At 65.0% G+C, this 57,037-nt stretch carries 52 protein-coding genes and 1 tRNA gene (1 of these 53 running past the window's edge); 18 read left to right on the top strand and 35 right to left on the bottom strand.

The genetic code is table 11. From position 1 onward, the window contains the following. Window positions 1-33: 33 nt before the first annotated feature. The 18 genes from tuf (QQK63_RS00860) to secE all read right to left on the bottom strand — a co-directional run bounded on the left by tuf (QQK63_RS00860) (window position 34) and on the right by secE (window position 23,180). Window positions 34-1,209, bottom strand: a complete 1,176-nt coding sequence (tuf, locus tag QQK63_RS00860) for an elongation factor Tu (RefSeq protein WP_284283157.1) — start codon at window positions 1,207-1,209, stop codon at window positions 34-36. An 81-nt stretch (window positions 1,210-1,290) separates the two neighbouring features. Beyond that, window positions 1,291-3,414, bottom strand: a complete 2,124-nt coding sequence (fusA, locus tag QQK63_RS00855; protein WP_277822085.1) for an elongation factor G — start codon at window positions 3,412-3,414, stop codon at window positions 1,291-1,293. A 64-nt stretch (window positions 3,415-3,478) separates the two neighbouring features. Then, window positions 3,479-3,949, bottom strand: a complete 471-nt coding sequence (rpsG, locus tag QQK63_RS00850; protein WP_277822087.1) for a 30S ribosomal protein S7 — start codon at window positions 3,947-3,949, stop codon at window positions 3,479-3,481. 12 nt (window positions 3,950-3,961) lie between these two features. Further along, a complete protein-coding gene (gene rpsL, locus QQK63_RS00845; RefSeq protein WP_085835153.1) occupies window positions 3,962-4,333 on the bottom strand; it encodes a 30S ribosomal protein S12 in 372 nt (123 codons plus the stop codon). A gap of 270 nt (window positions 4,334-4,603) precedes the next feature. Beyond that, window positions 4,604-5,221: a methyltransferase family protein gene (locus QQK63_RS00840; protein ID WP_277822089.1), complete on the bottom strand. Its 618-nt coding sequence runs from the start codon at window positions 5,219-5,221 to the stop codon at window positions 4,604-4,606. Between the two features lie 85 nt (window positions 5,222-5,306). After that, window positions 5,307-7,331: a calcium-binding protein gene (locus QQK63_RS00835; protein WP_277822091.1), complete on the bottom strand. Its 2,025-nt coding sequence runs from the start codon at window positions 7,329-7,331 to the stop codon at window positions 5,307-5,309. A gap of 221 nt (window positions 7,332-7,552) precedes the next feature. After that, window positions 7,553-8,455, bottom strand: a complete 903-nt coding sequence (locus QQK63_RS00830; RefSeq protein ID WP_277822093.1) for a DMT family transporter — start codon at window positions 8,453-8,455, stop codon at window positions 7,553-7,555. Further along, window positions 8,452-9,300 (bottom strand): glycosyltransferase, encoded by an 849-nt coding sequence (locus QQK63_RS00825; RefSeq protein ID WP_277822095.1) that lies wholly within the window; start codon window positions 9,298-9,300, stop codon window positions 8,452-8,454. The genes QQK63_RS00830 and QQK63_RS00825 overlap by 4 nt, the downstream gene beginning before the upstream one ends. Window positions 9,301-9,443: 143 nt before the next feature. Next, complete coding sequence (gene rpoC / locus QQK63_RS00820; protein WP_277822097.1) at window positions 9,444-13,673, bottom strand: DNA-directed RNA polymerase subunit beta'; 4,230 nt, start codon at window positions 13,671-13,673, stop codon at window positions 9,444-9,446. 98 nt (window positions 13,674-13,771) lie between these two features. After that, window positions 13,772-17,908 carry a DNA-directed RNA polymerase subunit beta gene (rpoB, locus tag QQK63_RS00815; RefSeq protein ID WP_277822099.1) on the bottom strand — a complete coding sequence of 1,379 codons (4,137 nt, stop codon included), beginning with the start codon at window positions 17,906-17,908 and terminating at the stop codon, window positions 13,772-13,774. A 259-nt stretch (window positions 17,909-18,167) separates the two neighbouring features. After that, on the bottom strand, window positions 18,168-18,542 hold the full coding sequence (rplL, locus tag QQK63_RS00810) for a 50S ribosomal protein L7/L12 (RefSeq protein ID WP_277822101.1): 375 nt from the start codon (window positions 18,540-18,542) through the stop codon (window positions 18,168-18,170). Between the two features lie 64 nt (window positions 18,543-18,606). Next, the gene (gene rplJ, locus QQK63_RS00805) at window positions 18,607-19,119 is read right to left on the bottom strand and encodes a 50S ribosomal protein L10 (RefSeq protein WP_277822103.1); all 513 of its coding nucleotides are present in this window, start codon (window positions 19,117-19,119) and stop codon (window positions 18,607-18,609) included. A 390-nt stretch (window positions 19,120-19,509) separates the two neighbouring features. Further along, window positions 19,510-19,860, bottom strand: coding sequence for a hypothetical protein (locus QQK63_RS00800; RefSeq protein ID WP_277822105.1), 351 nt, complete (start codon window positions 19,858-19,860; stop codon window positions 19,510-19,512). Window positions 19,861-19,890: 30 nt separating this feature from the next. Continuing rightward, window positions 19,891-20,688, bottom strand: a complete 798-nt coding sequence (locus QQK63_RS00795) for a hypothetical protein (RefSeq protein WP_277822107.1) — start codon at window positions 20,686-20,688, stop codon at window positions 19,891-19,893. 243 nt (window positions 20,689-20,931) lie between these two features. After that, on the bottom strand, window positions 20,932-21,630 hold the full coding sequence (gene rplA, locus QQK63_RS00790) for a 50S ribosomal protein L1 (protein ID WP_277822109.1): 699 nt from the start codon (window positions 21,628-21,630) through the stop codon (window positions 20,932-20,934). 3 nt (window positions 21,631-21,633) lie between these two features. Further along, complete coding sequence (gene rplK, locus QQK63_RS00785) at window positions 21,634-22,086, bottom strand: 50S ribosomal protein L11 (RefSeq protein WP_277822111.1); 453 nt, start codon at window positions 22,084-22,086, stop codon at window positions 21,634-21,636. Window positions 22,087-22,269: 183 nt separating this feature from the next. Further along, window positions 22,270-22,803 (bottom strand): transcription termination/antitermination protein NusG, encoded by a 534-nt coding sequence (nusG, locus tag QQK63_RS00780; protein ID WP_277822114.1) that lies wholly within the window; start codon window positions 22,801-22,803, stop codon window positions 22,270-22,272. A gap of 185 nt (window positions 22,804-22,988) precedes the next feature. Beyond that, window positions 22,989-23,180 (bottom strand): preprotein translocase subunit SecE, encoded by a 192-nt coding sequence (gene secE, locus QQK63_RS00775; protein ID WP_277822116.1) that lies wholly within the window; start codon window positions 23,178-23,180, stop codon window positions 22,989-22,991. A 145-nt stretch (window positions 23,181-23,325) separates the two neighbouring features. Between secE and QQK63_RS00770 the strand changes: the two genes are divergently transcribed. Both QQK63_RS00770 and QQK63_RS00765 read left to right on the top strand, forming a co-directional pair. After that, window positions 23,326-24,078 carry an FkbM family methyltransferase gene (locus QQK63_RS00770; protein ID WP_277822118.1) on the top strand — a complete coding sequence of 251 codons (753 nt, stop codon included), beginning with the start codon at window positions 23,326-23,328 and terminating at the stop codon, window positions 24,076-24,078. 72 nt (window positions 24,079-24,150) lie between these two features. Then, window positions 24,151-25,494 (top strand): methyl-accepting chemotaxis protein, encoded by a 1,344-nt coding sequence (locus tag QQK63_RS00765; protein ID WP_277822120.1) that lies wholly within the window; start codon window positions 24,151-24,153, stop codon window positions 25,492-25,494. Window positions 25,495-25,513: 19 nt separating this feature from the next. Here QQK63_RS00765 and QQK63_RS00760 read toward each other — a convergent pair whose 3' ends face one another. After that, window positions 25,514-26,884, bottom strand: a complete 1,371-nt coding sequence (locus QQK63_RS00760) for a cytochrome P450 (RefSeq protein ID WP_277822122.1) — start codon at window positions 26,882-26,884, stop codon at window positions 25,514-25,516. 129 nt (window positions 26,885-27,013) lie between these two features. Between QQK63_RS00760 and QQK63_RS00755 the strand changes: the two genes are divergently transcribed. The 3 genes from QQK63_RS00755 to QQK63_RS00745 all read left to right on the top strand — a co-directional run bounded on the left by QQK63_RS00755 (window position 27,014) and on the right by QQK63_RS00745 (window position 29,910). Then, entirely contained in the window at window positions 27,014-27,754 is a 741-nt protein-coding gene (locus QQK63_RS00755) for a hypothetical protein (RefSeq protein WP_277822124.1), read from the top strand. 155 nt (window positions 27,755-27,909) lie between these two features. Then, a complete protein-coding gene (gene tuf, locus QQK63_RS00750) occupies window positions 27,910-29,085 on the top strand; it encodes an elongation factor Tu (protein ID WP_284283156.1) in 1,176 nt (391 codons plus the stop codon). 165 nt (window positions 29,086-29,250) lie between these two features. Further along, on the top strand, window positions 29,251-29,910 hold the full coding sequence (locus QQK63_RS00745) for a CatB-related O-acetyltransferase (protein ID WP_277827860.1): 660 nt from the start codon (window positions 29,251-29,253) through the stop codon (window positions 29,908-29,910). Here QQK63_RS00745 and QQK63_RS00740 read toward each other — a convergent pair. Then, window positions 29,900-30,589, bottom strand: a complete 690-nt coding sequence (locus tag QQK63_RS00740; protein ID WP_277827862.1) for a lysophospholipid acyltransferase family protein — start codon at window positions 30,587-30,589, stop codon at window positions 29,900-29,902. The genes QQK63_RS00745 and QQK63_RS00740 overlap by 11 nt on opposite strands. A gap of 120 nt (window positions 30,590-30,709) precedes the next feature. Here QQK63_RS00740 and gndA point away from each other — a divergent pair, with 120 nt between their 5' ends. Further along, window positions 30,710-32,125, top strand: a complete 1,416-nt coding sequence (gene gndA / locus QQK63_RS00735) for an NADP-dependent phosphogluconate dehydrogenase (protein ID WP_277827864.1) — start codon at window positions 30,710-30,712, stop codon at window positions 32,123-32,125. A gap of 58 nt (window positions 32,126-32,183) precedes the next feature. Next, a tRNA-Trp gene (locus tag QQK63_RS00730) sits at window positions 32,184-32,259 on the top strand. Window positions 32,260-32,459: 200 nt separating this feature from the next. On the opposite strand, the gene parC is transcribed toward QQK63_RS00730, so the two are convergent. After that, complete coding sequence (parC, locus tag QQK63_RS00725) at window positions 32,460-34,775, bottom strand: DNA topoisomerase IV subunit A (RefSeq protein WP_277827867.1); 2,316 nt, start codon at window positions 34,773-34,775, stop codon at window positions 32,460-32,462. Window positions 34,776-34,908: 133 nt separating this feature from the next. Here parC and QQK63_RS00720 point away from each other — a divergent pair, with 133 nt between their 5' ends. After that, a complete protein-coding gene (locus QQK63_RS00720; RefSeq protein ID WP_277827869.1) occupies window positions 34,909-35,403 on the top strand; it encodes an SH3 domain-containing protein in 495 nt (164 codons plus the stop codon). Window positions 35,404-35,797: 394 nt separating this feature from the next. On the opposite strand, the gene QQK63_RS00715 is transcribed toward QQK63_RS00720, so the two are convergent. Continuing rightward, a complete protein-coding gene (locus QQK63_RS00715) occupies window positions 35,798-36,925 on the bottom strand; it encodes a porin (RefSeq protein WP_277827871.1) in 1,128 nt (375 codons plus the stop codon). Window positions 36,926-37,146: 221 nt separating this feature from the next. Here QQK63_RS00715 and QQK63_RS00710 point away from each other — a divergent pair, with 221 nt between their 5' ends. From QQK63_RS00710 to QQK63_RS00695, 4 genes are all read left to right on the top strand, one after another. Further along, on the top strand, window positions 37,147-38,100 hold the full coding sequence (locus tag QQK63_RS00710; protein WP_277827873.1) for a tyrosine-type recombinase/integrase: 954 nt from the start codon (window positions 37,147-37,149) through the stop codon (window positions 38,098-38,100). An 89-nt stretch (window positions 38,101-38,189) separates the two neighbouring features. Beyond that, entirely contained in the window at window positions 38,190-39,011 is an 822-nt protein-coding gene (locus QQK63_RS00705; RefSeq protein ID WP_277827875.1) for an SDR family NAD(P)-dependent oxidoreductase, read from the top strand. Window positions 39,012-39,068: 57 nt separating this feature from the next. Then, window positions 39,069-39,275: a twin transmembrane helix small protein gene (locus QQK63_RS00700; protein ID WP_277827877.1), complete on the top strand. Its 207-nt coding sequence runs from the start codon at window positions 39,069-39,071 to the stop codon at window positions 39,273-39,275. A gap of 3 nt (window positions 39,276-39,278) precedes the next feature. Next, window positions 39,279-39,851, top strand: a complete 573-nt coding sequence (locus tag QQK63_RS00695) for a cob(I)yrinic acid a,c-diamide adenosyltransferase (protein WP_277827879.1) — start codon at window positions 39,279-39,281, stop codon at window positions 39,849-39,851. Between the two features lie 94 nt (window positions 39,852-39,945). Here the strand turns inward: QQK63_RS00695 and QQK63_RS00690 are convergent, their stop codons facing one another. The 3 genes from QQK63_RS00690 to QQK63_RS00680 form a co-directional block, all read right to left on the bottom strand. After that, window positions 39,946-40,446, bottom strand: coding sequence for a hypothetical protein (locus QQK63_RS00690; RefSeq protein ID WP_277827881.1), 501 nt, complete (start codon window positions 40,444-40,446; stop codon window positions 39,946-39,948). Then, window positions 40,443-40,976 carry a permease gene (locus tag QQK63_RS00685; protein WP_277827883.1) on the bottom strand — a complete coding sequence of 178 codons (534 nt, stop codon included), beginning with the start codon at window positions 40,974-40,976 and terminating at the stop codon, window positions 40,443-40,445. The genes QQK63_RS00690 and QQK63_RS00685 overlap by 4 nt, the downstream gene beginning before the upstream one ends. Before the next feature lie 187 nt (window positions 40,977-41,163). After that, window positions 41,164-41,799 (bottom strand): ribonuclease T2 family protein, encoded by a 636-nt coding sequence (locus QQK63_RS00680; protein WP_277827885.1) that lies wholly within the window; start codon window positions 41,797-41,799, stop codon window positions 41,164-41,166. A gap of 129 nt (window positions 41,800-41,928) precedes the next feature. Between QQK63_RS00680 and QQK63_RS00675 the strand changes: the two genes are divergently transcribed. Continuing rightward, on the top strand, window positions 41,929-42,705 hold the full coding sequence (locus QQK63_RS00675) for a DUF1013 domain-containing protein (RefSeq protein WP_277827887.1): 777 nt from the start codon (window positions 41,929-41,931) through the stop codon (window positions 42,703-42,705). A 366-nt stretch (window positions 42,706-43,071) separates the two neighbouring features. Here QQK63_RS00675 and QQK63_RS00670 read toward each other — a convergent pair whose 3' ends face one another. The 3 genes from QQK63_RS00670 to clpS all read right to left on the bottom strand — a co-directional run bounded on the left by QQK63_RS00670 (window position 43,072) and on the right by clpS (window position 45,330). Next, a complete protein-coding gene (locus QQK63_RS00670; RefSeq protein WP_277827889.1) occupies window positions 43,072-43,884 on the bottom strand; it encodes an SDR family NAD(P)-dependent oxidoreductase in 813 nt (270 codons plus the stop codon). Between the two features lie 30 nt (window positions 43,885-43,914). Then, window positions 43,915-44,907, bottom strand: a complete 993-nt coding sequence (locus QQK63_RS00665) for a class I SAM-dependent methyltransferase (protein WP_277827891.1) — start codon at window positions 44,905-44,907, stop codon at window positions 43,915-43,917. A gap of 78 nt (window positions 44,908-44,985) precedes the next feature. Beyond that, on the bottom strand, window positions 44,986-45,330 hold the full coding sequence (gene clpS, locus QQK63_RS00660; RefSeq protein WP_277827893.1) for an ATP-dependent Clp protease adapter ClpS: 345 nt from the start codon (window positions 45,328-45,330) through the stop codon (window positions 44,986-44,988). 93 nt (window positions 45,331-45,423) lie between these two features. On the opposite strand from clpS, the gene QQK63_RS00655 reads away from it, so the two are divergent. Together QQK63_RS00655 and QQK63_RS00650 are read left to right on the top strand one after the other, a co-directional pair. After that, the gene (locus QQK63_RS00655) at window positions 45,424-46,128 is read left to right on the top strand and encodes an HAD family hydrolase (RefSeq protein WP_277827895.1); all 705 of its coding nucleotides are present in this window, start codon (window positions 45,424-45,426) and stop codon (window positions 46,126-46,128) included. A gap of 57 nt (window positions 46,129-46,185) precedes the next feature. After that, the gene (locus QQK63_RS00650; RefSeq protein ID WP_277827897.1) at window positions 46,186-46,791 is read left to right on the top strand and encodes a CDP-alcohol phosphatidyltransferase family protein; all 606 of its coding nucleotides are present in this window, start codon (window positions 46,186-46,188) and stop codon (window positions 46,789-46,791) included. A 53-nt stretch (window positions 46,792-46,844) separates the two neighbouring features. Here QQK63_RS00650 and QQK63_RS00645 read toward each other — a convergent pair whose 3' ends face one another. After that, on the bottom strand, window positions 46,845-47,825 hold the full coding sequence (locus QQK63_RS00645; RefSeq protein ID WP_277827899.1) for an NAD(P)H-quinone oxidoreductase: 981 nt from the start codon (window positions 47,823-47,825) through the stop codon (window positions 46,845-46,847). A 76-nt stretch (window positions 47,826-47,901) separates the two neighbouring features. Beyond that, window positions 47,902-48,582 (bottom strand): COQ9 family protein, encoded by a 681-nt coding sequence (locus QQK63_RS00640; RefSeq protein WP_377135734.1) that lies wholly within the window; start codon window positions 48,580-48,582, stop codon window positions 47,902-47,904. 126 nt (window positions 48,583-48,708) lie between these two features. Between QQK63_RS00640 and rpsU the strand changes: the two genes are divergently transcribed. Then, on the top strand, window positions 48,709-48,915 hold the full coding sequence (gene rpsU / locus QQK63_RS00635) for a 30S ribosomal protein S21 (protein ID WP_277827904.1): 207 nt from the start codon (window positions 48,709-48,711) through the stop codon (window positions 48,913-48,915). Window positions 48,916-49,008: 93 nt separating this feature from the next. Here the strand turns inward: rpsU and QQK63_RS00630 are convergent, their stop codons facing one another. From QQK63_RS00630 to QQK63_RS00615, 4 genes are all read right to left on the bottom strand, one after another. After that, a complete protein-coding gene (locus QQK63_RS00630) occupies window positions 49,009-49,659 on the bottom strand; it encodes a hypothetical protein (protein WP_277827906.1) in 651 nt (216 codons plus the stop codon). Beyond that, the gene (locus QQK63_RS00625) at window positions 49,656-49,796 is read right to left on the bottom strand and encodes an aa3-type cytochrome c oxidase subunit IV (protein ID WP_277827908.1); all 141 of its coding nucleotides are present in this window, start codon (window positions 49,794-49,796) and stop codon (window positions 49,656-49,658) included. The genes QQK63_RS00630 and QQK63_RS00625 overlap by 4 nt, the downstream gene beginning before the upstream one ends. A gap of 112 nt (window positions 49,797-49,908) precedes the next feature. Continuing rightward, window positions 49,909-50,934, bottom strand: a complete 1,026-nt coding sequence (locus QQK63_RS00620; protein WP_277827910.1) for an MBL fold metallo-hydrolase — start codon at window positions 50,932-50,934, stop codon at window positions 49,909-49,911. Beyond that, entirely contained in the window at window positions 50,931-52,622 is a 1,692-nt protein-coding gene (locus QQK63_RS00615; RefSeq protein ID WP_277827912.1) for an acyl-CoA dehydrogenase, read from the bottom strand. The genes QQK63_RS00620 and QQK63_RS00615 overlap by 4 nt, the downstream gene beginning before the upstream one ends. A gap of 132 nt (window positions 52,623-52,754) precedes the next feature. On the opposite strand from QQK63_RS00615, the gene QQK63_RS00610 reads away from it, so the two are divergent. Further along, entirely contained in the window at window positions 52,755-53,711 is a 957-nt protein-coding gene (locus tag QQK63_RS00610) for an L-threonylcarbamoyladenylate synthase (protein WP_277827914.1), read from the top strand. Window positions 53,712-53,730: 19 nt separating this feature from the next. On the opposite strand, the gene QQK63_RS00605 is transcribed toward QQK63_RS00610, so the two are convergent. After that, entirely contained in the window at window positions 53,731-54,972 is a 1,242-nt protein-coding gene (locus tag QQK63_RS00605) for a Coenzyme F420 hydrogenase/dehydrogenase, beta subunit C-terminal domain (protein ID WP_277827916.1), read from the bottom strand. A gap of 172 nt (window positions 54,973-55,144) precedes the next feature. On the opposite strand from QQK63_RS00605, the gene QQK63_RS00600 reads away from it, so the two are divergent. Then, on the top strand, window positions 55,145-57,037 hold the 5' portion of the coding sequence (locus tag QQK63_RS00600) for a molybdopterin oxidoreductase family protein (RefSeq protein ID WP_277827918.1). It continues 945 nt past the right edge of the window; only the first 1,893 of its 2,838 coding nucleotides appear in the window; the start codon lies at window positions 55,145-55,147; its stop codon lies off the right edge, out of view.

The following is a 57,037-nucleotide window of genomic DNA, read 5'->3' as shown; positions in this document are numbered from 1 at the left end:
GGCAAGGCGCGCCCTTGCGGGCGCCGCCTTCGATCACTCGATGATCTTGGAGACCACGCCTGCGCCGACGGTGCGGCCGCCTTCGCGGATGGCGAAGCGCAGGCCGTCTTCCATGGCGATCGGCGCGATCAGTTCGACCGTGAACTTCAGGTTGTCGCCCGGCATCACCATCTCGGTGCCCTCGGGCAGCTGAACCGTGCCGGTCACGTCCGTCGTGCGGAAGTAGAACTGCGGGCGGTAGTTCGCGAAGAACGGCGTGTGACGGCCACCTTCTTCCTTGGTCAGGATGTAGGCTTCGGCCTCGAACTTCGTGTGCGGCTTCACCGAGCCGGGCTTGCACAGCACCTGGCCGCGCTCGACGCCTTCACGGTCCACACCACGCAGCAGCGCGCCGATGTTGTCGCCCGCCTCACCACGATCCAGCAGTTTGCGGAACATTTCCACGCCCGTGCAGGTCGTCTTCTTGGTGTCGCGGATACCCACGATCTCGATTTCGTCGCCCACGTTGATCACGCCACGCTCGACGCGGCCGGTCACAACGGTGCCGCGGCCCGAGATCGAGAACACGTCTTCGATCGGCATCAGGAAGGGCTGGTCCACGGCGCGCGCGGGCGTCGGGATGTAGGCGTCAACCGCAGCCATCAGTTCACGGATCTTGTTCTCGCCGATCTCGGCGTCACGGCCTTCCATCGCGGCCAGGGCCGAGCCCGCAACGATCGGAATGTCGTCGCCGGGGAAGTCGTAGGAGGACAGAAGCTCGCGGATTTCCATCTCGACCAGTTCCAGAAGTTCCGGATCGTCGACCTGGTCCACCTTGTTCATGAACACGACCAGCGCGGGAACGCCGACCTGGCGCGCCAGCAGGATGTGCTCGCGGGTCTGGGGCATCGGGCCGTCGGCCGCGTTCACCACCAGGATCCCGCCGTCCATCTGCGCGGCACCGGTGATCATGTTCTTCACGTAGTCGGCGTGGCCGGGGCAGTCGACGTGCGCGTAGTGGCGCGCCTCGGTCTCGTATTCCACGTGCGCGGTCGAGATCGTGATCCCGCGCGCCTTTTCCTCGGGCGCACCGTCGATCTGGTCATAGGCCCGGAATTCGCCGAAATACTTCGTGATCGCCGCCGTCAGCGTCGTCTTGCCGTGGTCAACGTGACCAATCGTGCCGATGTTCACATGCGGCTTGTTACGTTCAAACTTTGCCTTTGCCATGATGGCCTCCTTGAAGGGGGTGCCGGACGTGACGCCCGGCCTACGGGTTGTGGGTAGGCCGGGCCAAAGCCCGGCGCCCCGTCATGCGTATTTCGACTGGATCTCTTCCGAGATGTTCTGCGGAACCGGCTCGTAGTGATCGAAGAGCATCGTGAACTGCGCGCGGCCGCTGGTCATGGAGCGCAGCGTGTTGATGTAGCCGAACATGTTGGCCAGCGGCACGAAGGCGTTGATCACGTTGGCATTGCCACGGCTCTCCTGCCCGGTCACCTGACCGCGGCGGGAGGTAAGATCGCCGATCACACCGCCAGTGTAATCCTCGGGTGTCACCACCTCGACCTTCATGATCGGCTCGAGGAGCTTGGCGCCCGCCTTCTTCATGCCCTCGCGCATACCCATCCGGGCCGCGATCTCGAAAGCGAGAACGGAGGAGTCGACGTCGTGGAACTTGCCGTCGAGCAGGGCCACCTTGAAGTCGATCACGGGGAAGCCGGCGAGCGGGCCCGAGTCCATGACCGATTTGATGCCCTTTTCCACACCGGGGATGTATTCCTTGGGAACGGCACCGCCGACGATGCGGCTTTCGAAGGAATAGCCCTCGCCCGGCTCGGTCGGGCTGATCTCCAGCTTGACCTCGGCGAACTGGCCCGAACCACCCGACTGCTTCTTGTGGGTGTAGGTATGTTCGATCGACCGGCTGATCGTCTCACGATACGCCACCTGCGGGGCACCGATGTTGGCCTCGACCTTGAATTCCCGCTTGAGGCGGTCAACGAGGATGTCGAGGTGCAATTCGCCCATGCCACGCATGATGGTCTGGCCCGATTCCAGATCGGTCTCGACGCGGAAGGACGGATCCTCGGCGGCAAGCCGCTGAAGGCCCATCGACATCTTTTCCTGGTCGGCCTTGGTCTTGGGCTCGATGGCGATCTCGATCACCGGATCGGGGAACGTCATCGTTTCCAGAACCACCGGATGGCCCGGGTCGCACAGCGTGTCGCCCGTGGTGGTGTCCTTCAGACCCGCCAGCGCGATGATGTCGCCAGCGAAAGCTTCGGAGATTTCCTCCTGCTTGTTGGCGTGCATCATGACCATGCGGCCGATGCGTTCCTTCTTGCCCTTGGTCGAGTTCAGGAGCTGGTCGCCCTTCTTCATCTGGCCGGAGTAGATCCGGGTGAAGGTGAGCGTGCCCATGAAGGGGTCGTTCATGATCTTGAACGCCAGACCGGCGAAGGGCTGGCTGTCTTCGGCCGAACGCGGAATGTTGCGCGTTTCGGTCTCGTCGCCGGGGGCGAAGCCCATGTAGGCCGGCACGTCGAGCGGACCGGGCAGGTAATCGACAACGGCATTCAGAAGCGGCTGCACGCCCTTGTTCTTGAAGGCCGAGCCACCCAGCACGGGGACGAAGGACATGGACAGGCAGCCCTTGCGGATCAGCTTGCGCAGGGTCAGAACGTCGGGCTCTTGGCCTTCGAGATAGGCTTCCATGGCCGCATCGTCCATTTCGACGGCGGCTTCGACCAGCGTGGACCGCCATTCGTCGGCGAGATCCTTGAGGTCGTCGCGGATCGGCTGGCGAACCCAAGACGCGCCCAGATCTTCACCTTCCCAGACCCATTCTTCCATGGTCACGAGGTCGACGATGCCTTCCAGCTGATCCTCTGCCCCGATGGGGAAGTTGATCGGCACGGCGGTCGCGCCGGTCCGGTCCTTGATCATCTTGACGCATTTGAAGAAATCGGCGCCGATCTTGTCCATCTTGTTGACGAAGACCATCCGCGGAACCTTGTAGCGGTCGGCCTGGCGCCACACTGTCTCGGTCTGCGGTTCGACACCGGCATTCGCATCGAGCAACGCGACCGCGCCGTCGAGAACGGCCAGCGAGCGTTCGACTTCGATGGTGAAGTCCACGTGGCCGGGGGTGTCGATGATGTTGAAGCGCACCTTGGTGTCCGAGGTGCCCTCGGGCGTCGGATCTTCCTGCCACTGCCAGAAGGTCGTGGTGGCAGCGGAGGTGATGGTGATGCCGCGTTCCTGTTCCTGCTCCATCCAGTCCATGGTGGCCGCGCCATCATGGACTTCGCCGATCTTGTGGGACCGGCCGGTGTAGTAAAGGATACGCTCGGTCGTCGTGGTCTTGCCGGCGTCGATATGCGCCATGATACCGAAATTGCGGTAGCGCGAGAGCGGGTAGTCGCGTGCCATGGGGGAGGTCCTCAGGCTTGAATTGACGGACTGAGGCGGCCCTCGGACAGGGCCGCCGGATCATTTACCAACGGTAATGGCTGAAGGCGCGGTTCGCGTCGGCCATCTTGTGGGTGTCTTCGCGCTTCTTCACCGCGGAACCGCGCGAATTGGCGGCGTCGATCAGTTCGCCGGCCAGACGCTCTTCCATGGTGTTCTCGTTGCGCGCGCGGCTGGCGTTGATCAGCCAGCGGATCGCCAGCGCCTCGCGGCGCTCGGGGCGGACCTCGACGGGGACCTGGTAGGTCGCACCACCGACCCGGCGCGAGCGAACCTCGACGGCGGGCTTCACGTTGTCGAGCGCTTCGTGGAAGACCTCGACGGGGGCGCGCTTGAGCTTGCCCTCGACGCGTTCCAGCGCGTTGTAGACGATCCGTTCCGCGACCGACTTTTTGCCGTCGATCATCAGATTGTTCATGAACTTGGTCAGGACCGTATCGCCGAACTTGGCATCGGGCAGGACCTGGCGCTTTTCAGCGGCGTGACGACGGGACATCTCTGTATCCTCTTACTTGGGGCGCTTCGCGCCGTATTTCGAACGACGCTGGCGACGATCCTTGACGCCCTGCGTGTCGAGAACACCGCGAAGGATGTGGTAGCGCACGCCGGGAAGGTCTTTCACGCGGCCGCCACGGATCAGGACCACAGAGTGTTCCTGAAGGTTGTGGCTTTCACCGGGAATGTAGCTGATGACCTCGAAACCGTTGGTCAGGCGCACCTTGGCCACTTTCCGCATAGCCGAGTTCGGCTTCTTCGGCGTGGTGGTGTAGACGCGCGTGCACACGCCCCGTTTCTGCGGGCAGGACTCCAGGTGCTGGGACTTGGAGCGTTTCACTTTGGGCTGCCGCGGCTTGCGGATCAGCTGTTGAATCGTCGGCATTCGGTTCCCCGTCTTGCTCTCTCATGTCAGCGGCGCACCCGTGCGAGGCACGAAAACGCCAAAACCGCAAGCATCCCTTCCCTACCTGGAGGACGCTGCGGTGGAAGTTCCAGAGGATCGGGGCACCTCAAACGGCCCGGATCATGACCACTACAATTCTATGTCGGGCCGGGTGCGGACCTGTCGGTCGGCTGGCCAAGTGTCGCGGCGTATAGGGGGAGTCGCCGGGGGTGTCAACCGCGCCCCGCGCGTGACGCGCGCGAAGGCGCCTCAGAAGACCGTGAACAGCACAAGGTCCATCGAGGTCTTGGCGGCGTCGATCAACTCCACCACCGGGATCGCGGCAAGGAACCCGAGCGCATCGAACAAGGTGTTGCGCAGGGCCCGGCTACTGAAGGTGACGCTATCGGTGCTTTTGTAAAGCCGGGGATCGGGCCAGAAAAACGGCACTTCGCGGGCATAGTCGGTATAGGCGTCCCCGAAGGTCGCGCGCAAAAATCCCGCCTCGCGCGAGGCCGTGACATAGAGGATCGCAAAGGTCAGCCCCCCAAGAAGCACGGCGAAGAACACCGCCCCCAGCATCAGGCCGATGCCCGTCATGCCGATGGTGGAAAAGACATAAAGCGGGTTGCGCGTCATGGAATAGGGACCGCTGCGCATCAGCTCGCGGTTCTTGACCGACCCGACATAGAGGATCGACCACAACCGACCCAGAACCCCGATCAACAAAAGGCCAAGTCCCACGGCCTCGATCGCCTCGTGCTGGAAAGTGCCGATCGGGATGCGCGGCTGCACGAACAAGATCAGCGGCAGAGCCGCGACAAAGACAAGACGCAGGACAAGGATGCGCCGTTTCTGGTTGACGGGCAGAACCGGGGTGGCGGTCATGTGGGGGACCTTTCGCGAAAGATCGCCCTGTGTCGCGCCGCCGGCGCAATACCGCCATGCGGCGAATGGGCGCGAAGTTTTTCGCTCAAAGAAAGACGAAATTATCCTCGGTCAGATCCTCGACGTCTGTCTCGAGGAGGGTGAGCGACCCCCTGCCATACGACAGAACCACGTCGCTTTCCTCTTGCGTCAGGAAGATGTCGTCGAAGGTCAGATCCTCGAACAAAAGCTCCACCCGGTCCTCGGCGGCGTTGAAATCGTGGATGAGCTCACGCCAGGCCTGGTCACCCTTGCGGATGCGGAACACGTCGGCGCCTTCGCCGCCCCAGAAAAAGTCGTGACCTCGACCGCCGACCAGCGTGTCATCCCCATCGCCGCCATAGAGGAAATCCCGCAACAGGCCGCCATCCAGATGGTCGTTGCCCGCGTCACCATAAAGGGTATCCGCGCCACGCTGGCCATAAAGCGCATCGTGACCCAGCCCGCCCTCCAAATGGTCATTGGCCCAGTTGCCGGACAGGGTGTCGTTGCCCGCACCGCCCAAGACGGTATCGCGCCCGCCTCCGGCGCGGATCACGTCGTCATGAAGGCCACCGTGAAGGGTCTCGCCCCGGAAACTCCCCAAAAGCAGATCTTCACCATTTCCGCCGAAAATGCTGGTGACGGTCCCGTCGGCGATCACCTCATCCCCACCCGCCTCGAGCGACAGGACCGCGATTTCCCAAGGATCAAGCGACAGCGTCAGGCGTCCGTCGACCATGACCTCGGCCAGCGGGATCTGTTCGATCACCGTTTCCACGTTCGGGTCGCGCGGATCCTGTCCTTCGGCGGCGGTCATCACATGGACCCAGCCGCCACTCACCGGCCCGGCAAGTTCGGTCAGGTCCAGTTCGAGCGATTGGGTTTCGTCGAGGCGGGAATTGATGACAAGGAACTGGCTGTCACGATCGGCAAAGGCGTGCAGGTCGAAATCGGGGCTGGGGCGCGAAAGCTCTATGGCGCGCATCCCCTGCACGTTCTCGGAAAGATAGGCGAACATCTGACCCCCGGCGCGCAGGTCGGTCGTCGTCCCCTCGCGCAGCGCAAAGCCGACATCGTTTTTCTGCTGCACGGCCCAGAAGGCAGCCATCGCCACATCATGGACCGCCATTTCGTGGAACATCGCCGCAACGGCCCCCGCGTGCTTGAGCCCCGTGTCGATGCCGTCGCGTTGGTCTTCGGTGGCATCGGCCCAGCGCAACACGCCGCGCTGTGTCGCGCTGATGTTCCATTCGGTCACGATCACGTCCAGATCGCGGCCGGACAGATCCACGGCCTGCATGGCGCGTAGCCACGGGGCCTGGAAGTTGTCGATGGAATTGTAGTGGCCGCTGACATACCGGTGGATCGTGATCGCCTCGATATGCGTCAGGGCCTCGGGAGAGAGTTGCAGGAACCGCTCGATCAGCGATTCCTCGAAGGTCGCGATACCATCGCCATCCGTATCGGCAGTGTAGAAATAAGGTGTCGCGACAAGGCTCAGGACGGGGTGCACATAGCCCGGGGGCAAGGATGCGGATGCCTCGAAATCCACGATGGTCTCATGCACAACCAACGACATCTCGTTGACGATCCGGCCATAGTCGCCATCGTTCACGCCGCACAGGCAAGGTTCGTTGCCGATCTCGATGGCGTGTATCGGGACGGCGCTGGCCATGACCGTTTCCATGTAGGACCGGAGTGCCGCAGTATCCTCTTGGGTCAGGATCTCGGGCCGGGTGCCGCCGTCGTCGCGCCACGCGTCGAGGTAGCGTTGAACCGGCAGGACGATAATGGCCCCAAGGTCATTGAGCCGTGCGTAATCGATAAAGGCGCTCAACTTGACGAGGCCCAGCGTGACCGTTTCGCCCAGATCGTTCACGAAGGTGACGCTGTCGGCCTCCGGGTTGGCCGGGTCGAAAAAAGCTTCGGTCGCGTGACCGCCCGGAAAGCGGATCACCTCCAGCCCGGCCTGTTCTGCACGCAGCGGGAAGGTACCGTCCAGCCTGTCCTGGCTGAACACGAAATTCCCCCCGAACATGCGTTCATCAATCTCGCCGCCCCGGAAAAACGGGTTCGAAAAATCGGCCATGGTTCAGCCCTCCCCCCGGAAACGCGGGGATGGTTTGCCGTTTGCGATTGAAGATGAGGCCGAACGCTACTCTGGGCCCGAGAACGCAACTTGGTGGTTACGTCGCGCTGAAAGCGCGGTGCTGATATTCAAAATGATAGCACATCGATCGCAGGATTGCGCGCGTTTTATCGGCGGCTTCCTCCGGTCGCGGTGGCGGTCTCTGCCCCGCAGCCTCAGGGCTAGATGCGGCCCGGACGGGGTGAAATGGCCTGCTTTCGGACGCGTTCGCGAAACAATGTGTAGATTCCGGCCGCCATTACCGTCGAAACGCCGAACAATGCCAAGGTGTTGGGAAATTCGTCGAAAACAACGAAGCCAAGGATCAGCGCGAAGATCAGCGAGGTGTAGCGGAAGGGCGAGACGAAGCCGACCTCGCCGATTCGCATCACCATGATCCCGAAGACATAGCCGCCGATGATGAAGACCGAGGCCGCCAGCGTCAGCGCGATCTCGTACAGCCCCATCGCGGCCCAGGGCGTGAAAAGCGACACGATCGCGCCAAAGGCGCCGACAGCGCCTGCCGTGATCACCGCCACCGACATCGACGGAACCGCCGGGCTGAAGGCCCGCGTCAGCAGATCCCGCGCCGTGATGATCACGACCGACAACAGCGCCAGAAGCGACCATTCATTGAACCCGTCGGTACCCGGCTGGACGATCATCAACACGCCGACAAACCCCACCCCGATGGCCGCCCACCGCCGCCAGCCGACCGGGTCGCGGAACAGGACGGCGGCGGCCAGCGTCACCATCAGGGGCAGCGCCGAAAGGATGGCGGTCGCATTGGCGATGGCCATGTTCGTCAGCGCCAACAGAAACGCCACCATCGCGCCCACCTCGGCCACGGTTCGCCAGGCCACCAGCGGTCTATCCCGGCGCGGCATGGAAAACCGCAGCCCGACGGTCAGATGGACCGTCACCGCCAACAGGATCGTGGTCGACAGGCCCCGCAGCGCCACGATCTGGAACAGCGGCACGGTTTCGGCCACAAGCTTCACGCAGGCGTCGTTCAGCGTGAAGGCGGCCATCGAGAGCGTCATGTAAAGCGCCCCCTTGAGATTGGGGCTGAGGGGGGCGCTCACGTTTCGTCTTCCGTCAATTGCTGGATCAGGGGCAGGAGTTTTCGCGGCGACAGGCCGAAACGGTCGCGGAACAGTTTGCGCGCCTGCCATGCGGGCAGGCTACGCGCATCGGGCGGGATGGACCGGTCGCTGTCATTGTGACCATGCAGCGTGCGTACAAACATATAGTCGTTTGGATCGATCCAGCACCGGACCTGACTGGCCAGCCGCCGGTGGTTCCAGCGGTAGATGTTCGACATGCCCTCGGGCGTGGTGATCATGGCCGAAGCAAGCCCAAGGGGCTCTTTCTCCGAGAAATCCCAGAATTGATCCTCTTCGGCGCGTTCCATGTCCCAGTAGATGCCCCGGTGAAAACAGATCGCGGCGGGCGTGTCCTGATCGGCCCAGCCCAGCGTCAGAAGTTGGTCGGCGATGGCGCGGGTCTTTTCGATGTAATCCACCGCCACCGCGTCATCGTCATCGATGCGAAAGCCGGTGATGTAAGTCGACCGCTCGTTCCAGCCGCGGCGAAAGGCCCGGCGGGTCGAATTGAGCGGGCCGGCTGCCTCCAGCGTACAGACCTCGAGAAACGGGTATTGCTCCATCAGCCCCTTCAGCCGTTTGCGCCAGCGAAAGGGCATCGTGTCCCCGATCAGGGCCACAAGCTTGAAATCGGGGTCGGTCTGGGCCGCCAGAGACGGCAGGCAGATATTCTCGAAATAGGCGAAGCGGCGCAGCATCCGGGGGATCGCATACAGGATCTCGGCGGCCTTTTCGGAATCCTGCTGCTGCGTGGCGAAACCGCCCTCGCCCAAGTAGGAAAACCGGCACAGGCCGATGATCTGGTTGTCGTCCCGCGTGGCCATGGCGCCGTGTTTCTGCCCGTTCGCCAGAACCTTAGGCCAAAGGCTGGGGGAACGGAATGGGGTAGGATCAGGGCGCGACCGCCAAAAGCGAACGCCCCGCCGAGGGCGGGGCGTTCATGTCTGTCAGGCCTGAGCCAAGCGGATCACTCCGCGGGGCCTTCCTCGGTCTCCATGGCCTCTGCCGGGGCATCTTCGACCACCGGCGCGGCAAGGGCCGCTGCGGCTTCGGCCTCGGCGCGGGCCGCTTCGATCACCGTCATGTCGCGCGCCTTGGCGATACGCTCCACGTTCTGGGTCGCGCCACCGGTACCTGCGGGGATCAGGCGGCCGACGATCACGTTCTCCTTCAAGCCCACCAGCTTGTCGCGCTTGCCCTGGACCGAAGCCTCGGTGAGCACGCGGGTGGTTTCCTGGAAGGACGCCGCCGAGATGAAGCTGCGGGTCTGCAAGCTTGCCTTGGTGATCCCCAGAAGGATCGGCTGCGCCTCGGCCGGACGGCGCCCATCGGCCTCCGCCTTGGCGTTCATCGCATCCAGTTCCGCCTTATCCACATGCTCGCCCTTGAGGAGCGTGGTTTCCCCGCTCTCGAGGATCTCCCACTTCTGGAGCATCTGGCGAACGATCACCTCGATGTGCTTGTCGTTGATCTTCACGCCCTGCAGACGATAGACCTCCTGCACCTCGTTGATCATGTAGACGGCCAGCGCCTCGACACCCATGATCGCAAGGATGTCATGCGGCGCCGGGTTGCCGTCCATGATGTAATCGCCCTTCTGGACGAAATCGCCCTCGGCCACCGGGATATGCTTGCCCTTGGGCACCATGTATTCCACGGGCTCCATGCTTTCGTCGGTCGGAACGATGGTGATCCGGCGCTTGTTCTTGAAGTCGCGACCGAATTTCACATAGCCATCGATCTCCGCGATGATCGCGTGATCCTTGGGACGACGGGCTTCGAACAATTCCGCCACGCGGGGGAGACCCCCGGTGATGTCCTTGGTCTTGGCACCCTCGCGCGGGATACGGGCCACGACCTCGCCGGCCTGGATGGTCTGGCCATCCTCGACCGACAGGATCGCGTCCACCGACATCGGATAGGTCACCGGGTTGCCCGCATCGTTGCGGACCGGCTCGCCATCCTCGCCGACGATCAGGATCTCGGGCTTGAGCTCGTTGCCCTTGGGCGCGGTGCGCCAGTCGGCCACGATCTTCTGGGTCATGCCGGTGGCATCGTCGGTTTCCTCGCGCACGGCGATGCCGCTGACGAGATCGACGTATTTCACCGTCCCGGTCTTTTCCGCGATGATCGGCAGGGTGTAGGGGTCCCATTCGAACAGACGGTCGCCCCGCTTGACCTGCACACCTTCCTTGACGTGGACCTTGGTGCCGTAGCCCAGCTTGAAGCTGGCGCGTTCGGTGCCTTGGTCGTCGGTCAGGACCAGCTGCATGTTGCGGCCCATCACCACCTGCTCACCCGCCGGGTTCGACAGGAGGTTCGGGTTCGCGAACGACACCTTGCCCTCGACATTCGCCTCTTGGAAGGACTGCTGACCACCCTGTGCCACGCCGCCGATGTGGAAGGTCCGCATCGTCAGCTGGGTGCCGGGTTCACCGATCGACTGGGCCGCGATGATGCCGACCGCTTCGCCGGTGTTCACCTTGGTCCCGCGCGCCAGATCGCGGCCATAGCAGGTGGCGCAGACGCCTTCCTCGGCCTCGCAGGTCAGCGGGCTCCGGATCAGCGTCGATTGCACGCCTGCGGCCTCGACGGCATCGGCCTTGCGTTCGTCGATCAGCTCGCCTTTGGCGACGATCACCTCGTCGGTGCCGGGCACGCAGATATCCTCGCCCGCGGTGCGGCCCAGGATACGCTCGGCCAGAGACGCGACCACTTCACCGTCGTTCACGGCCGCCTCGGCGGTGATCGTGTTCTCGGTGCCGCAATCGTCCATGCGCACGATGCAATCCTGCGCCACGTCGACCAGACGCCGGGTCAGGTAGCCCGAGTTCGCGGTCTTGAGCGCGGTATCCGACAGACCCTTGCGGGCGCCGTGGGTCGAGTTGAAGTATTCAAGAACGGTCAGACCTTCCTTGAAGTTCGAGATGATCGGCGTTTCGATGATCTCGCCCGAGGGCTTGGCCATCAGGCCGCGCATCCCGCCGAGCTGCTTCATCTGCGTGACCGAACCCCGCGCGCCCGAATGGGCCATCATGTAGACCGAGTTCGGTTCCATCTCGGCGCCGCTCTCGTCCTTCTTGGGGGCCGAGATCGTGGCCATCATGGCGTCCGTGACCTTGTCGTTGGCCTTGGACCAGGCGTCGATCACCTTGTTGTACTTTTCGCCCTGAGTGATCAGGCCGTCCATGTACTGCTGTTCGAATTCCTTGACCTGGTCGCGGGTCTCTTCGACGAGCGTCCACTTGGTTTCGGGAATGACCATGTCGTCCTTGCCGAACGAGATCCCGGCCTTGAACGCTTCCTTGAAGCCCATGCCCATGATCTGGTCGCAGAAGATGACCGATTCCTTCTGACCGCAATAGCGGTAGACGGTGTCGATGACCTGCTGCACTTCCTTCTTCCGCAGAAGACGGTTGACCAGTTCGAAGGGTGCCTTGGCGTTCAGCGGCAGGAGATCGCCCAGAAGCACGCGGCCAGGGGTGGTGTCATACCGCTTCCAGACCTCGTTGCCTTCCTCGTCGATCTGCTTGACGCGGGCCTTGACCTTGGCGTGCAGATGCACCTCGCCCGCGTCGAGGGCATGGCGCACCTCGTCCACATTGGCAAAGACCATGCCTTCGCCCTTCATGCCTTCGCGTTCCAGCGTGACATAGTAGAGGCCAAGGATCATGTCCTGCGAGGGAACGATGATCGGCGCGCCGTTGGCGGGCGACAGGACGTTGTTCGTCGACATCATCAGGACGCGCGCCTCGAGCTGGGCCTCCAGCGAGAGGGGAACGTGCACGGCCATCTGGTCACCGTCGAAGTCGGCGTTGAAGGCCGAGCAGACCAGCGGGTGCAGCTGGATCGCCTTACCTTCGATCAGGATCGGTTCGAAGGCCTGAATGCCAAGACGGTGCAGCGTCGGAGCGCGGTTCAGAAGAACCGGGTGCTCGCGGATCACCTCGTCGAGGATGTCCCAGACCTCGGGACGTTCCTTTTCCACAAGCTTCTTGGCCTGCTTGACGGTCGAAGACAGACCCTTGGCTTCGAGCCGCGAGTAGATGAACGGCTTGAACAGTTCGAGCGCCATCTTCTTGGGCAGGCCGCACTGGTGCAGTTTCAGTTCCGGACCGGTCACGATGACCGAACGGCCCGAAAAGTCGACGCGCTTGCCCAGAAGGTTCTGACGGAAGCGGCCCTGCTTGCCCTTGAGCATGTCCGACAGCGACTTCAGCGGGCGCTTATTGGCACCCGTGATGACGCGGCCGCGACGGCCGTTGTCGAAGAGCGCATCGACCGATTCCTGCAGCATCCGCTTTTCGTTGCGGATGATGATGTCGGGCGCGCGCAATTCGATCAGCCGCTTGAGGCGGTTGTTGCGGTTGATGACGCGGCGGTACAGATCGTTGAGATCCGACGTCGCGAACCGGCCACCGTCGAGCGGCACCAGCGGGCGCAGTTCCGGCGGGATCACGGGGATCACGGTCAGAACCATCCATTCCGGGCGGTTGCCGGATTCGAGGAAATTCTCGACGATCTTCAGCCGCTTGATGATCTTCTTGGGCTTCAGTTCGCCGGTGGCTTCCTTCAGCTCCTCGCGCAGGTTGGCGGCTTCGACCTCGAGGTCGATGTTGGCCAGCATCTCACGGATCGCCTCTGCCCCGATATTGGCGCTGAAGGCGTCGGCGCCATAGGCGTCCTGCGCGTCGAGGAATTCTTCCTCGGTCATCAGCTGGCCGTAGGACAGGTCGGTCAGACCCGGCTCGATCACCACGTAATTTTCGAAATAGAGGATGCGCTCCAGATCACGCAGCGTCATGTCGAGCATCAGGCCGATCCGGCTGGGGAGCGACTTGAGGAACCAGATGTGCGCGACGGGTGCGGCCAGTTCGATGTGGCCCATGCGCTCGCGGCGGACCTTTTGCAGCGTGACTTCCACACCGCATTTCTCGCAGACGACGCCGCGATACTTCATCCGCTTGTACTTGCCGCAGAGGCATTCGTAATCCTTGATCGGCCCGAAGATACGGGCGCAGAACAGGCCGTCGCGCTCGGGCTTGAAGGTGCGGTAGTTGATCGTCTCGGGCTTCTTGATCTCGCCGAAGGACCAGCTGAGAATCCGCTCGGGGCTGGCCAGAGAGACCTTGATCTCATCGAACGCCTTGGGCGGGGTCAGCGGGTTGAACGGGTTGTTGGTAAGTTCCTGGTTCATCTTGATACCTCGAATATCGCGGGAAGGATGGGGCGTGCCGGGGCGTGATACCCGGCCCGCCCGTTTGCCGTAGGCCGGGCCTCAGCCCGGCATCCGGCTCACTCCTCATCCTCCGCATCCAGGAGTTCCATGTTGAGGCCCAGACCCCGGACCTCCTTGACGAGAACGTTGAACGATTCCGGAACGCCGGCCTCGAAATTGTCCTCGCCCTTGACGATCGACTCGTAGACCTTGGTGCGGCCTGCCACGTCGTCCGACTTCACCGTCAGCATTTCCTGCAAGGTGTAGGCGGCACCGTAGGCTTCCAGCGCCCAGACCTCCATCTCGCCGAAGCGCTGGCCGCCGAACTGCGCCTTGCCGCCCAGCGGCTGCTGGGTGACGAGCGAGTACGGCCCGGTCGAACGCGCGTGGATCTTGTCGTCCACGAGGTGGTGCAGCTTGAGCAGATACTTGACGCCCACGGTCACCTTGCGGGCGAATTTCTCGCCCGTGCGCCCATCGAACAGGTCCGACTGGCCCGAGGTGTCGAAACCGGCACGCGTCAGCGCATCGTTGACATCGGCCTCCTTGGCGCCGTCGAAGACGGGCGTAGCGATCGGAACGCCGCGGGTGACGTTGCCCGCCGCCTCGAGGATCTCCTGCTCGTCCTTGTCGCCAAAGGCGTCGCGGTAGGTGTCTTCGCCATAGGCGATCTTGAGCGCGTCACGCACCGGCGTCATGTCGCCCGAGCGGCGATACTCGTCCAGCGCCTCGTCGATCTGGATGCCAAGACCGCGCGCGGCCCAGCCCATATGCGTCTCGAGGATCTGGCCGACGTTCATGCGCGACGGCACGCCCAGCGGGTTCAGCACGAAATCGACCGGCGTACCATCCGCGAGGAACGGCATGTCCTCCATCGGCACCACCTTGGAAATCACGCCCTTGTTGCCGTGACGGCCGGCCATCTTGTCGCCGGGCTGAAGCTTGCGCTTCACCGCGATGAAGACCTTGACCATCTTCATCACGCCGGGGGGCAGATCATCGCCGCGACGGACCTTTTCGACCTTGTCCTCGAACCGGTGATCGAGCGCGCGCTTCTGCGCCTCGAACTGCTGGTTCAGGGCCTCGACCTCGGCCGCGTCCTTCTCGTCGCCAAGCGCGAGCTGCCACCACTGGCCGCGGCTGAGCGTTTCCAGAAGCTCCTCGGTGATCTCGGAGCCGGACTTGATGCCCTTGGGCCCTTTCACCGCGGTCTTGCCGAGGATCATGGATTTCAGACGCGCGTAGATGTTGCGCTCGAGGATGGTCAACTCGTCGTCCCGGTCGCGGGCCAGACGTTCCACTTCCTCGCGCTCGATCTGCAGCGCGCGCTCGTCCTTTTCCACACCATGGCGGTTGAAGACGCGCACTTCCACGACCGTGCCGAAATCGCCGGGCGGCAGGCGCAGCGACGTGTCGCGCACGTCCGATGCCTTTTCGCCGAAGATCGCGCGCAGCAGTTTTTCCTCGGGCGTCATCGGGCTTTCGCCCTTGGGGGTGATCTTGCCCACAAGGATGTCGCCCGGGCCGACCTCGGCGCCGATGTAGACGATGCCCGCCTCGTCGAGGTTGCGGAGTGCTTCCTCGCCGACGTTCGGGATATCGCGCGTGATTTCCTCAGGCCCGAGCTTGGTATCGCGGGCGGCGACTTCGAATTCCTCGATATGGATCGAGGTGAAGACGTCGTCGCGCACGATGCGCTCGGAAATCAGGATCGAGTCTTCGTAGTTGTAGCCGTTCCACGGCATGAAGGCGACGACGACGTTCTTGCCGAGCGCCAGTTCCCCCATGTCGGTCGACGGACCATCGGCGATCACCTCGCCCTTGGACACCTTGTCACCCACCTTCACCAGCGGACGCTGGTTGATGCAGGTGTTCTGGTTCGAGCGCTGGAATTTCCGCAGGCGGTAGATGTCCACGCCCGCATCGCCCAGTTCCAGATCCTCGGTGGCGCGGACCACGATCCGCTGCGCGTCGACCTGGTCGATGATCCCGGCGCGCCGCGCCTGGATCGCCGCACCGGAATCGATGGCGACCTTGGACTCGATGCCGGTCCCGACAAAGGGCGCATCGGCCTGCAACAGCGGCACGGCCTGACGCTGCATGTTCGAGCCCATCAGCGCGCGGTTCGCGTCGTCATTCTCGAGGAAGGGAATGAGCGAGGCGGCAACCGAAACCAGCTGCTTGGGCGACACGTCGATCAGGTCCACCTGCTCGCGGGGCGCAAGCGTGTATTCACCCGACTGGCGGGTGTTGACCATCTCGTTCTCGAACCGGCCAGCATCCGACAGATGCGCGTTGGCCTGCGCCACGGTGTGACGCATTTCCTCGGTCGCGGACATGTAGACGACCTCGTCGGTCACCTGCGCATCCTTCACCTTGCGGTAGGGGGTTTCGATGAAGCCGTACTTGTTCACCCGCGCGAAAGTGGCGAGCGAGTTGATCAGACCGATGTTCGGCCCTTCGGGCGTCTCGATCGGGCACATCCGGCCGTAATGGGTCGGGTGAACGTCGCGCACTTCGAAGCCTGCGCGCTCGCGGGTCAGACCGCCCGGCCCGAGCGCCGAAAGGCGACGCTTGTGCGTCACTTCCGACAGCGGGTTGGTCTGGTCCATGAACTGCGACAGCTGCGAAGAGCCGAAGAATTCGCGCACCGAGGCCGCCGCCGGTTTGGCGTTGATCAGGTCCTGCGGCATGACCGTGTCGATCTCGACCGAGGACATGCGCTCCTTGATGGCGCGCTCCATCCGCAGCAGACCGACGCGATACTGGTTCTCCATCAATTCACCGACCGACCGCACGCGGCGGTTGCCTAGGTGGTCGATGTCGTCGATGTCGCCCTTGCCGTCGCGCAGTTCCACCAGCGCCTTGATGCAGGCGATGATGTCCTCCTTGCGCAGCGTGCGCTGCGTGTCGGCGGCATCCAGATCCAGGCGCATGTTCATCTTGACCCGGCCCACGGCCGACAGATCATAGCGCTCGCTGTCGAAGAAGAGCTGGTTGAACAGCGTCGAAGCCGCCTCGACGGTCGGCGGCTCGCCCGGACGCATCACGCGGTAGATGTCCATCAGCGCGCCATCGCGGCCGAGGTTCTTGTCGACGGCCATCGTGTTGCGGATGTAGGCACCGACGTTGATGTTATCGATGTCGAGCACCGGGATCTCGGTGATCCCCGCATCCAGCAATTCCTTGAGCGTGCCACCCGAAACCTCGCCATCGCGGCCGATTTCCCAAGTCAGCTCGTCCCCGGCCTCGACATAGATCGCGCCGGTTTCCTCGTTGATGATGTCCTTGGCGGCGAAACGGCCCACGATCTGTTCGAAGGGCATGAGAAGGTGCTGCACCTTGCCTTCGTCGATCAGCTTCTTGACCGTGCGCGGCGTCACCTTGTCGCCAGCCTTGGCGATCACTTCACCCGTGGCGGCATCGACCAAATCAAAGGTCGGGCGCGTGCCCCGCACCCGCTCGGGGAAGAAGCGCGTGACCCAGCCGCGGTTCTTTTCCAGCTTGAAGGAGACGGTGTTGTAATAGGCATCCATGATGCCTTCCTGGTCCAGCCCCAGCGCATAGAGCAGCGTCGTGACCGGCAGCTTGCGGCGGCGGTCGATGCGGGCAAAGACGATGTCCTTGGCGTCGAATTCGAAATCGAGCCACGAGCCGCGATAGGGAATGATCCGGCAGGCGAAAAGCAGACGGCCCGAGGAATGGGTCTTGCCCTTGTCGTGGTCGAAGAACACACCGGGCGACCGGTGCATCTGGGACACGATCACGCGCTCGGTGCCGTTGACGATAAAGGTGCCGTTGGGCGTCATCAGGGGCATGTCGCCCATGAATACGTCCTGTTCCTTGATGTCCTTGACCGACTTGGCCCCGGTGTCCTCGTCGACATCGAACACGATCAGGCGCAGGGTGACCTTGAGCGGCGCGGCATAGGTGAGGTCGCGCTGCTGGCACTCGTCCACGTCGAACTTGGGCTGTTCGAGCTCGTATTTCACGAACTCAAGAACGGCGGTCTCGTTGAAATCCTTGATCGGGAAGACCGACTGGAAAACGCCCATGATCCCTTCGCCGTCGGCGGGCTTTTCGCCGTCGCCGGACTTGAGGAACAGGTCATAGGAGGATTTCTGCACCTCGATCAGGTTCGGCATCTCCAGCACTTCGCGGATTTTGCCGTAGAATTTGCGGATACGTTTCTGGCCTGCGTAGGTCTGAGCCATGCTCTCGCGCACCTTTCGATGTGTTTCGCTGCGCCGCTCTCACCGCCGGGGCCTCGGGTGAGCAGCACCATGAAACAAGACGTGACGGATCAATCTGTCTGCCGTCCCACCGGCAAATCCCGATCCCGTTGCCACCGTCTTGGAAAACGCCCCGATGGGGCCCTTGCCAAGACGCGGATGGCTGGACCCGGATTTGCTCCGGGCCCAGCCGATTTTGGGTCCCGCCCGGCCACATGGACCGGGGGGATATGTTTTGGCCTCAGGCCAGGTCGACCTCGGCGCCAGCTGCAACCAGCTTGGCCTTGATGTCCTCGGCTTCCGCCTTGGACACGCCTTCCTTGACCTTGCCGCCAGCTTCCACGAGGTCCTTGGCTTCTTTCAGGCCCAGACCGGTGATCGCGCGCACTTCCTTGATCACGTTGATCTTCTGTGCGCCTGCGTTCTTGAGGACGACGTCGAATTCGGTCTTTTCCTCTTCGGCGGCGGCAGCTTCACCAGCCGGTGCAGCCATCATGACGGCGCCACCAGCAGCGGGCTCGATGCCGTATTCGTCCTTGAGGATGGTCTTCAGTTCCTGAGCCTGCAGCAGGGTCAGGTTGACGATCTCTTCTGCGAGTTTCTTCAGATCAGCCATTTTTCAGGTTCCGTATGTAGGTATGGGGTTCCAACGCCGCAAGCGGCGGGTCTCGATCGGGTGCTTACGCCGCCTTCTCTTCGATGGTCGAAAGGATGGAGGCGATATTGGAAGCAGGGGCGCCAATGGCACCGGCGATGTTCGAAGCGGGCGCGCCGATGCAGCCGACGATCGAAGCGATAAGCTCCTCGCGCGACGGCATCTTCGCGACGGCCTTCACACCGTCGGCATTCAGAACCGTCCCACCCATCGCACCGCCGAGGATGACATATTTGTCATTGGCCTTGGCGTACTCGTCCGCGGCCTTGGCGGCTGCGACCGGGTCTTCGGAATAGGCGAGAACGGTCATGCCCGTCAGAAGGTCCGCGATGCCAGCGACATCGGTGCCTTCAAGGGCGATCTTGGCGAGCCTGTTCTTGGCGACACGCACGGCCCCGCCTGCATCGCGAACGCGTGCACGCAGGTCCTGCATCTCGGCAACCGTGAGGCCCTGGTAGTGTGCCACCACCACGACGCCAGAGCTTTCGAAGATCTGGCCGAGTTCTTCGACCACTTTCTCTTTCTGGGCTCTATCCACAGGTTTACTCCAGTTTGGGGCCCCGATGCGATCGGATGGCCCCGGCTCAGTTCTACCGGATCGCTCCGGCGGTTTTGGTCCGCTTGCGCAACGGAACCAGAGACCGCCAGGCGCTCGAACGGTCCGAGCCCTCGGTTGTCTGACCTGATCCCGTCTCAGGCAGGATTTAGCGGGTGCAACACCCAACCCACCGTCTCGGACGAAAGACAACAAGGGGCGACGAATCGCCCCTTGCAGCCAGCGCCCTTCCTAGCCCCATTCCCGCAGGGTGCCAAGCCCCGAAAGACCCGCCGCCCCGTCAGGCCCCGGTCGAAATGAAACCAGCACCGGCCACGAGGGCGACCGGTGCCGGATCATCACGCAAACCCCGAAACGTCGTGCCGCGCAGGCTCAGAGAAAGCCAGCGAGGAAAGACGCGACAAACGACGAGGACAAGGTGATGGGTGCCCCGCCGCCCGCGGGCGTGACGGTGATCGTGCCGCCAGTGCCCGACACCGTGATCGTGGTGCCGCTGGGAAGGGTCGCCGTCGTGCCACCACCGGCCGTGGGCGTCGTCGTCAGCGAACCGCCGCCGGACAGGACCGTCCGCGCCTCGGCGAAAGCCGCTGCGACAACAGTTGACGTGCCGGGCGTGAACACATCCGCCGTGTTGGGCGTGCTCGACCCACCGGCCTGAGCGCCTGCGGCAGCGAAAAGGGCACCGGCAAAGGTCAGCCCGGTCAAGATCTTGCGAAAACTCATCTCTCTACTCTCCGGAATAACGCGCAACGATCAGAATGCCAGCGACAGGCCCAGCGCGACCTGCTGACGGTTGGTGTTGTCGGTCACATCATAGACGCCCAGCGACAGGCCCGCCCCCGGCAGTTGCGGGATCGACAGGCTCAAGCCCATGTTCACCTGCGTCTCGGTGAAGGAGATGCTGCCCGCAAGATTCTGCGTCAGGCCCATGCCGATCCCAAAGAAGGCGCCGGGTCCGGCGCGGCCGCGCCCGTCGTCTGACAGGGTCGAATCGGTGCCGTAACCGAAGGTGAACTGGACCGGCAATTCCACGCCATTGGCGAGCGGGAAGGCCTGGATATGCGACACCGCCGCGACATAGGTCGTATCGCTGCGACGCGCATCGCCCCAGCCCAGGATGTTGCCCGCTCCGATCGAGGCGAAGGTGGCCGATGTGCCACCAGCCCGCAGCATCCGCGACAGGCTGAAGGACAGGGCGCCGCTGTCCCCGAACGGGTCGAGGCCAAGAATGTTGACGGCGACCTGCGCGCTCACGCCGGTCACCGGGTTGCCGAGTGCATAGCCGACACTCAGATCGCCATCGTCATCCGATCCCTGCACACCGCCGCGCGGCGTGACATAGCTCAGCGCCGCGAAGGCCGTACCATTCGGGGCGGCGACCGCCGAGGTGGCGCCGAAGACGGAGGGGAAGGCAAGCGAGGCGGAAGGGCTGGGTTGCGTCTGGAGCGGCGCGGCGGAGCCGGTGATCGAGGCGCCATCCTGTGCTTGTGCGGAAAGGCCGGCACACCCGAGGATTGCTGCCAACGCGAAGCTCGGAACATAACGGTACATCGAGAAATCCTACTGGTTAAGCGAACTTGGGGCGATCCTACATTTCTCCATAGACGGTTGTCGTGACCGAAAGTGCAGAAAGGGTGAAATTCGTGGGGAGATTTGTGGCAATTCGGGCACGATCATCTCCAAGCGGATACAGCAATGCCGGGAATTTACGCGCTTGTGCCGCTCCTTGACCAAAAAGGAAAAGGGCACGCGCATGGCGTGCCCTTTTCATGTCTTCGGCAGAACCTGTGACGTTCAGCTTGCGGTCGCGCTCTCGAGGCTGACCGAAACGCCCGGACCCATGGTGGAGCTGAGCGAGATCCGCTTGAGATACGATCCCTTGGCCCCGGCGGGCTTGGCACGGCTGACGGCATCCACGAAAGCGCGGATGTTCTCAATCAGCTGCTCTTCGCCGAAGCTGACCTTGCCGACACCTGCGTGGATCACGCCGGCCTTCTCGACCTTGAACTGCACCTGACCGCCCTTGGCCGCCTCGACGGCTTCCTTGACGTCCATGGTGACGGTCCCGATCTTGGGGTTCGGCATCAGGTTGCGCGGCCCGAGGATCTTACCCAGACGGCCGACGATGGGCATCATGTCGGGCGTAGCGATGCAACGGTCGAAATCGATCGTGCCACCCTGAATGGATTCCATCAGGTCCTCGGCGCCGACGATATCCGCTCCGGCGGCCTTGGCTTCATCGGCCTTGGCGCCGCGTGCGAACACGGCAACGCGAACCGTCTTGCCGGTGCCGTTGGGCAGGTTGACCGTGCCACGGACCATCTGGTCGGCGTGGCGGGGGTCAACGCCCAGGTTCATGGCGATCTCGACGGTTTCGTCGAACTTGGCCGAGGCATTGGCCTTGATCAGGGAAACGGCTTCCTCGATCGTGATGTCGACCTTGCCGTCAAATGCGGTGCGGGCGGCCTGCAGGCGCTTTGCGATCTTCCCCATGGCTTACCCTTTCACCTCGATACCCATCGACTTCGCGGAGCCGAGGATGATCTTCATTGCCGATTCGACGTCATTCGCGCTCAGATCGACCATCTTGGCCTCCGCGATCTCGCGCAGCTGGGCGGGCGTGATCGACGCGATGTTGACGCGACCGGGCTTGTCGCCGCCGCGCGGGCGATTGCGCTTGCCCTGCGGTTTCAGACCGGCGGCCTTCTTGAGGAAATAGGACGCCGGCGGCGTCTTGATGTCCATCGTGAAGGACTTGTCCTGGTAATAGGTGATCACGGTCGGGCACGGTGCACCGGGCTCCATGTCTGCGGTCTTGGCGTTGAACGCCTTGCAGAATTCCATGATGTTGATGCCGCGCTGACCCAATGCGGGGCCAACCGGCGGAGACGGGGTGGCTTGCCCCGCCTTGATTTGCAGCTTCATCTTGCCAGCAAGTTTCTTGGCCATCTTGGCCTCTCCTTTTCTCAACAGCCGCGGGGCGCGCCCCTTGGCCTTTGTCGATGTGGTGCGGTCCGGTCTTCGCGAAGACCTCGCCTCCCACATGGGAATGCCGCGCAAGCGCGACAGGCTGGGCGCATAGACCGTTCCGGCCCGCCACGCAAGCCCCGGCGGCAGTGCGCCGCCCGGGCGTCACATCTGTTTGGACACCTGAGTGAACTCGAGTTCCACGGGCGTCGCACGGCCAAAGATCGAGACCGAAACCTTGAGGCGCTGATTGTCCTCGTCGACCTCTTCGACCATGCCGTCGAAATCCTCGAACGGGCCTTCGTTGACCTTGACCTTCTCGCCGATCTCGAAGGTGATCGTCGACCGCGGCGCGGCCTCGCCTTCCTCGACGCGGTTCAGGATCGCGTTCACCTCGTCGTCACGCATCGGCATCGGGCGGCCCTGCGGCCCGAGAAAGCCGGTCACCCGCGCGATGGAGTTGATCGCGTGATAGGCGCGGTCGGTCATCTCCATCCGCACCAGAACGTAACCCGGCATGAAACGGCGCGGCACGGTCACCTTCTTGCCGCGGCGAATCTCGATCACTTCCTCTTCGGGAACCAGAACCTCTTCGATCTCGTCCTGCAGGCCCTTTTCGGCCACTGCGGTCCGGATCTGCTCGGCGATCCGCTTCTCGAAATTCGAAAGGACGCTGACGGAATACCACCGCTTCGCCATGGCCGATTTCCCCTTGGTTCTCGCGACGCTGGCCGCGCCGGGTGTAACTGATACTTCCCCGGACCCCGCCGGGTGCATCTTCCGTTCGGACACGACTGGAGAGAGCACTGGCGCGTCACTGTCGATGTCGGGGAAGATGGGAAGTGCTTACGCGCAGCCCGCGCGAATGGCAAGCCCGGACGCGATCAGCCGAAAACCGTCAGAATAAGTTCCAGACCCTGGCGGATCAGGAAATCGACGAAGAAAAAGAAGATCGCGAAAACGACGGCCATCAGGAACACCATAGCCGTCGTCACCAACACTTCTCGGCGCGAAGGCCAGACCACCTTGGCGATCTCGCTGCGGGTCTGCTGCAGGAACTGGAACGGGTTGGCCATGGGTCGTCTCCGGGTCAATTCCGCGCCATATACGCAAGGCCCGCCCCCGGCGCAAGGCGGCCACCGATATCATCGCCCATGGACGCGGCGCGAAGGCCGGATATCTACCACCGGGCGCACCGCCGCCCAGCCAAGGACCCTGACAATGCCCGACACGCCCCGCCCGAACGCCGCCAAGGGCATCGCCCGCTCGCTGCGCGTCTACCATCGCGACGCAGACCGCACCCGCCGGATGGATGCGCTCAACGGCCGTTTCGTGGGGCAAGACGGGCTGGTCTTCGACATCGGCGCGCATGTGGGCGACCGCGTCGCCAGTTTCCGGCGCCTCGGCGCAAGGGTCGTGGCCATCGAGCCGCAACCCGCAGCCATGCGCGTGCTCAGGCTCCTGTTCCGCGCCGATCCCGGCGTGACGCTGGTCTCGGGCGCGGTCGGCGCGGAACCCGGAACCGCCCAAATGTTCCTCAACACCGCCAATCCGACAGTCTCGACCCTGTCGCGCGATTTCATCGCCGCCGCCGAAGGTGCGCCCGGCTGGGAGGGCCAGACCTGGGACACGACGCAGGAGGTGGCGGTCACCACGCTCGACGCGCTGATCGCCGCCCACGGCCTGCCCGATTTCGTCAAGATCGACGTCGAAGGCCACGAACCCGAGGTGCTGCGCGGCCTGACCCAGGCCCTGCCCGCGCTCTCCTTCGAGATCACGACGATCCAGCGCGATCCGGCGCTTCACGCGCTGGAGACTGTGGCGCGCCTTGGCGACTATCGCTTCAACCTGTCGCTGGGCGAAGATCACGCCCTGACGCTGCAAGATTGGGTGGACGCCGCGTCCATGGCAAAGATCCTTCGCGATCTGCCGCACGAGGCGAATTCCGGCGATGTTTACGCCCGGAAGGGTTGAACCTGCGGCCCTGCCGCTAAAGGTTCCAGATAGACCGCCGTTGACCTAGTCGGTTGACTCGGTGGTAGTGACATGACGGCGAACGAATTGCGGACGGACAGCCTCTCCGAGGCGAACCAAGCCCTGCTTGCGATGGTGGATCGGACGCAGGCGGTCATCCATTTTGCGATGGATGGCACCATCCTTCAGGCCAACGCCAATTTTCTCGCGGCCGTCGAGTACGACGCCGACGCGGTGGTTGGCCGCCATCACCGCATCTTCGTCGACCCGGCCTATGCCGCAAGCACCGAATATGCGGACTTTTGGCAACGGCTGCGATCGGGCGAAAGCTTCACCGACCAATTTCCACGGCTGACCCGGACCAAACGCAAGATCTGGATCCAGGCGACCTATGCTCCCGTCTTCGACGCGCAGGGGCGCGCCGTCCGCGTGGTGAAGGTGGCAACCGATGTCACCACCCGCCGCGAGGCCATCGAAAGCCTGTCCCACGGCCTTGAACGATTGAGCGAGGGCGACCTGACGCAACGCCTTCCCGTCAGCGATGTTCCAGACCTCGCGGTTCTCGCCCGCAGCTTCAACCGGATGTGCGAAAACCTGAACACGCTCATCGGACGCGTCGGCGCGATGACCCGCTCCATCGGCAGCATCAGCCTCGAAATCCGCGACGCGTCGGAGAACCTTTCGGGGCGCACGTCCAGCCAGGCTTCGGCCCTCGGGCAAACCGCCGCCGCTGTCGAGCAATTGACCTCGACCGTGCGATCCGCCGCCACCGAGGCCGATGAGGCAGACGCCATTGCCCGTCGCACCCGCGACCTGACCGAGGGCAGCGGCGAGATCTTCCGCAGCGCGATCGACGCGATGGGCCTGATCCAGGATTCCTCCTCGCGGATCTCAAAGATCGTCCGCGCCATCGACGCCATCGCGGTTCAAACCAATCTCTTGGCTCTGAACGCCGCGATCGAGGCGGCGCGCGCAGGCAGCGCCGGCCGCGGTTTCGCCGTTGTGGCGCAGGAGGTTCGGCAACTGGCACAACGCAGTTCCGATTCGGCGCGCGAGATCAACGAACTGATCGCGGAAAGCGCCCGCCATGTCGCAAGCGGCGTCGAATTGGTGAACCGTGCAGGCAAGGATATCGGAACCGTCTTCGACGGCGTCGGTCACCTCTCCGATACGGTCGGCCGTATCGCGACCGGCATCGCGGCACAGGCCAGCACGCTGACGCAGATCAACGATACGGTCTCTCAGCTCGACCGGCTGACGCAGGAAAACGCGGAAATGGCCGTCGAAAGCACGAATGCCGCCCGCCTGCTTTCAAGTGCGTCGGAAACCCTGTCGAAAGAAGTCCTGCAATTCCGCACGTCGAACACGGAAACGGCGGGGTCCCGCGCGGTTCCGCTGCTCGTGGCCGCACAATAAACCGGGCCCGACGACGGCTTCAGACAGCCTCGACCTCCAGCCAGACGCCGCCCTCTGGCCGCAACGTCAAGATCATCACGGGGCGCGGGGCGCGCCCCGGAACGGCACGGAACCGGAACCGCGCCAGCAGCGTCGCAAGGATGATCACGGCCTCCTGCATCGCGAACCGGGCCCCGATGCAGATGCGCGGCCCGTCGCCGAAGGGCAGATACTGGTACCGGTCAATGGTCGCGCGATCCGCCCACCTGTCCGGACGAAAGGCGTCGGGTTCATCCCACAGGTTGCGGTGCCGGTGCAGGCCGTAGACCGGGATCATGACCGTATCGCCAATGCAGATCTCCGCCCCTGCAAGCCGGTCGGGCGCCTGCGCTGTCCGTGACAGGAACCCGCCTGGCGGATAGAGCCGCAGCGCCTCCTCGATCACCTGCCGCACATAGGGCAACTGCGCCACATCTGCAGCCCCCGCGGCGCGATCCCCCAGCACCGTCTGCGCCTCGGTCCGGGCGCGCGCCTGCACCTCGGGATCGAAGGCGCAAAGGTACAACGCCCATGCCAGCGTCAGGGCCGTCGTCTCGTGGCCCGCCACGATGAAGGTCAGGAGATTCTCGCGCAATTCGTCCGTGGTCATGCGCCGACCGGTCTCGGGGTCGGTGGCGGCCAGCAGCAGGTCCATCAGGTCGGGCACGGGCCGGGGCCCGTCGCAGGCGCGCCGGGCGATGGCCGCCTCCATGCCGCTTCGCAAATGGGACAGTTCGCGCACCGCCGCCTGCCGGGCCGGTCGCGGGACCCAACCGGGCAAGCCCAGAACATCGAGCAGGCTGATCCGCGCCGCGCTGTCGATATAGGCGTCGAGCGCCGCGCCCACCTCGGCGCGGTCTATGCCACCGCGATCAGACAGGGTGACATCGGCGATCACGTCGAAGGTCGCGCCGACCATCTCGTCGACCGCGTTGATCGCCCTTCGGCCGACCGCTGGCGCAATTCGTGCCGCTGCCGCCTCGGCGGCGCGCGTCATCGCAGGCGTCAGGGCATCGATGTTGCGCGCGGCAAAGGCGGGCGCTGCCGCGCGGCGCTGCCAACGCCAATGGTCTCCCTCGGCCACGAAAAGGCTTTCACCCAACGCGGGCCGCAGGATGGATTTCGTCACCTCCGATTTCGGATAGGCCTCGACCCGCTCCAGCAGGATGCGCCGGATCGCCGTGGGGTCCATCACCATGTGCCAGCGATCCGGACCGGTACGCCCCGACAGGATCGGCACCTCCAGCGCAAGCTCGGGAATGATCGACAGGATGTTCTCTCGCCCCGCACGGTAGCTGGCGATCAATCCCATCGGTTGGTTCGGCAGTCGGGCCGCCACTGGAAGGTCGGCTGGGCGCACGGCTGCGGGCATCTTGTCATCCCCTCGGATCTCGCCACGTTCAAGATAGCGTCAGTGCGCCCGCAGGCCAGCAGGGTGCGTTTGCGTCCGATGCCCCGCTGCGGTATCCCCAACGCAAGTGTTCATTAGCCGGAGCCGTGCATGATCCGCCCTTCCACCCGTTTTGCCCCCCTCGCGCTTGTCGTGGCCCTGTTCGGCTGCGGCGCCGCGCCCGACCCGTTGACGGACGAATTGCCCAATATGGGCGATTTCCGTCTGGGGCATAACATCGTGGTGGCCGACAGCATGCAGCAGGTCCCGCCGTCGCGGAACGCCACGGCCGAGGAGTGGATCGCGATCCTGACGTCCGAGATCGACCGCCGCTTCGGTGTCTACGAGGGCGACAGGCTCTACCACCTCGGCATCGCCATCGATGGCTACGCGTTGGCCCCGCCCGGCGTGCCGCTGATCTTGAACCCGCGGTCGGTTCTGGTGCTGTCGGTCAATGTCTGGGACGACGCGGCGGGCGTGAAGCTGCACGAGGAACCCGAACAGATCGTGGTGCTCGAGGGCGCATCGGCCGAAACCGCCGTGGTGGGCTCGGGCATAGCGCGCAGCCGCGAGGAACAGATGCAGGTGCTGGCGCGCAATGCCGCCCGGCAGATCCAGCGCTGGATGCTGGACAATCCCGAATGGTTCAGCGTCGATCCCGATGCGCCGCCGTTCCGCACGGCCCCGGTTGCGGGCGAAGCCGTGGCCCTGCCCCCCGCCGAAACACCTGCCGAGGACACGACGACGCCCACACCGACCCCGGCGCCCACAACGGCCCCGAGGGCGCGGCCCGTGACGCCCGCCGAAGCCATCATCCTGCCGGTCACCTCCGCAACCCCCTCGATCCCCTGACCACAGCTCCTGACCTTGCCCCCGGCCCAAGCGGAGGCGATGCGCCGTTATCGGCTTGATTTTTCCCTGCGACCCGACTACCTCGCCCGCGATGTTGAACCGGGCCTCCCGCGTGACCCATGCGGCGGCCCCCGAACGGACAAGGTGCGAGGGCCATGGCAAAGGCAAAGTTTGAACGTAACAAGCCGCATGTGAACATCGGCACGATTGGTCACGTTGACCACGGCAAGACGACGCTGACGGCGGCGATCACGAAGTATTTCGGCGAATTCCGGGCCTATGACCAGATCGACGGCGCGCCCGAGGAAAAGGCGCGCGGGATCACGATCTCGACCGCGCATGTGGAATACGAGACCGAGAACCGTCACTACGCGCACGTCGACTGCCCCGGCCACGCCGACTACGTGAAGAACATGATCACCGGTGCCGCGCAGATGGACGGCGGCATCCTGGTGGTGAACGCGGCCGACGGCCCGATGCCCCAGACCCGCGAGCACATCCTGCTGGCGCGCCAGGTCGGCGTTCCCGCGCTGGTCGTGTTCATGAACAAGGTGGACCAGGTCGACGATCCGGAACTTCTGGAACTGGTCGAGATGGAAATCCGCGAGCTTCTGTCCTCCTACGACTTCCCCGGCGACGACATTCCGATCGTTGCGGGCTCGGCCCTGGCCGCGATGGAAGGCCGTGACGCCGAGATCGGCGAGAACAAGATCCGCGAACTGATGGCTGCGGTTGACGCCTACATCCCGACGCCCGCGCGCGCCGTGGATCAGCCCTTCCTGATGCCGATCGAAGACGTGTTCTCGATCTCGGGCCGCGGCACCGTTGTGACCGGCCGCGTCGAGCGTGGCGTGATCAACGTGGGCGACGAAATCGAGATCGTGGGTATCCGCGACACCAAGAAGACGACCTGCACGGGCGTGGAAATGTTCCGCAAGCTGCTGGATCGTGGTGAGGCGGGCGACAACATCGGCGCGCTGCTGCGTGGTGTGGACCGTGAAGGCGTCGAGCGCGGCCAGGTGCTGTGCAAGCCCGGCTCGGTGAAGCCGCACACGAAGTTCGAGGCCGAAGCCTACATCCTGACCAAGGAAGAAGGTGGCCGTCACACGCCGTTCTTCGCGAACTACCGCCCGCAGTTCTACTTCCGCACGACGGACGTGACCGGCACGGTTCAGCTGCCCGAGGGCACCGAGATGGTGATGCCCGGCGACAACCTGAAGTTCACGGTCGAACTGATCGCGCCGATCGCCATGGAAGACGGCCTGCGCTTCGCCATCCGCGAAGGCGGCCGCACCGTTGGCGCAGGGGTCGTTTCCAAGATCATCGAGTGATCCACACGATCATCCGACAAGAAAGGGCCGCCTCCGGGCGGCCCTTTTGCTTTTTGGCAAAAGATACGTTAAATCCAAGCCATCCCGTGATGGAGGCCGACATGGACAAGACCGCTTTCTGACCCCGTTTCATCCCTGAAACCCGTTCAGACCAAAGGTCTTTCCATGCCAGAACACCGCCCCTTCGCACGGCCCGATGCCGTCCATCCCGTCACGCTTCCCGATGGCTCCGCTCATCCAGGCACCGTCTACCTGCGCTCCGTCATCGACCATCCGCGCATCGAGATCGGCGAATACACTTATGCCTCGGCCCTTCATCCGCCGCCGGATTGGGCCGCGCATATCGCCCCCTACACCTATCCGTTCAGTCCCGAAAAACTGGTGATCGGGCGCTTTTGCCAGATCGCGGACGGGGCGCTCTTCGTCACCGCCTCGGCCAACCACCGGCATGACGGGTTTTCCACCTATCCCTTCGCCATCTTCGGCGGCGGCGAGGCGGCGGGACGGCCCTCGCTGCCGGGTCCCGGCCCCGACACGATCATCGGCCATGATGTCTGGATTGGAACACGGGCCACGATCCTGCCGGGTGCGCGGATCGGATCGGGCACGATCATCGGCGCGGGTGCGGTCGTGGCGGGCACGATCCCACCCTACAGCCTTGTCGCGGGCAATCCAGCACGGGTGATACGGCCTCGCTTCGATGCCGCCACCATTGCCCGCCTGCTCGAGATCGAATGGTGGGATTGGCCCATCGACCGCATCCTGATGGCAGAGGCCGCGATCTGCGGCGCGGATCTTGCGGCGCTTGAACGCCTCAGCCCCTGACGCGGGCGTCCGCCTCGGCGGTCACGGCATCCATGAAGGCGCCCAGATCGGCGGCCAACGCGGCCCCCTCCACCTCGGTCAGGCGGGGTGGCACCGCACGGTCCCAGACCCGCCACAACAGCGCGATCCGACCGAAAGGCATGGGGAACATCAGCCGGTCCCATGTCCGCCAATGCCACGCCCGCGAGGTGGAAAAGGTGAAGACCACGACCGGCACCTGCGCTGTGCGCGCCCATTGGATGGGTGTGACCTTGGCCAGGCGCGCCGGTCCGCGCGGCCCATCCGGGGAAATGCCGATGGAAACCCCCTCCTTCAGCCCGCGCAGGACCTCGCGCATCTGCGCGGCCCCCCAATGGCCCTTGGGCATCGGCACCGTTCCATAGCCAAAGGCGCGGTGCATCCAGCCCACGAGCCGCCCCGCCCGCCCCGCCGAGGTCAGGCTGCGGCACGGGGCTTGGTCCAAGTCGAACATCCAGGGCGTCAGCATGATCCGCTGGTGCCAGCAGACGATGATCACCGCACCATGGGTCTCGATCAGGCGGGAAACCGCGTCCCAGCCATCCGCCTCGCGCCGTGCGCTGCGATAGACCAGTTCCAGCCACAGCCGGAACAGCCCGGCGGCGGCCCGGTTGAGCGCGGGGCTCGAGGCGATCCTTTGACGCAGCGTCATCCGTCCCATGGGGCTTCCCTTCCGGAGGCTTCCTTGAACGGCTTCGCCCGCAGCGTCAATCCGGCCCGGGTGCTGGCACCTTTCACCGGGGCGCACTAGGCTGTCGCGGCTAACAGCGGAGGATCACAGATGGACGACAGGCGCGACACGGCGGAAATCGGGTTGATCGGGCTCGGCACGATGGGCGCGAATCTCGCGCTCAACATCGCCGAAACCGGGCACAAGATCGCGGTCTTCAACCGCACGGACAGCCGCACCCACGCCTTCGTCGAGGGGGCCGGGGATCTGGCCGCGATGATCGTGCCCACGACCGACCTCGCCGCCTTCGTCGCGGCCATCGCGCGCCCGCGCCGGATCGTCCTGATGGTGCCCGCGGGCAAGGCCGTCGATGAGCAGATCAAAGCCCTGCGCCCCCATCTCGATCCCGGCGACGTGATCGTCGACGCCGGCAATTCCGATTGGCAGGACACGGGCCGCCGCGCCCGCGCGCTGGCGACGGAGGATCTCGATTTCCTCGGCCTCGGCGTCTCCGGCGGGGCAGAGGGCGCGCGCAACGGCCCCTCGATGATGGCGGGCGGCTCCGACCGCGCTTGGTCGGCGATGAAACCCGTCCTGCGCGTCATCGCGGCCCGTTTCGAGGGGGCACCTTGTGTCGCCCATCTCGGCCCCGAAGGCGCTGGCCATTACGTCAAGATGGTGCACAACGGCATCGAATATGCCGACATGCAGATGATCGCCGAAATCTACGGGCTGATGCGGGATGGCATGGACCGGACCGCCACCCGGATCGGCGACAGCTTCGCCCGCTGGAACGAGGGTCCGCTTGCCTCCTACCTTGTCGAGATCACGGCCGAGGTGGCGCGCGCCACCGACCCGGACAGCGACACACCGCTGCTCGACCTGATCCGCGACAGTGCCGGGCAAAAGGGAACGGGCCGCTGGACCGTGATCGACGCCCAGACCCGCGCGGCCCCCCTTCCAGCCGTCGAGGCCGCGGTCACCGCCCGCGTCCTGTCGGGTGCGGAGGATCTGCGCCAACAAGGCGCCGAGATGTTCGGCGGCACGGAACCCCTCGACCTGTCCGACACCGATCTGGAAAGCGCGCTGATCGCGGGCAAGATCATCGCCTATGCGCAGGGCTTCGCGCTCCTGTCCACAGCCAGCCGCGAGGAGGATTGGTCCCTCCCCCTGCCCCGCATCGCCGAGATCTGGCGGGCGGGCTGCATCATCCGATCCGCGATGCTCGACGACATGGCCAAGGCGCTGAACGAGGCGCCCGATGCGCAGCTTGCCTTTGCACCTGCCTTTGCCGATCAGTTGCGCGCGCATATGCCGGCGCTCCGCCGGACCGTGGCCGCGGCAAGCGCTGCCGGCCTGCCCGTTCCGGCGCTGGCCTCGGGCCTCGGATGGTTCGACACGCTGCGGCAGGCGCGCGGCACCGCCAACCTGATCCAGGGCCTGCGCGACCGTTTTGGCGCGCATGGGTTCGAACGGGTCGACCGGCCCGGCGAAACCGATCTGCATGGACCGTGGAACGCGGGTTGAATCTGGTCCAAGACATCTGGACAAGCGTGCCGATCCGCCCTATCCCGCGCATCGGCCTAGGGGTGTAGCTCAGTTGGTAGAGCAGCGGATTCCAAATCCGCAGGCCGGGGGTTCGAGTCCCTCCGCCCCTGCCACGTCTCTTTCCATGACATGCATGACCTGACGCGTAGCGCGGCTAATCCGTGGGAAAGCGCGTTCCGCCAGATCCCGATCAGCGACAGATCGCGCGTCCTCGGGCAACCCAGCCCCGCCCTACATCTGTAGCTACAGATGCACGACAGCTTCCCTACAGCTTTGTTACGGGATCCCTACGGCCCATCCGGGCCTATCAGCCTCAGGTGAACCGATTGTCCCGCGGAAAGCCGCGCGGCGCCATCCGGCCCGCGCTGGCGCGTTTGGCCTGCCATTCGGCCAGCTCCGTCTCGCTCCGCGTGCGCCCCGCCGGGTCGAGCCAGGACAGGCCGTTCGCCAGCACGAAACTCCGCGCATCGGCCAACCCGCCATCCTTGTATTTCTGCAAACGGACACCCTTGCCACGGCCCATTTCGGGCAGCTCTTCCAACAGGAAAATCAAGAGCTTGCGGTTCTCGCCCACCACGGCAACGGCATCGTCGCCCGGCCCGACGGCCCGGCAGACACGAGCGGTGACACCCTGCGCGAGGTTCAGCACCTGCTTGCCCGTGCGGGTCTGGGCGACCACCTCGGCCTCGGGCACCACGAACCCGTCCCCGGCAGACGATGCGACAATCAACTTACCCTCGGGTCGGTGGACGAAAAGATCAATAATTTCAGCCTCGTTCGGCAGATCGACCATCAGGCGCAGCGGCTCGCCCAAACCGCGCCCGCCGGGCAGATTCGCCGCTGAAAGCGTATAGGCCCGCCCCGCCGTGGAGAAGATCAGCAGCTTGTCGGTCGTCTCCGCATGGAACAGGAATCGCCCTTCGTCGCCGTCGCGGAATTTCATCTCGGTCGAGAGGTCAATGTGCCCCTTCATCGCCCGGATCCAGCCCATCTTGGAGCAGACGACCGTGATCGGCTCGCGCTCGATCATCGCCTCGATCGGAACCTCGGCCACCTCGCCCGCTTCGGCGAATCCGGTGCGCCGCGCGCCGCCTTCGGACTTGGCGCCGAATTTCGCGCGAACGTCCCGCAATTCCTCGGAAATCCGGGTCCACTGCAGGCTGTCGGAGGCCAGCAGATCCTCCAGCCCCGCGCGCTCTTCCATCAGCGCGTCGCGTTCGCGGATCAACTCCATTTCCTCCAGCCGCCTGAGCGACCGCAGACGCATGTTCAGGATCGCTTCGGCCTGAACCTCGGTCAGCTCTCCATCGCCCGGCAGCGGTGTCTTGTAGTCGCGTTCCGACGTGGCGCGGACATGGTCGCGGCCCCAATCCTCGCGCATCAGCGCGGCCTTGGGATCGTCGTCGTAGCGGATGATGTCGATCACGCGGTCGAGGTTGAGGAAGGCGATGATGAAGCCTTCGAGAACCTCCAGCCGGTGGTCGATCTTTTCCATCCGGTGGCGCGACCGGCGGATCAGCACGTCGCGGCGGTGGTCGAGGAAGGCGCGCAGCACTTCCTTGAGCGAACAGACCTTGGGCGTGCGCCCGTCGATCAGCACGTTCATGTTGAGCGAAAACCGCGTCTCCAGCTCCGACTGGCGGAACAGCGTCGCCATCAAAACCTCGGGATCGACGGTGCGGGTGCGGGGTTCCAGAACGATGCGGATATCATCGGCGCTTTCGTCGCGAACATCGGCGAGGATCGGCACTTTCTTGGTCTGGATCAGCTCTGCAAGCCGTTCAATAAGCTTGGATTTCTGAACCTGGTAGGGGATTTCAGTGACCACGATCTGCCAGGTGCCGCGCCCCTGGTCCTCCACCTCCCATTTCGCGCGCAGGCGAAAGGCGCCGCGCCCGGTAGCATAGGTTTCCACCATGCTCTCGCGCGGTTCCACGATGATACCGCCGGTCGGGAAATCGGGGCCCTGCACGTAGTTGAGCAGCGTCTCGTCGCGGGCGTCGGGCGTCTTGATCAGGTGCAGGCAGGCCGCGATCAGCTCGTCGAGGTTGTGGGGCGGAATATTCGTCGCCATCCCCACCGCGATCCCCGACGATCCGTTGGCCAGCAGGTTCGGAACGGCGGCGGGCAGAACCTCGGGTTCTTCAAGCGTGCCGTCGTAATTGGGCCGAAAATCGACCGCGTTCTCGTCGAGGCCCTGCATCAAGGCCTCGGCCACCGCGGTCATCCGCGCCTCGGTGTAGCGCGAGGCGGCGGGGTTATCGCCGTCGATGTTGCCGAAATTGCCCTGCCCGTCCACCAGCGGATAGCGGATGACGAAATCCTGCGCCAGTCGCGCCATCGCGTCATAGATCGCGGCATCGCCATGGGGGTGGTAATTCCCCATCACGTCGCCCGATATCTTGGCCGATTTGCGGAAGCCCCCGTTGGAGGCCAGCCGCAATTCGCGCATCGCATAAAGGATACGCCGGTGGACCGGCTTCAGCCCGTCGCGCGCATCGGGCAGCGCGCGGTGCATGATCGTGGAGAGCGCATATTGCAGGTAGCGCGTGCCGATCGCCCGCGCCAAAGGCTCGGACGTCTGGCGGGCATCGCCCCCTGCATCTTGTGTGTCATCCTGATCGGCCATCTAGCGGTCGTGATACGCCAGCGGGCCATGTCCGTCCAGCGGGGAAAATGCCGGCACAAGGCGAATCCGGAGTCGGCGAATCGGCGGGAATTTGCTTATAAAGTCCTGAATTCGGGGAAAGTTCCTTAGTATCATGTTGCGTTTGTCCCTGCTTCTTGGAGCCGCGGTTTACGCGGTGCTCGTGGTGTTGTCCGAAACAGTGCCGGTCCGGGATACCGATGGCGGTGCCTTGGCGGCCGCGCCATCCGTCCCCGATCCCGTGGCCTTGCCCGCGCGAAACATGCTCGTGACCGAGGATGGCCGCCACCTCGCCATTGCGGCCGTCATCTCGCCCGCCCTTGTCGCGCCGGATGCCGCGGTCGCCATGGTATCCACCCGACCCGCAACGGAGGTGATTGCCTCGGCCTCGACGGGCCTGGCGGAGGACCTTCCGCGGGTCGAGGTGACGGGCCGCTACGTCAACCTGCGCGCCGGACCATCGTCGCAAGCGGCAGTGCTGACGGCGCTGGGCCAGGGCGAACAGGCGGAACTGATCGGGGCGGATGGCAACGGCTGGGTCCTCATCCGCGCCGTGTCGACCGGGATCGAGGGCTACATGGCCGACCGGTTCGTGGCGGTGGTGAACTGACCCAATGATCCATCAACATGGCCGTACAAATCTGATTGGATCGTCTCATCGCGCTTCATGAGGTCGTCGGCATGACATAGGGAGGTTTTTCGACAGCATCCTTTACGACAATCTTATCGCTGTCGGAGGTTATTCATTACCACCTTGCGCGACAGTGTTCGTATTTGCCGAAATTTCGGCATTTGTTGAGTAACGATTCCAGATCGAAAGATCTGACTTTTTTCGGGGTTTTCCAATGTATCCCAATTCAAGCGCCTACAGTGCCTTTTCAACTTCAAAAAATGGGAATGTCTATTTCCCTCAAAAGGCTGAAAATCGATATTCAGTCTTTGCAGCCCAAAAGAAAAGAGCGGGCATAAGGCCCGCTCTTTCCATTCCGATTGATCCGGGTGGATCAGAAGGCCATGCTCAGACCCAGCGAGAAGGTCGACGATGTCCCAACAGTTGCACCCGAAGCATTCACTGCCGTGACTTTGCTTTCGCCATAGCCAAGGTGGGCGGAGAGACCGCCACCGAGGTTATATTGCGCTGCGAGGCCGTAGCCCTCGGAGTCAGCTTGGTTGGACGCAACGCCCCAATCGAACTCGCCAAAGTTGGCCGAGACGGTGATTGCATCGAAGTTGTAGCCGATCCCCACACCAACATATTCGCCGTCGGCAAGATAGAAACCGTCGTCAGATACGTCGAGGTAGTTCACGCCGATCGACAGACCCGCATCGAGAGCGACGATTGCGGACAGTCCGAGGGAACTGAAGCCCTGATCGCCCGCAATCGGGGCACCAGCTGCGTTAATGGCAGCGATGCCAGCGGCAGACGTAGCCAGCACGCCTGTGGGTACGGCGCGGCGGTTTGCATCGGAAACACTTGCGTAACCGAGGCCCAGGTTCAGCTCCCCACCAGCGAACTCGAGATCGTAGGCGAGACCGATCTGCATCACTGCATCACCGTCGCGAGTGGCAGAACCGTCGACTTCAGCCGAAACCGCTACGCCGAAACCGCCAATCGAATACTCGTAGCGAAGCTGCTGTCCATTGTAGATGGAGTCGGCACCGCCTGCGTTGAGATACCCAGCATGGCCGGTTTCGTTGTCGGCGATCGAGCCTGCGTTGCGGATCGCATTCAGCTCGTCGACCGCCCAATCAAACGCACCGTCGGTGTCGCCCATGGTCAGGCGACCGAAGTCACCCGAGACGAACACGGTGAAGTCTGCGAATGCGCCCGCACGATCAACGAGACCATCGTTGCGATCCGTGGCGTCTTCCAGGTCAACAACCGCGCCGAAGGACAGACCATTGTCGGTCGTGCCGGACAGAGAGAAGCGAACGTCAACCGACTGGAAGAACGTGGTAGGGGTGGTGCCGGAGCCGCCAGCGATACCCATTTCGGCCGAGCCTTCGAGCCGGATATTGCCACTACGATCCGGATGACCAGAGATCGTCGACTGGGCTGCGGCGGCGCCAGCGAATGCCACCAGGGCAGTCGTAGCGAAGATACTGCTTTCCAATCCGGCATTGTTTTTCATTACGACTCGGGCTATCGGTTAATTCCTGATTTCGAGCGACGGATTGACCGAATCCCAATTCCGCTGCGTTCGCCCGGATCATGGAATGACGCCCGTTCTGACGGGGCGTTTGTAGCCGTACCAGTATTTTCGGTTTCCAATTTTCTTTCCCTGTTGTTCAGCCGGAAAAGAAATGCCGTTGCCTGTTCCCTCGTAACCCCGGTGCCCAACCAGGGGGGTGGATGATGTTTGAAGATATCGAAAGCCCCGCAATCCGGGGATTGTCGTTCTGCGAACCGGTCGAAACGCTCAATGCCTTTTTCGATCGGCATTACATGCCCCATTGCGCCGCGACCACGCGCGGCCATCGGCATTCCCGGCTGACCTATGAAAAACATCTGCGCGACAGCCTTGGGCCGATGCGCTGGTCCGAATTGTCGCCGCTCGCCCTGAATGCCTGGGTGCGGGGACAGGTGGCGCAACGGCTCAAGAACACCACGATCAACAAGCACATCTTCCTTGTGAACCGTCTTCTGCGCACGGCGCGCGACTGGGGCGCGATCCCGGAGGGCGTGCGCCCCCCGCCGCTCTTGCGGAAACTGCCCACGGGCGATTACAGGCAGCGGTTCCTGTCGCAAGACGAGATCCGGCGGCTGCTGATCGAATGCGACCGGATCAACCATCCCTATCTGGGCTCCTTCATCCGGTTCCTGCTGCTGACCGGCGCCCGCAAGGGGGAGGCGCGCACGGCGCGTTGGCGCGACATCTCCTTCGAGGCGGGCACATGGCGGGTGCCCGTGTCCAAGAACGGTCGGTCGCGCCGGATCATGCTGAGCGAGGCGGCGCTCGACCTGCTCGCCACGCTGCGCGAGGGAACGGATCGCCTGGGGCTGGGCACGGAGCCGGGGGATTACCTGTTCCCCAACCCGCGCACGGGCACCTGTTACAACGGCTTTCACCTCGCCTATTTCCGGGCGCGGGATGCGGCGGGGCTGCCCGATGTGCGGATCCACGATCTGCGCCACACCTTTGCCAGCCTTCTGATCAACAACGGCGTCAGCCTCTACGAGGTGCAGGAACTGCTGGGGCATTCCTCGGTGTCGATGACGCAGCGGTATGCGCATCTTCTGCCCAACAAACTGCGCAGCCGGACCGAGATCGTGGGCCGCATCGTGGAGGGCAGCCCCGGGGCCTGACCGATCCGCGCATCCGATTTTCCGCGTGAGCGGAGCGGCGATCCCGTCTATGCAGCAGCCGGTGTGGTGGCAGGAGCAGGGGCAGGGACATGGCGCGCAGCGTTCTCATCACCGGGTGTTCGTCCGGCATCGGGCGGGCGGCCTGCGACACGTTGCGCGCGCGCGGCTGGACGGTCATCGCCTCGGCCCGCCGGGCGGAGGATGTCGCGGTGTTGCAGGACGATGGATTTGCCGCACTCCGCATCGACCATCACGACAGCGCCAGTATCGCCGATGGCTTCGCCCAAGCCGTCGCGCTGGCAGGCGGGCGGATCGACGCGCTGTTCAACAATGCGGGCCACGGGATGCCGGGTGCCGCCGAGGACCTGCCGCGCGGCGCGCTGGAGGAGGTGTTTTCCTCGAACCTTTTTGGTCTGCACGAGCTGACCACCCATGCGATCCGCCACATGCGGGCGCAGGGTGGGGGGCGGATCGTGCAGCATTCCTCGGTCGTGGGGTTCACCGCGCTGCGGTGGCGGGCGGCCTATGTGGCGAGCAAACACGCGCTCGAGGGGCTGACCAACACGATGCGGATCGAGCTGCGCGGCACGGGCATCCATGTCGCGATCCTGAACACCGGGCCTGTCACCTCGGGGTTCCGCGACCGGTCGATGGCGCAATTCGACCGCTGGATCGATGCGGAAGCTTCCCCTCATGCCGAATTCTACCGGGTGAAATGGACCCAGCGCCGCGAGGCGGGGCGCGATGCCTTTGAGCTTGGGCCCGAGGCTGTGGTGGCCAAGCTGGTCCATGCGCTGGAAAGCCCGCGACCGCGGCGGCGCTACTACATCACGACGCCCGCCTATATCGCCGCCGCGCTGACCCGCATCCTGCCCGATGCGGCGCAAGATTGGATCATCGCGCGGCTCTAGCCTTTTGGCGCTGCGGCGCTAGGCTAGGGTGCTCGACAACACGAAGGGACGGCAAACGTGGAAGACCCGCTTCTGATCATCGCCTTGGTGGCCTGCTTGGGCGTGCTCGTCATCTTGCTGATGGGGATCAACTCGTTTCGCAAGGGCACCGCAGAGGCCGCGAAACAATCCAACAAATTCATGCGCTGGCGCCTGATCGCGCAGTTCGGGGCGGTGGTCCTGATCATGATCTTCGTCTGGGTGCGCGGGCAATCGGGAGGCTGAAGCATGGTTGTGCTGAACAAGATCTACACCCGCACGGGCGATGCGGGGGAAACGGCACTGGGCGATGGCAGCCGGGTGGCGAAGCATTCGGCGCGCGTCGCGGCCTATGGCACGGTGGACGAGTTGAACGCGATGCTGGGTGTCGCGCGGCTGCATGCATCGGGCGAGATGGCCGATCAGCTCAAGGCGATCCAGAACGACCTGTTCGACCTGGGGGCGGATTTGTGTACGCCCAACATGGAGAAGGACGAGGAACGCCCATACCCGGCGTTGCGCATCATCGCGGCGCAGGTCGACCGGTTGGAACGCGAGATCGACGCAATGAACGCGCGGCTAGAGCCGCTCAGGAGCTTCATTTTGCCCGGCGGTTCGGCGTTGTCGGCGCATCTGCATGTCTGCCGGACGGTGGCGCGGCGGGCCGAGCGGCTGAGCGTCGAGCTGGGCACGGTGGAATCGATCAATGCGGAGGGGGTGAAATACCTCAACCGCCTGTCGGATTGGTTCTTTGTCGCGGGCCGCATCGCCAACAACGACGGCAAGGACGACGTGTTGTGGGTTCCGGGGGCGAACCGCTGAAAGCGGCGCAAGGTCCGGTGGACCTTGTGGCACCCGGAAGGGCGGAGCCCCAGCGCCGAGGGTGGGGGCGCAAGGATGACGGCGCGCAGGCTCTTCAGGGCAGGATGGCCATGAGCCCCTGCGCCAGAACGCCTGCGGCGATGGGCACCCCAAGGCTTGCCACCAGCCGCAGCGCGGCGAAACGCCAGCCCATGATCGGGGCCTCATAGGCCAGAACGCGGTGAAGCGCGAAGACGGACCAGCCCGAGATCAGCGCCACGATCTGCGGCAGGCCCGCGCCGCCCTGCAAGATGACCAGCGCAATGGGGAAAGAGGTCATCGGCCCGCCCGGCAAGAGCCCCCCGATGATCGAGGCGATGGCGATGCCCATGACCCCGGATTGCGGCCCGATGTAGGGGACCAGCGCATCGACCGGCAGCACCTGCATCAGGAAAGACGCGGCAAGAATGGCAAGCGGCAGCCGGATCGCCAGTGCCTTGCCCTGATCGAACCCCATCTTGCCGGCGGCGACCAGACCGGGTTGGCCCTGCCTGCGGTAGACGATCAGGGCCAAGGCCCCGACAATGGTCCAGATGGCGATGGCGGCGGCGATCATTCGGCGGGTGCCTTGCGCAGGGCGAAGATCGGCAGCCGCACCAAGGCCCGCGCCAATAGCCCCGCAAGGATCGGCAGAGGCAGGCATACGAGCGTGCGCACCAGCGTGAATTCTGCCCCCATCAGCGGCAATTCCCAGACGATCAGGCGGTTCACCCCAATGAGCGCCCATGAGGTCAGATAGGCGATCAAGGCGCCCGCATCCGCCCCCGCAACCCAGAGCGCATGGACCACGGGAAAGGAGGTGAAGGGCCCGCCCGGCGTGATCGCGCCCGCGAAGCTTGCCAGCATCAGGCCCCGCATCCCCGATTCCTGCCCCAAGAGCGCCGCGACCCTGTCCCGGCTGACAAGCCGCGAGATCAGACCGCCCATCAAAAGCCCCGCCGCGAGTTGCGGCAGCACGATCAGCAACAGGCCAAAGGCCTCGGCCATGCCCGCGCCGACCAGCGGCAAGCCGCCCTGCCAGAAACAGGCGGCCCCACCGGCGATGGCGAGGATCAGGAAGACGATATCGGTCCGGGTCAGCCGCACAGGCGCGCTCCGTCGCGACGGCAAGGGAAAGGCCGATACGGGCCGCGTCAAGGCGCCCGGTCGGGTGGAGTGCGGGATGCCGCCGCCGTCATAGCGGCACCCGGATCAGGGGTGGCACCGCCCTGTCCGCCGCGCAACGTATCGGACGATCCGCGCCGGGCGGCAAGGCGATAACAGCCCGGTGCGATCAGCGCATCGGTTCGAACAGTGCCTCGCGCAGGGTGCAGTCGCGCGCGACATCGGGGGCGCAGTCGCGCGGTTCCAGATCGCGGGTCAGGCAGATCCGCACCTCCTGCACCCGTCCGTCACGACAGGTGACGGTCAGCATGTCGTCGGTCAGGGCGGGGTTTTCCTCCAAAAACGCCTCCTCGATCACCTCGGCGGGCAGGCGGACGGGACGCTCCAACCGGCGCAAGAGGTCGGGGCGCGTCACGCCCTCGTAGGCCAGCCGCGACAGGCGGAAATACTCCTGCGCGCTCAGTCCCGTGCAGCTTCCGTGCTTGCGCCACTGATGCCAGGCGAGCCCCGAGGATCCCATGATATCGACCATCGCCCCGGTTTCGCCGCGCGACGCCGGACGCTCGGCCGTGGGGCAAAAGCTTGGCCAGCCGTCCTCGTATTGCGGCCAAAGCCCGTGCAGCGTGAAACCATACCCCTGCCCCGGGTCGCATTGCGGCGAATTCCGGTCGTCGCCTTCGATCGCACACCATGTCGGCGTCCAGCTGAGGGCGAGGACGTAATAGTCGAAATCCCCCGCCCGCTCTCCCTCGGCCCAGGCCGGGCTTGCCAAGACGAACACCAACGCCACCAACCACCGTGTCATTTTCTCTTCCCTCTGCGCGCTTGCGCGCCTATATACCGCCCGACTTCCCCGAAATCGAGGAATGGCGGAGAACCCTCCGCCGCCGGCCCGCCCGGCAGGGGATGAGGCGTATCTGAAGGACGGATGACGATGAACAAACCGATCATGGCCAAGGCCACCGCCGTCTGGCTGGTGGACAATACCACGCTCAGCTTCAAGCAGATCGGCGATTTCTGCGGCCTGCACGAGCTGGAGGTTCAGGGCATCGCGGACGGCGACGTGGCGCAGGGCGTCAAGGGCTTTGACCCGATCGTCAACAACCAGCTGACGCAAGAAGAAATCGACAAGGGCGAGGCGAATCCGGCCTACACGCTCAAGCTCAAGTTCAACGCCGCCGCCGTGGGCGAGGAAAAGCGCCGTGGGCCGCGCTACACGCCCCTGTCCAAGCGGCAGGACCGCCCGGCCTCGATCCTTTGGCTGGTGAAGTTCCACCCCGAATTGTCGGACGGCCAGATCTCCAAGCTGGTGGGCACCACCAAGCCGACGATCCAGGCGATCCGCGAACGCTCGCACTGGAACATCAACAACATCCAGCCGATCGATCCGGTGGCGCTTGGCCTGTGCAAGCAGTCCGAACTGGACGCTGCCGTGCAGAAGGCCAACGCCAAGAAAGCCCGCGAGGGTGGCGTGATGACCGATGACGAGCGGATGAAGCTCGTGTCGACCGAAACCAGCCTTGCCATGGATACCGAACCGCGCATCCCCAGCGCGATCTCTGGGCTGGAGACCTTTACCCTCGGCACCACCGAGGAAGAGGACGAGGACAAGCCGCAGCGCCAGTACGACGCGGAAAGCCTGTTCAACCTGCCCGCGGGCGGCGATGACGACGACGAGGATGAAGACGACGACGGCCGCCGCCGCCGCTGAACGGCGCGATCAGTTGAGGAACGGGAAACCCCGGATCGGAAGGTCCGGGGTTTTTGTTTGGGGGGTAGGGTGCGCCTTCAGGCGCACCTGTGACGTGCGGCCTGAGGGTGGTGGGGGGGCATTGGTGGGTTTCACCGACCCTACAGGGGCGCCTCGCGTGTGGGGTTGGTGCGCCTGAAGGCGCACCCTACGCCGGGAGATGGGCCGGGGTGGCGCGGTCGCAGGTAGGGTGTGCCTTAAGGCGCACCAGTGGCGTGCGCCGCGAGGGTGGTGGGTTTCACCCACCCTACGGTGCGGAGCAATCGCATGTCGGCGGGGGTTTTGGTGCGCCTGAAGGCGCACCCTACCCAAGGGGTGGGATGGCCCTCAATGCGCCGCGACGCCGGCGCCGTCCAGCAGCGTGCGGCCGCCGTCGACGGTGACGATCTGGCCCGTCACGAAGCCCGCCCCTTCGGAGGCAAGGAACTGCACCGCCCCCGTCACCTCGCGCGCGGCGGCGATGCGGCCCAGCGGCGTGGCACGCTTGATATCGTCGCGCAGCCCGCCCTCGTCGGCCAGCGCCGCCTTGAGGCTTGCCGACATGACTGACCCGAAGGCCACGCCGTTCACGCGGATGCGGTGCGGGGCCAGCGCCATCGCCAGAGAGCGCGTCGCCTGATCCAGCGCGGCGGCGGCGATGGAATAGCCCATCAGATCGGGATGCGATTGGCGCGCTGCGATGGAGGACAGGTTGATGATCGACCCGATGCAGGCGTCGTCGGTCCGCTCTTCCTCTTCGGCGCGGGCGATCATGCGGCGCGCCACCGCTTGGCTCAGGCGCAGCGCGGTGAACATGTTCTGATCCAGAAGCGCCTCGACCGAGGTATCGCCGGCATCCAGCGCATCGGTTCGCAGCATCTGGCGGCTGGCATTGACGAGGATGTCGATCCCGTCGAAGGCGTCGATCGTGGCCGAGACGAGGTTTTCGATCGTCAGCTTTTCGCGCAGGTCGCCCGAGAACCAGCGGATGTTCTCGTTCTCGCCCTCGGTCTCGCCGCATTCGTCGGCAAGGCGCAGCTTGTCGCGGTCAGCGAACATCACCTTGGCGCCGCGATCCACGAAATGGCGCGCGATGGCGAGGCCGATGCCGTTGGCTGCACCCGTGACGATGGCGGTCTTGCCCTGAATGGAAAGTGTCATGGATGGATCCGGTCCCCGGCTTCGCGGCGGTCAGCGTTTCGGCTTGGCCGCTTCATAGATCTTGTAGCCTTCCAACTCGCCCAGAAGCCGCCCGGTGCCAAAGGCGGCCTTGAGCGCGTCTTCATACGGCAGATGGCGATTGGCCACCATGAAAAACCTGCCGCGGGCGCTGAGCATCCGCGCGGCGGCTGCGATGAAGGCCCGCCCCAGCGCCGGATCGGCGCGGCGGCCGGTGTGAAAGGGCGGGTTGGCGACGATCGCGTCATAAAGCCCGTCGGGCTGGAACCGCGTCACATCGGCCCAATGAAACCGCGCGCGGGGATCGTCGATATTGGCGGCGGCCGCCTCCAGCATGGCGTGATCGGCCTCGATCAGGTCCATCTCGGTGATCTGGTCCTGTTCCGACAGGATTTCCCCCGCGACATAGCCCCAGCCCGCGCCCAGATCCGCCACACGGCCCGTCAATTGCGGCACGAGGGCGACGAGGATCTCGGAGCCCCGGTCCGGCCCCTCGGCGGAAAAGCCGCCGGGAACGGTGACATAACCGTCCTCCGTCTCGGTCGGTTCCGGCATCCAGCCCATCACCGTCTCGGGCAGGGTCTCGGGCCGGGAGAGCCAGATCAGCTTGCCATGCGCCTTGGAGAAGACACCGCTGATGTCGAACACGCCGCGCAGCGTCTTGAGGATCGTCTCGATCCCCTCTTCCTTCTGGCCGTCGACCATCAGGAGCCCACCGGGGCGCAGCACCATCAGCGCCTCGGCGATGCTGGCCATCGTGCCCGCCCGCGCCTTGACGATCTGCACCAGGGCTGCGGAAAACGCCTCCCCCTCGGGGAGATCGGGCATCACGCGCAGGCCGCGCGCGGCGAGCATGTCGTGATCGGGCGCGAATCCCTGCACGCAGGTCACATCACCGAGGGCTGCGACATCGCCGTCACCGCGCGCGCGCAGGACGACAACCGGGCCGGGGGGCAGCGCAATCTCGCCCGCCTCCAGCGCTAGGATCCATCTGTCAGGGGTCATGGCGGGCTACGAGGACCGGATTGGTATCGCGTCCACGGGAAACGAGGATTCGGTTCCCTGTGTGTCGCGACATGCCTGTCAGTCCTCTTTCTCCATCGTGCATTGCAGCGGGTGCTGGTTGCGGCGGGCGAAATCCATCACCTGCGCGACCTTGGTTTCCGCGATCTCGTAGGAAAACACGCCGACCACGGCAACGCCTTTCTTGTGGACGGTCAACATGATCTCGACCGCCTGCGAATGGGACACGCCGAAAAACCGCTCGAGAACGTGCACGACGAATTCCATCGGCGTGTAATCATCATTCAGAAGCAGCACCTTGTACATCGGCGGGCGCTGCGTCTTGGGTTTCGTCTTGGTGATGACATCCGCTTCGCCGTCCGTCTTCGGCTTGTCGGCCATCATCTGCCAGGCGTCGATCTGCATCGCGTCTCCACTCGGCATTCGGGTTGCCGGCTGTCCGTTCCGTGGTCGCACTATATAAGGCACAGGGCGATTCAGAAAAGAGGGCTAAGGACAATGGCCGGAGCGCTGACCACCATCGGCTTCGATGCCGACGACACACTTTGGCAGAACGAGACCTTTTTCCGCCTCACGCAGGAGCGTTTCGCCGAACTTCTGGCCGATCACGCCGAACGCGCGCATCTGCACGAACGCCTGCTGGCCGCCGAGCGGCGCAACCTTGGCCATTACGGATTCGGCATCAAGGGCTTCATGCTCTCGATGATCGAAACCGCCATCGAGGTAACCGAAGGCCGCGTCCCCGCCCCCGTCATCGCCGAAATCCTTGCTGCCGGGCAGGAGATGCTGTCCCACCCGATCGAGCTGTTGCCCCATGCCGCCGAGGTGGTGGCCGACCTGTCGGGCCGGTTCCGGCTGGTCCTGATCACCAAGGGCGATCTTCTGGATCAGGAACGCAAGCTGGCGCAATCGGGTCTGGGCGAGATGTTTCACGCCGTCGAAATCGTCTCGAACAAGACCGAAGCCACCTATGCCCGCGCCTTTGCCCGCCATGGCGACGGAGCGGCGCGCGCGATGATGGTGGGCAATTCGATGAAATCCGACGTGCGCCCCGCGCTCGACGCGGGGGCCTTCGGCGTTTTCGTGCCGCATGGCCTGACATGGGAGCTGGAACATGCCGAGGCGCCCGAGGGCAACGCGCGGTTCCACGAGATCGCCGATCTGGGCGCCCTGCCCACGTTGGTTGAAGATCTGGCACGGTGACGCAGGTTTGACCGGCGCGTGATTGACCGGCGCGCGCGCGCCCGGCAAGTGTGATCCATGATCGATGCCGCGCTTTTACCCCTCCAACGCCGCTTGCTGACGCCTCCGGGCCAATGGCTTGCCGCGCGTGGCGTGCGGGCCGATCACCTGACCATCGCGGGTTGCCTTGTGGGCCTTGCGGCGGCGGGGGCGGCGGCGATGGGGCTTTACGGTCTGGCGCTCCTTGGTCTGGCGCTGAACCGGCTGGCCGATGGGCTGGACGGGGCGGTCGCGCGGGTGACGGGGCCGACGGATCGGGGCGCGTTTCTCGATATCGCGCTCGATTTCGTGTTCTACGCGGCCTTTCCCTTGGGCTTTGTGCTAGCCGATCCGGGGGCGAATGCGCTGCCCGGTGCGGTGTTGATCGCGAGTTTCGTGATCTCGGGCACATCGTTCCTGGCCTTTGCCAGCATCGCCGCGCGGCGCGGCCTGACGGCAGCGGACTACCCGAGCAAGGGGATCTACTACCTTGGCGGGCTGACCGAAGGGGCGGAAACCATCGCGGTTTTCGCCGCCTTTTGCCTGTTTCCGGCGTGGTTTCCCGTGCTGGCGTCGGTCTTTGCCGCCGCTTGTGCGGTCACGGGGCTGACGCGGTTCGCGGCCGGGTGGCGGGCGTTCGACTAGGGCCGATTTGCTGCCGCAAAACGGATGAGCCAACGCGCGTTTTCCGCCTCCCTTCAGACCTTGAGCACGATCTTTCCGATATGCGCGCTGCTTTCCATCCGGGCATGGGCGCCGGCCGCGTCATCGAGCGCGAAAACCCGGTCCATCACCGGCTTGATGCGACCCGACGACAGCAAGGGCCAGACATGGGCCGCCAGATCCGCCGCGATATCGGCCTTGGCCGCATCCGATTGCGGGCGCAGCGTGGACCCCGTGATCGTCAGCCGCCGCATCATCACCTGGGCGAAATTCAACTCCACCTTGGGCCCTTCGAGGAAGGCGATCTGCACCAACCGCCCGTCATCGGCCAGCGCCTTGACGTTGCGCGGCAGGTAGGAGCCGCCCACCATGTCGAGGATCAGGTTCGCGCCACCCTCGGCCAGCATCGCCTCGACGAAATCGGCCTCGCGGTAATTTATCGCGCGCTCGGCCCCCAATGCCTCGCAGGCGGCGCATTTGTCCGCCGACCCGGCGGTGGTGAAGACGCGCGCGCCCATCGCATGGGCAAGCTGGATCGCGGTCGTCCCGATGCCCGACGATCCGCCATGGACCAAGAACCGCTCCCCCGCCTTGAGCCGCCCGCGCAAAAAGACATTGGTCCAGACGGTGAAGAAGGTTTCGCACAGCGCCGCGGCCTCGGCCATCGACAGGCCATCGGGAATGGGCAGGGCGTGATCCTGATGGGTGAGCGCGTATTGCGCGTAGCCGCCGCCGGGCAGGAGCGCGCAGACCGCATCGCCCACTTTCCAGCGCGTCACATCGGGGCCGACGGCGGCAATCACGCCCGCCGCCTCCAGCCCCGGCAGGTCGGAGGCACCCGGCGGCGGGGCGTAATTGCCCGCGCGTTGCAGCGCATCGGGTCGGTTCACGCCGGCATGGTCGACCGCGATGAGGATCTGGCCCGATCCCGGCACCGGCACGGGCCTTGTGCAGGGCTTGAGAACCTCCGGCCCGCCGGGGGCAGTGATCTCGATCGCGTGCATCGTCTCTGGCATGGGGGCCTCCGTCCTCTCCGTCAGGAGGAGACTTGACCAAGGCAGGCTAAAGCCGCAAGGGCGGGAATGCCGCGCCTCAGCGCCGCCAGCGCCCCGGCAACCCCTCCGTGGACATGGCCGAGGGGGCCTTGACCCGGCTTGCCAGCCATTCCGGCCCCGCCATGAGGGGCTTGAGCAACCGGTTTTCGCGCATCGCGCGTTTCGCCCGTTCAAAGCGCATCACGTCGTCGATCCGCCGTTCGAGGAAGGACCAGGTCGCGGCATGGTCCATCGACTGGTCGCCCAGCCAATAGAGCACCGTCGCGGAATAGACGCCCGACAGCGTGGCGCGCTTGGTATACCAGTTCAGATCCTCCGACGTGTCGCCCAGCGCGGTCCAGATCGCATCCGCCGTCTGCCACAGCGCCTTTGCCCCGTCGGCGGCATGGATGGGCAGCGCGAACAGCGTCACGCCGCGCCGCACGGCTTCCTTGTCGGGTTCGACAAGCTCCAACCGGGTGCGGATCGCATGGGCGACCCGGTCGCTGTAGCGCAGCGCCGTGAGATCGCTGGAGGCCAGCGCCGCAACCATGGCCGCATCGCCGCGCGCATGAAAGGCCAGCGCCATGTCGACCGCGCCCCTCGGGAACAGCGCCCGCGCCTCGGGCAGGGACAGGCCCGCATCGGCGGCGGCAGCGCGAAAGCTTGCCTCCGACCAGCCGTCAAAGGGCACATGCATCAGCGCCGCCTCGATCATGGCCGCCTTGGGATCCTGCATTTCGGACATGGATAGCCCCCTTCGTCTGTCGGTTTCCGGACAGTAGACAAGTTAGGGGGCCTTTGCTATACGGCCACCTCCTGCGTTTATCATGCAACTCTAACTTAGGAAGGTGGTGACACCAGAATGCAGGTCAGTGTTCGCGACAACAACGTCGATCAGGCACTCCGCGCCCTGAAGAAAAAACTTCAGCGCGAAGGCGTTTTTCGGGAAATGAAGCTCAAGCAACATTACGAAAAGCCCTCGGAGAAGAAAGCGCGCGAGAAGGCCGAGGCCATCCGCCGCGCCCGCAAGCTGGCGCGCAAGAAATTGCAGCGCGAAGGGCTTCTCTGAAGCGTCTCGATCGGCGCGTGAGCCGGTTGAAAAAAGAACCCCCGGTCCAAGGCCCGGGGGTTTTGCTTTTTCTGGACCGACCCGTTTGAGGTCTCAGTTTCCGGCCGCGATCTCTTGCGCGATGGCGGCACTCTGGGCCGCGCGCCCCTGCGCCTGCAACAATTCGAGATTGTTGTCCGAATCATCGTCGTAGATCCGGCTTTCGCGCACGCCCGGCAGTCGACCGAACCGCGCCATGGTGCGCGCCGGGAACATGCTGGTGCCGATCGATTCGAAACCCGGCGTCCGGCTCAGCACACGGCTGATCGACAGGGAGCATTGCGCCTGCGGCACCGCCCCATAGCTTTGCACCGCTTGCGACAATTGCGCGGCCACTTCGGGCGTCACGTCGATTTCCTGCATCACGATGTGGTACGTCTCGCGCGCATGGTAATCGAGGTAGAAGCCCATGAAGGGCTCGCCCATCCCGAAAAGCACGTCGTTGCGTTCGGGAATCATCGGGTGATACCAGCTTCCCGCCGGATCGAAGACCAGCCTTTGCGCCCCGTCGATGATGAGGGCGGAATGACCACCGGCCCCGCTGGTGTTCGAGATCATCGTCATCAGCGTGACGGTCGGGCCGCCCGCGGGGCGATAGGCTGCGGAGCTGACCACCGCATCGGGGGCCCAGACGCTTTCCGCCGCGCAACCCGCCAGCGTCCCGGCCAGCGCCAGCGCGATGACGGCCCGAACCAGTCGCTTCATCGTGCGAAGATCGCGAGGAAGATCACGATGGCGATGGCGACGATGCCGATGTTCGTGCTCATACGCATGAAACCGGAAAAGGTCTTTTCCTGCTCGGTGATATCCATCTCGCCGTGCTTGTGCTTCTTGTCGGCCATGTCATGCCCTCCGGTCCGGGTGTCGTGTTCACGTTCGGGCCTCGGCATACCGCATTCCACCAGCCCTGTCAGCCCTTTGGCCACGGGCCCGCAGGGGCATCGCGCCGCAGGTTCATCCAGCCCGGTGATAGAGCCAAGCGCCATCCGCGCGCCGCTCGCGGCGGATCGCCCCCGTCGCCAGCAAATGGTTGAGATGCGCCACCGCCTCGACCAGCGCCAGACCATAGGTCCCGCCATCGATCTGCCGCTTGAACAGCGGCGGGAAGCAGTCCGCGGCGGTTTTCGGCCCCGTCTCCAGATGCGCGCACAGTCGCCCAAGCGCGCCGGTGTGGTTGTCGATCATCTGCCGCAGCCGGTCGGGCAGGCCGGAAAAGGGCAGCTTGTGCCCGGGCAGGACCAGATGATCGGGGCGCGCATGTGGCACGAAGCCCGCGCAACTCTCCAGCCAATCGCCCACTGGGTCGGCCCCCGGTTCGGTCGCATAGACCCCGAGGTTGGGCGAGATCGTCGCCAGCATCTGGTCGCCCCCGATCACCAACCCGTCGTCACGGCTCCAGAATGTCGCGTGATCGGGCGCGTGCCCCTGCCCGAAGCGGATGTCCCAGACACGGCCGCCCATGGAAAAGCTGTCGCCATCCTTCAGCCGCGAGAACCCCAGCGGCATCGGATGCACCATGTCGCAGAAATTGAACGGACGTTCCGCGCGGCGTGCCTCGAACACCGCCGCGTCCATGCCCGCGCCGCGCCAGAAGTCCAGCGTTTCGGGCGTGGGCAGGGGCTGTTCGTCCAGCGTCAGCATCCGCGCCATGAGCCATGCGGTGCGGGTCATCCACAGCTCGGCCCCCTGCGACTGGAACCAGCCCGCCAAACCGACGTGATCGGGATGATGATGCGTGACCACCAGCCGCCGCACCGGCACGCCCTGCAACGGACCGGCCAACGCCGCCTCCCAGATCGCGCGGGTCTTGCGACTGTCGAGGCCGGTATCCACCAATGTCCAGCCATCGTCGTCTCGCAATGCGTAGGCATTCACATGGTCCAGAACCATCGGCAGCGGGATGCGCAGCCACAGGACGCCATCGGCGACCTCCACGGCCTCGCCCGGTGCGGGGGCGGCCTCGAACGCGGTCAGGATCACGCCGCCAGATCGTCGGGCGACAGATCGTACAGCCCCGCCGCCCCATGCCGCGCCTGCGCGAACAGACCCTGCGCCTCGGGCAGCAGCCGGTCGATATAGAACCGCGCCAGCGCACCGCGCGCCGCATCACCCGCCGCAGCCGCCCGAAGGTGGTAGACCGCCCCCAGCACCCGCGCGAAGCCCATCAGGTAGGGGAAAGAGCCCCCGAACCGGTCGTTCATCTCCATCGCCAGCAGCGCCTCGGTCGCCCCGCGCAGGGCCTGCGCCATCTGTGCGACCGGCGCACCCATGGCATGTCCGGCCGCCTCGGCCTCCAGCGCGTCGATCAGCGCCCCGATGGCAGCCCCCCCATCGGCCATCTTGCGCCCGACAAGGTCCATCGCCTGAATGCCGTTCGTACCCTCGTAGATGGCGGCGACCCGGACATCGCGGGCGAATTGGGCCACGCCTGTCTCCTCGATGTAGCCCATGCCGCCATGCACCTGGATGCCGATATTGGCGACCTTGATCCCCATCTCGGTCCCATAGGCCTTGGCGATGGGCGTCAGCACGGCCGCGCGGGCGGCCTGAGCCTCATCGCCCGCATGGCCAAGATCGATGGAGACCGCCAGATCAAGCGCCATGGCGCGCGCGGCGAATGTTTCGGCCTTCATCTCCATCAGCATCCGCCGCACATCGGCGTGATCCACGATGGCACCAGAGCCACCCTCCACCAGCGGCCGACCCTGCCGCCGGTCCATGGCATAGGCGATGGCGGCCTGTGTCGCGGCATCGCAGATCGACACGCCATGCACGGCCACACCGAGCCGCGCATTGTTCATCATGGTGAACATCGCGGCCATCCCCCGGTTTTCCTCACCCACCAGCCAGCCCTTGGCCCCGTCATATTGCATGACGCAGGTGGGCGAGCCGTGCAGGCCCAGCTTGTGTTCGAGGCTGACGACCTTGAGGCTGTTGGCAACACCCGGCTCGCCCGCCGCATCGGGGATCAGCTTGGGCACAAGGAAGAGCGATATCCCCTTCGTCCCCTTGGGTGCATCGGGCAAGCGCGCCAGCACCAGATGCACCACGTTGCCGGTGAAATCATTGTCGCCCCAGGAGATGTAGATCTTCTGGCCCGTGATCTTGTAGGTCCCGTCGCCCGCCGGTTCGGCCCGCGTCGTCAACGCGCCCACGTCGGATCCCGCCTGCGGTTCGGTCAGGTTCATCGTGCTCGACCAGTCCCCGCTGGTCAGCCGCGGCAGGTAGAGCGCCTTGATCTCCTCGCTTGCGTGATGTTCCAGCGCCTCGATCTGGCCCTGCGTCATCAGCGGGTTCATCTGCAAGGCAAGGCAGGCCGCTCCCGCCATGTCGTTCACGCAGGTCGTGACCGTGATGGGCAGGCCCAGGCCGCCATGGTCGGGGCTTGCGGAAATCGCCGTCATCCCGGCCTCGGCCATGGCGCGGTAGCCGTCGGCATAGCCGGGCGGGGTGCGCACCACGCCGTTCTCCAGCCGCGTGGGCTGCATGTCGCCGATGCGGTTGAGAGGCGCCAGAACCTCTTCGCAGATCCGGCCCGCCTCGCTCAAAAGCGCGCGCACCGTCTCGGGCGTCGCCTCGGCGTGGCGCGGCAGCGCCGACACGCGGTCGAACCCCGCAACATGGGCCAACAGGAACTCGAACTCGGCAATCGGCGCGCGATACGGCATCGGCTTGGTTCTCCCCTTCCCTCCGGACCTGTCATTGCACGGATGCGCGATCCGCGCTACGCGCTTGGCCCTGTCGCCCCAAGGCTAGGGGCGCGCCCCCGCCCCGATCAACCGCAACGTCACGTCAGAGCCATGAGCCCGCCCGAAATCCTGCCCGACACCGCAGACGGCCACGCCCGCGCCGCCGCGATCCTGCGGCAAGGCGGGCTTGTCGCGCTGCCGACCGAAACGGTCTACGGGCTGGCCGCCGACGCGACCGGGGATGCCGCCGTCGCAGGCATCTACGCGGCCAAGGGGCGGCCCGGCCACAATCCGCTGATCGTGCATGTCCCAGACCTTGCCGCCGCCGAAACGCTGGCGGGTTTCCCCGATCCGGCGCGCGCGCTGGCCGAAGCCTTTTGGCCCGGCCCGCTGACGCTGGTCCTGCCGCTGAAGCCGGGACACGGCCTGTCGCCCCGCGTCACGGCGGGCCTGCCCACGGTCGCGCTGCGCGTTCCGGCCCATGCCGCGATGCAGGCCGTTCTGCGCGCGGCGGGCCGCCCGCTGGCCGCGCCCTCGGCCAATCCCTCGGGCAAGATCACCGCGACCACGCCCGCCCATGTGCTGGCGGGGCTTGGCCCCCGGATCGCGGCGGTTCTGGATGCCGGGCCCTGCGCGGTGGGGGTCGAATCCACCATCCTCGCCCCGGCCCCCTCGGGCACGCGGCTTCTGCGCGACGGGGGACTTTCGCGGGAGGTCATCGAACCCATCACCGGGCCGCTGATCGCGGACACCACACCGGGCGCAAAGCTCGAAGCGCCGGGGCAGATGACCAGCCATTACGCGCCGCACGCCCCGCTTTATCTGGGTGGCCAGCCGCAACCGGGCGAGATCATCATCGGATACGGCGCCGTGCAGGGCGACCTGACCCTGTCGCCCAAGGGCGATCTGGCCGAGGCGGCCCGCAACCTCTTTTCCTGCCTTCACACCGCCGATGCGCTGGCCGCCGCGCGCAACGCCCCCGCGATCCGCGTGGCCGAGATCCCGGAAACCGGGCTGGGCCGCGCGCTGAACGACCGGTTGCGCCGCGCCGCCGCGCCGCGCGACTGACAGCCGATCGCGGCCGGACCTAGGGCGCGCTGTCCCGCGTCTCGTCCGGTGTTGCGACAAGACCGTACCGCGCCGCGACCCGCCAGACATGGGCGGGCACCATGTTCTTGACCCGCGCCGGATAGGCGCGGCGCAGATGCAAGATTGTCTCGATCGCCTTCATCTCGACCCGCGCGCGGGCGAATTCCAGCCCCCGCGGCCCGATCCGGGGTTGCAAAAAGGCCACGATGGGCCGCGCCCAATCCGGCATGGACCGCAGCGGCAGGCCGCCCGCCGCGCGTTCGGTATTGGCCAAAAACCCTTTCACCGCGCCGATCCGCTTGCCCTTGTCGGTCAGGGGCCGTTCGGCCAGCCGGGGGCGGATCGCGTCGAGCATCTCCACCCCGCGCGGGTTGCGCACGATCACCCATTGATCGCCATCGCCCCCCATGTAGCCCACCGTGATATCGGCCAGCCGGTTGGTATAATCCACGCAGGTCTTGCAGGTCATGGGGAAGAAATCGGCCGGCAGTTTCGAGATCGGCAATTTCAGGAACGGCACCAACCGGTCCGGCCTGCCATCGTCGAAGCGCAGCTCGACCCGGTAATCGGCCCGGAACTCGAGATAGGAAATCGTCTCGGGCCGCGCATCCAAGAGCGCGAGGAAGGCGTGGAAATTCTCGGTCGTGGTGTTGTCGGAACAGGGCGTGCCGATGACATGGATCCGCTCGAACCCCAACTCCGCCTCGATCTGGCGAAGCGCATAGACCTGGCAGGGTATGCCGATCACCGCGATGCGGCGATGCCCCGCTGCCGCCGCAGGTTCCAGCGCGGCCAGCGTCGGCGCGTACCCCATCCGCATCCCCCGGCAATGCGCGAGGTCGGCGGGGTCGGTCACGATCACGGGCTCTGGCCGCCAACGGTCCTCGGGATGCGGCCGCACGGCCAGAACCGCGTCGACCACGCCGCGTTCCAGCAGGCTTGCGGCCAGCGCGGTTGTGATCCCGCTCCATTGCGCGCCCTCTGCCGCCGGTGTCAGGCGGGCGCGGATCATCGCGCGGCTCACGCCGAAAAACGCCTCCTCCCCCAGATCGGGATCAGCGGCGCGGCCATGGACGCGGGCTTCGGTCGTCTCGTAATCGGGCTGGATGAACTGGCAGGCCCGCCCACAGGCGCGCCCGTCGCCCATGCGGCTGACGCCGCAATCGGTGCAAAGCCCGGGACGCGCAGCCCCGCCAAGGCTGGGCACGCTCAGACCGGGGCGGGAATTGTCCTTGGGCATGGGGCAGATATCCGGGGGAAGGGGTGTTGGGCCACTATCCCTGTCACATCCCAAACTGTCAATTAAAGTTTACACCTTGCCGCACTGCCCGTAAATCCTTGCCCCGCCCATTGCATCCGCCGCGCGACGCGGTCAAAGCTTGACCGCGGCACCTGACCCGCGGGGAGGGCGGATGGGTCACCAAGAACCAAAGCTCGACCTGTCACCACAGGTCTCGGACGAGATCCGCAAAACCACCTGCTACATGTGCGCCTGCCGCTGCGGCATCGACGTGCATCTGAAGCAGGGGCGCGTGGCCTATATCGAAGGCAACCGCGATCACCCCGTGAACCGCGGCGTCCTGTGCGCCAAGGGTGCGGCGGGCATCATGCAGGTCAACGCCCCCTCCCGCCTGCGCGCGCCGCTGCGCCGGGTTGGGCCGCGCGGGTCCGGCCAGTTCGAGGAAATCAGCTGGGAAGAGGCGCTGCAAACCGCCGTGGACTGGATGGCGCCCCTGCGCGAAACCGCGCCCGAGAAACTGGCCTTCTTCACCGGGCGCGACCAATCGCAATCCCTGACCAGCTGGTGGGCGCAGCAATTCGGCACGCCCAATTACGCCGCTCATGGCGGCTTTTGCTCCGTCAACATGGCCGCCGCGGGCATCGCCACGATGGGCGGCGCATTTTGGGAATTCGGCCAACCCGATTGGGAGCGGACGAAGCTGCTGCTCCTGTTCGGCGTGGCCGAGGATCACGACAGCAACCCTATCAAGATCGGGCTGGGCAAGCTGAAAGCGCGCGGCGCGCGGGTGATCGGCATCAACCCGGTGCGCTCGGGCTACAATGCGGTCGCCGACGATTGGTTCGCCATCACGCCCGGCACCGACGGCCTCCTGATCCTGTCGCTGATCCATTGCCTGCTCAGGGCAGGGCGGATCGACCTCGATTATCTCAGCCGCTACACCAATGCGCCGCTTCTGGTGAACGAAGACCCCGACAGCCCGGAAAACGGCCTTTTTCTGCGCGACGCGCAGGGCAAGCCGTTGGTCATCGACCGCGCGACCTCCCTGCCCGTGGCCTTCGACGCGGCGGGCGTGAAACCCGATCTCGCCCATGGCTACCGGCGCGCGGGCATCACGCACCGCCCCGTCTTCCGCATCCTTGCCGACCGCTACCTGTCGCCCGATCACGCGCCCGAGGCGGTGGCAGAGCGCTGCGGCATCTCCGCGTCCCGCATCCGCGCGCTGGCCGCCGAACTGGCCCGCGTGGCCTTCGACGAGACAATCGAGATCGACCAGCCCTGGACGGATTTCCGCGGCACAAGGCACGAAAAAATGGTGGGCCGCCCCGTCGCCATGCATGCGATGCGCGGCATCTCGGCCCATTCCAACGGCTTCCAGACCGCCCGCGCCCTGCACCTGTTGCAGATCCTTCTAGGCACGGTCGAGGTTCCCGGCGGCTTCCGCTTCAAACCGCCCTATCCCAAACCGATGGAGGCCCATCCAAGGCCCCACGCCACGGCCACGCCGGGCCAGCCGCTCAAGGGCCCGCATCTTGGCTTTCCCCAAGGCCCCGCCGATCTCGCACTAGATGCCCAAGGAAACCCCCAGCGCATCGACAAGGCCTTCAGCTGGGAAAACCCGCTCTCGGCGCATGGGCTGATGCATATGGTCATCGCCAATGCCCATGCGGGCGATCCCTACAAGATCGACACGCTCTTTCTCTACATGGCGAACATGGCGTGGAATTCCTCCATGGGCACGGCGCGCGTCATCGACATACTGACCGACACCGACCCGGATACGGGCGAGTATGTCATCCCGCGCATCATCTATTCCGATGCCTATTCCTCGGAAATGGTGGCCTATGCCGACCTGATCCTGCCCGATACGACCTATCTCGAACGCCACGATTGCATCAGCCTGCTGGATCGCCCGATTTCCGAAGCCGATGCCGCCGCCGATGCGATCCGCTGGCCGGTGGTGGCGCCCGACCGCCCCGGGCACGAAGGCGTGCGCGGCTTTCAATCTGTGCTGATCGACCTTGGGGCGCGGCTCGGCCTGCCGGGTTTCGTGAACCCGGACGGC

The sequence above is a fragment of the Roseicyclus marinus genome, assembly GCF_030163795.1.
Lineage (GTDB): Bacteria > Pseudomonadota > Alphaproteobacteria > Rhodobacterales > Rhodobacteraceae > Roseicyclus > Roseicyclus marinus.
The sequence above is the reverse complement of the archived record's forward strand: the minus strand, read 5'-3'. Positions and strand labels throughout refer to the sequence as shown.

Coding starts and splice junctions, on each gene's coding strand:
- QQK63_RS00740 (WP_277827862.1), bottom strand. CDS start 30,589: ATGGGACGGATGACGCTGCGTCAAAGGATCGCCTCGAGCCCCGCGCTC.
- QQK63_RS00745 (WP_277827860.1), top strand. CDS start 29,251: ATGCCAGAACACCGCCCCTTCGCACGGCCCGATGCCGTCCATCCCGTC.
- QQK63_RS00680 (WP_277827885.1), bottom strand. CDS start 41,799: ATGACACGGTGGTTGGTGGCGTTGGTGTTCGTCTTGGCAAGCCCGGCC.
- QQK63_RS00715 (WP_277827871.1), bottom strand. CDS start 36,925: ATGAAAAACAATGCCGGATTGGAAAGCAGTATCTTCGCTACGACTGCC.
- QQK63_RS00710 (WP_277827873.1), top strand. CDS start 37,147: ATGATGTTTGAAGATATCGAAAGCCCCGCAATCCGGGGATTGTCGTTC.
- QQK63_RS00840 (WP_277822089.1), bottom strand. CDS start 5,221: ATGACCGCCACCCCGGTTCTGCCCGTCAACCAGAAACGGCGCATCCTT.
- QQK63_RS00825 (WP_277822095.1), bottom strand. CDS start 9,300: ATGGCCACGCGGGACGACAACCAGATCATCGGCCTGTGCCGGTTTTCC.
- QQK63_RS00755 (WP_277822124.1), top strand. CDS start 27,014: ATGATCCGCCCTTCCACCCGTTTTGCCCCCCTCGCGCTTGTCGTGGCC.
- QQK63_RS00650 (WP_277827897.1), top strand. CDS start 46,186: ATGATCGATGCCGCGCTTTTACCCCTCCAACGCCGCTTGCTGACGCCT.
- nusG (WP_277822114.1), bottom strand. CDS start 22,803: ATGGCGAAGCGGTGGTATTCCGTCAGCGTCCTTTCGAATTTCGAGAAG.
- rplA (WP_277822109.1), bottom strand. CDS start 21,630: ATGGGGAAGATCGCAAAGCGCCTGCAGGCCGCCCGCACCGCATTTGAC.
- secE (WP_277822116.1), bottom strand. CDS start 23,180: ATGGCCAACCCGTTCCAGTTCCTGCAGCAGACCCGCAGCGAGATCGCC.
- QQK63_RS00655 (WP_277827895.1), top strand. CDS start 45,424: ATGGCCGGAGCGCTGACCACCATCGGCTTCGATGCCGACGACACACTT.
- rpsL (WP_085835153.1), bottom strand. CDS start 4,333: ATGCCGACGATTCAACAGCTGATCCGCAAGCCGCGGCAGCCCAAAGTG.
- QQK63_RS00630 (WP_277827906.1), bottom strand. CDS start 49,659: ATGAAGCGACTGGTTCGGGCCGTCATCGCGCTGGCGCTGGCCGGGACG.
- rpoB (WP_277822099.1), bottom strand. CDS start 17,908: ATGGCTCAGACCTACGCAGGCCAGAAACGTATCCGCAAATTCTACGGC.
- QQK63_RS00605 (WP_277827916.1), bottom strand. CDS start 54,972: ATGCCCAAGGACAATTCCCGCCCCGGTCTGAGCGTGCCCAGCCTTGGC.
- QQK63_RS00675 (WP_277827887.1), top strand. CDS start 41,929: ATGAACAAACCGATCATGGCCAAGGCCACCGCCGTCTGGCTGGTGGAC.
- QQK63_RS00640 (WP_377135734.1), bottom strand. CDS start 48,582: ATGCAGGATCCCAAGGCGGCCATGATCGAGGCGGCGCTGATGCATGTG.
- QQK63_RS00670 (WP_277827889.1), bottom strand. CDS start 43,884: ATGACACTTTCCATTCAGGGCAAGACCGCCATCGTCACGGGTGCAGCC.
- QQK63_RS00645 (WP_277827899.1), bottom strand. CDS start 47,825: ATGCCAGAGACGATGCACGCGATCGAGATCACTGCCCCCGGCGGGCCG.
- rplK (WP_277822111.1), bottom strand. CDS start 22,086: ATGGCCAAGAAACTTGCTGGCAAGATGAAGCTGCAAATCAAGGCGGGG.
- rpsG (WP_277822087.1), bottom strand. CDS start 3,949: ATGTCCCGTCGTCACGCCGCTGAAAAGCGCCAGGTCCTGCCCGATGCC.
- QQK63_RS00615 (WP_277827912.1), bottom strand. CDS start 52,622: ATGCCGTATCGCGCGCCGATTGCCGAGTTCGAGTTCCTGTTGGCCCAT.
- QQK63_RS00665 (WP_277827891.1), bottom strand. CDS start 44,907: ATGACCCCTGACAGATGGATCCTAGCGCTGGAGGCGGGCGAGATTGCG.
- QQK63_RS00625 (WP_277827908.1), bottom strand. CDS start 49,796: ATGGCCGACAAGAAGCACAAGCACGGCGAGATGGATATCACCGAGCAG.
- tuf (WP_284283156.1), top strand. CDS start 27,910: ATGGCAAAGGCAAAGTTTGAACGTAACAAGCCGCATGTGAACATCGGC.
- QQK63_RS00695 (WP_277827879.1), top strand. CDS start 39,279: ATGGTTGTGCTGAACAAGATCTACACCCGCACGGGCGATGCGGGGGAA.
- tuf (WP_284283157.1), bottom strand. CDS start 1,209: ATGGCAAAGGCAAAGTTTGAACGTAACAAGCCGCATGTGAACATCGGC.
- QQK63_RS00765 (WP_277822120.1), top strand. CDS start 24,151: ATGACGGCGAACGAATTGCGGACGGACAGCCTCTCCGAGGCGAACCAA.
- QQK63_RS00610 (WP_277827914.1), top strand. CDS start 52,755: ATGAGCCCGCCCGAAATCCTGCCCGACACCGCAGACGGCCACGCCCGC.
- fusA (WP_277822085.1), bottom strand. CDS start 3,414: ATGGCACGCGACTACCCGCTCTCGCGCTACCGCAATTTCGGTATCATG.
- rplL (WP_277822101.1), bottom strand. CDS start 18,542: ATGGCTGATCTGAAGAAACTCGCAGAAGAGATCGTCAACCTGACCCTG.
- parC (WP_277827867.1), bottom strand. CDS start 34,775: ATGGCCGATCAGGATGACACACAAGATGCAGGGGGCGATGCCCGCCAG.
- gndA (WP_277827864.1), top strand. CDS start 30,710: ATGGACGACAGGCGCGACACGGCGGAAATCGGGTTGATCGGGCTCGGC.
- clpS (WP_277827893.1), bottom strand. CDS start 45,330: ATGCAGATCGACGCCTGGCAGATGATGGCCGACAAGCCGAAGACGGAC.
- QQK63_RS00705 (WP_277827875.1), top strand. CDS start 38,190: ATGGCGCGCAGCGTTCTCATCACCGGGTGTTCGTCCGGCATCGGGCGG.
- rpoC (WP_277822097.1), bottom strand. CDS start 13,673: ATGAACCAGGAACTTACCAACAACCCGTTCAACCCGCTGACCCCGCCC.
- QQK63_RS00795 (WP_277822107.1), bottom strand. CDS start 20,688: ATGTACCGTTATGTTCCGAGCTTCGCGTTGGCAGCAATCCTCGGGTGT.
- QQK63_RS00690 (WP_277827881.1), bottom strand. CDS start 40,446: ATGATCGCCGCCGCCATCGCCATCTGGACCATTGTCGGGGCCTTGGCC.
- rpsU (WP_277827904.1), top strand. CDS start 48,709: ATGCAGGTCAGTGTTCGCGACAACAACGTCGATCAGGCACTCCGCGCC.
- QQK63_RS00835 (WP_277822091.1), bottom strand. CDS start 7,331: ATGGCCGATTTTTCGAACCCGTTTTTCCGGGGCGGCGAGATTGATGAA.
- QQK63_RS00800 (WP_277822105.1), bottom strand. CDS start 19,860: ATGAGTTTTCGCAAGATCTTGACCGGGCTGACCTTTGCCGGTGCCCTT.
- QQK63_RS00720 (WP_277827869.1), top strand. CDS start 34,909: ATGTTGCGTTTGTCCCTGCTTCTTGGAGCCGCGGTTTACGCGGTGCTC.
- QQK63_RS00770 (WP_277822118.1), top strand. CDS start 23,326: ATGCCCGACACGCCCCGCCCGAACGCCGCCAAGGGCATCGCCCGCTCG.
- QQK63_RS00760 (WP_277822122.1), bottom strand. CDS start 26,884: ATGCCCGCAGCCGTGCGCCCAGCCGACCTTCCAGTGGCGGCCCGACTG.